At 64.8% G+C, this 54,187-nt stretch carries 59 protein-coding genes (2 of these 59 running past the window's edge); 25 read left to right on the plus strand and 34 right to left on the minus strand.

Features of this window, described 5'->3' with window-relative positions; translation table 11 throughout:
* The 3 genes in view from ssuD to SKZ59_RS19775 are tightly spaced (at most 25 nt apart) and all read left to right on the plus strand, a layout consistent with a single transcriptional unit that may run on beyond the window.
* Positions 1-318, plus strand: the final stretch of a protein-coding gene (ssuD, locus tag SKZ59_RS19765; protein WP_034757207.1) for an FMNH2-dependent alkanesulfonate monooxygenase. Its footprint begins 843 nt before the window's first position; only the last 318 of its 1,161 coding nucleotides appear in the window; its start codon lies off the left edge, out of view; it ends in the stop codon at positions 316-318.
* A gap of 1 nt (position 319) precedes the next feature.
* On the plus strand, positions 320-1,111 hold the full coding sequence (ssuC, locus tag SKZ59_RS19770; RefSeq protein ID WP_319992718.1) for an aliphatic sulfonate ABC transporter permease SsuC: 792 nt from the start codon (positions 320-322) through the stop codon (positions 1,109-1,111).
* 25 nt (positions 1,112-1,136) lie between these two features.
* Positions 1,137-1,967 (plus strand): ATP-binding cassette domain-containing protein, encoded by an 831-nt coding sequence (locus SKZ59_RS19775; RefSeq protein ID WP_319992719.1) that lies wholly within the window; start codon positions 1,137-1,139, stop codon positions 1,965-1,967.
* On the opposite strand, the gene SKZ59_RS19780 is transcribed toward SKZ59_RS19775, so the two are convergent.
* On the minus strand, positions 1,924-2,634 hold the full coding sequence (locus tag SKZ59_RS19780; protein WP_219328282.1) for an HAD-IA family hydrolase: 711 nt from the start codon (positions 2,632-2,634) through the stop codon (positions 1,924-1,926). The genes SKZ59_RS19775 and SKZ59_RS19780 overlap by 44 nt on opposite strands.
* A gap of 132 nt (positions 2,635-2,766) precedes the next feature.
* Between SKZ59_RS19780 and SKZ59_RS19785 the strand changes: the two genes are divergently transcribed.
* A complete protein-coding gene (locus SKZ59_RS19785) occupies positions 2,767-3,186 on the plus strand; it encodes a hypothetical protein (RefSeq protein ID WP_072454672.1) in 420 nt (139 codons plus the stop codon).
* Positions 3,187-3,205: 19 nt separating this feature from the next.
* Here SKZ59_RS19785 and SKZ59_RS19790 read toward each other — a convergent pair whose 3' ends face one another.
* Positions 3,206-3,643 carry an META domain-containing protein gene (locus SKZ59_RS19790; protein ID WP_319992720.1) on the minus strand — a complete coding sequence of 146 codons (438 nt, stop codon included), beginning with the start codon at positions 3,641-3,643 and terminating at the stop codon, positions 3,206-3,208.
* A gap of 142 nt (positions 3,644-3,785) precedes the next feature.
* On the opposite strand from SKZ59_RS19790, the gene SKZ59_RS19795 reads away from it, so the two are divergent.
* From SKZ59_RS19795 to SKZ59_RS19815, 5 genes are all read left to right on the plus strand, one after another.
* Positions 3,786-4,721, plus strand: a complete 936-nt coding sequence (locus SKZ59_RS19795) for a hypothetical protein (RefSeq protein ID WP_319992721.1) — start codon at positions 3,786-3,788, stop codon at positions 4,719-4,721.
* Positions 4,718-6,187, plus strand: coding sequence for a PLP-dependent aminotransferase family protein (locus SKZ59_RS19800; RefSeq protein ID WP_319992722.1), 1,470 nt, complete (start codon positions 4,718-4,720; stop codon positions 6,185-6,187). Before SKZ59_RS19795 ends, SKZ59_RS19800 begins: the two co-directional genes overlap by 4 nt.
* 124 nt (positions 6,188-6,311) lie before the next feature.
* Entirely contained in the window at positions 6,312-7,490 is a 1,179-nt protein-coding gene (locus SKZ59_RS19805; protein ID WP_413774581.1) for a benzoate/H(+) symporter BenE family transporter, read from the plus strand.
* An 84-nt stretch (positions 7,491-7,574) separates the two neighbouring features.
* A complete protein-coding gene (locus SKZ59_RS19810; RefSeq protein ID WP_319992724.1) occupies positions 7,575-8,306 on the plus strand; it encodes a CPBP family intramembrane glutamic endopeptidase in 732 nt (243 codons plus the stop codon).
* A gap of 37 nt (positions 8,307-8,343) precedes the next feature.
* Entirely contained in the window at positions 8,344-8,883 is a 540-nt protein-coding gene (locus SKZ59_RS19815) for a gamma carbonic anhydrase family protein (RefSeq protein ID WP_070304316.1), read from the plus strand.
* Positions 8,884-8,887: 4 nt separating this feature from the next.
* Here the strand turns inward: SKZ59_RS19815 and SKZ59_RS19820 are convergent, their stop codons facing one another.
* The 9 genes from SKZ59_RS19820 to SKZ59_RS19860 all read right to left on the minus strand — a co-directional run bounded on the left by SKZ59_RS19820 (position 8,888) and on the right by SKZ59_RS19860 (position 15,728).
* Entirely contained in the window at positions 8,888-9,247 is a 360-nt protein-coding gene (locus tag SKZ59_RS19820) for a hypothetical protein (protein ID WP_034757252.1), read from the minus strand.
* Positions 9,229-9,624, minus strand: a complete 396-nt coding sequence (locus SKZ59_RS19825; protein WP_319992725.1) for a helix-turn-helix domain-containing protein — start codon at positions 9,622-9,624, stop codon at positions 9,229-9,231. Before SKZ59_RS19825 ends, SKZ59_RS19820 begins: the two co-directional genes overlap by 19 nt.
* An 82-nt stretch (positions 9,625-9,706) precedes the next feature.
* Positions 9,707-10,621 carry an acyl-CoA desaturase gene (locus SKZ59_RS19830; protein ID WP_319992726.1) on the minus strand — a complete coding sequence of 305 codons (915 nt, stop codon included), beginning with the start codon at positions 10,619-10,621 and terminating at the stop codon, positions 9,707-9,709.
* Entirely contained in the window at positions 10,621-10,938 is a 318-nt protein-coding gene (locus tag SKZ59_RS19835; RefSeq protein WP_034757267.1) for a DUF3144 domain-containing protein, read from the minus strand. Before SKZ59_RS19835 ends, SKZ59_RS19830 begins: the two co-directional genes overlap by 1 nt.
* Positions 10,939-11,009: 71 nt before the next feature.
* Positions 11,010-11,510 (minus strand): gluconokinase, encoded by a 501-nt coding sequence (locus SKZ59_RS19840; RefSeq protein ID WP_319992727.1) that lies wholly within the window; start codon positions 11,508-11,510, stop codon positions 11,010-11,012.
* Positions 11,511-11,512: 2 nt separating this feature from the next.
* The gene (locus tag SKZ59_RS19845) at positions 11,513-12,016 is read right to left on the minus strand and encodes an OmpA family protein (protein ID WP_070304319.1); all 504 of its coding nucleotides are present in this window, start codon (positions 12,014-12,016) and stop codon (positions 11,513-11,515) included.
* 16 nt (positions 12,017-12,032) lie between these two features.
* Positions 12,033-13,292: a diguanylate cyclase domain-containing protein gene (locus tag SKZ59_RS19850; protein ID WP_319992728.1), complete on the minus strand. Its 1,260-nt coding sequence runs from the start codon at positions 13,290-13,292 to the stop codon at positions 12,033-12,035.
* Positions 13,293-13,300: 8 nt separating this feature from the next.
* Positions 13,301-13,882, minus strand: coding sequence for a YfiR family protein (locus SKZ59_RS19855; RefSeq protein WP_319992729.1), 582 nt, complete (start codon positions 13,880-13,882; stop codon positions 13,301-13,303).
* A 193-nt stretch (positions 13,883-14,075) separates the two neighbouring features.
* Positions 14,076-15,728, minus strand: a complete 1,653-nt coding sequence (locus SKZ59_RS19860) for a Na+/H+ antiporter (RefSeq protein WP_128139749.1) — start codon at positions 15,726-15,728, stop codon at positions 14,076-14,078.
* A 190-nt stretch (positions 15,729-15,918) separates the two neighbouring features.
* On the opposite strand from SKZ59_RS19860, the gene SKZ59_RS19865 reads away from it, so the two are divergent.
* The 4 genes from SKZ59_RS19865 (at position 15,919) to SKZ59_RS19880 (ending at position 20,827) form a co-directional block, all read left to right on the plus strand.
* Positions 15,919-17,217, plus strand: a complete 1,299-nt coding sequence (locus SKZ59_RS19865) for a cytochrome c (RefSeq protein WP_319992730.1) — start codon at positions 15,919-15,921, stop codon at positions 17,215-17,217.
* 15 nt (positions 17,218-17,232) lie between these two features.
* Positions 17,233-17,700, plus strand: coding sequence for a (2Fe-2S)-binding protein (locus tag SKZ59_RS19870; RefSeq protein WP_034757277.1), 468 nt, complete (start codon positions 17,233-17,235; stop codon positions 17,698-17,700).
* Positions 17,693-20,011 (plus strand): xanthine dehydrogenase family protein molybdopterin-binding subunit, encoded by a 2,319-nt coding sequence (locus SKZ59_RS19875; RefSeq protein WP_319992731.1) that lies wholly within the window; start codon positions 17,693-17,695, stop codon positions 20,009-20,011. The genes SKZ59_RS19870 and SKZ59_RS19875 overlap by 8 nt, the downstream gene beginning before the upstream one ends.
* Before the next feature lie 150 nt (positions 20,012-20,161).
* Positions 20,162-20,827, plus strand: a complete 666-nt coding sequence (locus SKZ59_RS19880) for a dienelactone hydrolase family protein (protein WP_051991852.1) — start codon at positions 20,162-20,164, stop codon at positions 20,825-20,827.
* 26 nt (positions 20,828-20,853) lie between these two features.
* Here the strand turns inward: SKZ59_RS19880 and SKZ59_RS19885 are convergent, their stop codons facing one another.
* A complete protein-coding gene (locus SKZ59_RS19885; protein ID WP_072454661.1) occupies positions 20,854-21,273 on the minus strand; it encodes an ester cyclase in 420 nt (139 codons plus the stop codon).
* Positions 21,274-21,616: 343 nt separating this feature from the next.
* Between SKZ59_RS19885 and SKZ59_RS19890 the strand changes: the two genes are divergently transcribed.
* Positions 21,617-22,510, plus strand: a complete 894-nt coding sequence (locus tag SKZ59_RS19890; RefSeq protein ID WP_072454659.1) for a LysR family transcriptional regulator — start codon at positions 21,617-21,619, stop codon at positions 22,508-22,510.
* Positions 22,511-22,580: 70 nt separating this feature from the next.
* Here the strand turns inward: SKZ59_RS19890 and fghA are convergent, their stop codons facing one another.
* The 6 genes from fghA to SKZ59_RS19920 form a co-directional block, all read right to left on the minus strand.
* Positions 22,581-23,447, minus strand: coding sequence for an S-formylglutathione hydrolase (gene fghA, locus SKZ59_RS19895; RefSeq protein ID WP_319992732.1), 867 nt, complete (start codon positions 23,445-23,447; stop codon positions 22,581-22,583).
* A gap of 56 nt (positions 23,448-23,503) precedes the next feature.
* Complete coding sequence (locus SKZ59_RS19900) at positions 23,504-24,367, minus strand: NAD-dependent protein deacetylase (protein ID WP_319992733.1); 864 nt, start codon at positions 24,365-24,367, stop codon at positions 23,504-23,506.
* Between the two features lie 49 nt (positions 24,368-24,416).
* A complete protein-coding gene (gene lepB, locus SKZ59_RS19905; protein WP_319992734.1) occupies positions 24,417-25,088 on the minus strand; it encodes a signal peptidase I in 672 nt (223 codons plus the stop codon).
* A 172-nt stretch (positions 25,089-25,260) separates the two neighbouring features.
* On the minus strand, positions 25,261-25,503 hold the full coding sequence (locus SKZ59_RS19910) for a hypothetical protein (protein WP_319992735.1): 243 nt from the start codon (positions 25,501-25,503) through the stop codon (positions 25,261-25,263).
* Complete coding sequence (locus SKZ59_RS19915) at positions 25,500-25,751, minus strand: hypothetical protein (protein ID WP_034757293.1); 252 nt, start codon at positions 25,749-25,751, stop codon at positions 25,500-25,502. The genes SKZ59_RS19910 and SKZ59_RS19915 overlap by 4 nt, the downstream gene beginning before the upstream one ends.
* 131 nt (positions 25,752-25,882) lie before the next feature.
* The gene (locus SKZ59_RS19920) at positions 25,883-26,422 is read right to left on the minus strand and encodes a GNAT family protein (protein ID WP_319992736.1); all 540 of its coding nucleotides are present in this window, start codon (positions 26,420-26,422) and stop codon (positions 25,883-25,885) included.
* Positions 26,423-26,505: 83 nt separating this feature from the next.
* Here SKZ59_RS19920 and SKZ59_RS19925 point away from each other — a divergent pair, with 83 nt between their 5' ends.
* Positions 26,506-26,898: a VOC family protein gene (locus SKZ59_RS19925; protein ID WP_319992737.1), complete on the plus strand. Its 393-nt coding sequence runs from the start codon at positions 26,506-26,508 to the stop codon at positions 26,896-26,898.
* A 1-nt stretch (position 26,899) separates the two neighbouring features.
* On the opposite strand, the gene SKZ59_RS19930 is transcribed toward SKZ59_RS19925, so the two are convergent.
* Positions 26,900-27,484: a DinB family protein gene (locus tag SKZ59_RS19930; protein ID WP_034757302.1), complete on the minus strand. Its 585-nt coding sequence runs from the start codon at positions 27,482-27,484 to the stop codon at positions 26,900-26,902.
* 150 nt (positions 27,485-27,634) lie between these two features.
* Between SKZ59_RS19930 and SKZ59_RS19935 the strand changes: the two genes are divergently transcribed.
* The gene (locus SKZ59_RS19935) at positions 27,635-28,630 is read left to right on the plus strand and encodes an HDOD domain-containing protein (protein WP_235194324.1); all 996 of its coding nucleotides are present in this window, start codon (positions 27,635-27,637) and stop codon (positions 28,628-28,630) included.
* Between the two features lie 26 nt (positions 28,631-28,656).
* Here the strand turns inward: SKZ59_RS19935 and SKZ59_RS19940 are convergent, their stop codons facing one another.
* From SKZ59_RS19940 to SKZ59_RS19990, 11 genes are all read right to left on the minus strand, one after another.
* Positions 28,657-29,358 (minus strand): ABC transporter ATP-binding protein, encoded by a 702-nt coding sequence (locus SKZ59_RS19940; RefSeq protein WP_319992738.1) that lies wholly within the window; start codon positions 29,356-29,358, stop codon positions 28,657-28,659.
* Positions 29,351-30,064, minus strand: coding sequence for an ABC transporter ATP-binding protein (locus tag SKZ59_RS19945; RefSeq protein WP_034757316.1), 714 nt, complete (start codon positions 30,062-30,064; stop codon positions 29,351-29,353). Before SKZ59_RS19945 ends, SKZ59_RS19940 begins: the two co-directional genes overlap by 8 nt.
* On the minus strand, positions 30,057-31,019 hold the full coding sequence (locus SKZ59_RS19950; protein WP_319992739.1) for a branched-chain amino acid ABC transporter permease: 963 nt from the start codon (positions 31,017-31,019) through the stop codon (positions 30,057-30,059). Before SKZ59_RS19950 ends, SKZ59_RS19945 begins: the two co-directional genes overlap by 8 nt.
* Complete coding sequence (locus tag SKZ59_RS19955; RefSeq protein ID WP_072454651.1) at positions 31,016-31,888, minus strand: branched-chain amino acid ABC transporter permease; 873 nt, start codon at positions 31,886-31,888, stop codon at positions 31,016-31,018. The genes SKZ59_RS19950 and SKZ59_RS19955 overlap by 4 nt, the downstream gene beginning before the upstream one ends.
* Before the next feature lie 108 nt (positions 31,889-31,996).
* On the minus strand, positions 31,997-33,163 hold the full coding sequence (locus SKZ59_RS19960; RefSeq protein WP_072454650.1) for an ABC transporter substrate-binding protein: 1,167 nt from the start codon (positions 33,161-33,163) through the stop codon (positions 31,997-31,999).
* A 60-nt stretch (positions 33,164-33,223) separates the two neighbouring features.
* Positions 33,224-34,762, minus strand: a complete 1,539-nt coding sequence (locus tag SKZ59_RS19965) for a class I adenylate-forming enzyme family protein (protein ID WP_319992740.1) — start codon at positions 34,760-34,762, stop codon at positions 33,224-33,226.
* A gap of 11 nt (positions 34,763-34,773) precedes the next feature.
* Positions 34,774-35,928 (minus strand): acyl-CoA dehydrogenase family protein, encoded by a 1,155-nt coding sequence (locus SKZ59_RS19970; RefSeq protein ID WP_072454648.1) that lies wholly within the window; start codon positions 35,926-35,928, stop codon positions 34,774-34,776.
* 50 nt (positions 35,929-35,978) lie between these two features.
* Complete coding sequence (locus SKZ59_RS19975; protein WP_035817702.1) at positions 35,979-36,803, minus strand: IclR family transcriptional regulator; 825 nt, start codon at positions 36,801-36,803, stop codon at positions 35,979-35,981.
* A gap of 284 nt (positions 36,804-37,087) precedes the next feature.
* On the minus strand, positions 37,088-38,017 hold the full coding sequence (locus SKZ59_RS19980) for an alpha/beta hydrolase (protein ID WP_319992741.1): 930 nt from the start codon (positions 38,015-38,017) through the stop codon (positions 37,088-37,090).
* Positions 38,014-38,874 (minus strand): alpha/beta hydrolase, encoded by an 861-nt coding sequence (locus SKZ59_RS19985; protein ID WP_319992742.1) that lies wholly within the window; start codon positions 38,872-38,874, stop codon positions 38,014-38,016. Before SKZ59_RS19985 ends, SKZ59_RS19980 begins: the two co-directional genes overlap by 4 nt.
* 13 nt (positions 38,875-38,887) lie before the next feature.
* Positions 38,888-39,949, minus strand: coding sequence for a sugar phosphate isomerase/epimerase (locus SKZ59_RS19990; RefSeq protein WP_319992743.1), 1,062 nt, complete (start codon positions 39,947-39,949; stop codon positions 38,888-38,890).
* A gap of 140 nt (positions 39,950-40,089) precedes the next feature.
* Between SKZ59_RS19990 and SKZ59_RS19995 the strand changes: the two genes are divergently transcribed.
* Complete coding sequence (locus tag SKZ59_RS19995) at positions 40,090-40,698, plus strand: helix-turn-helix domain-containing protein (RefSeq protein ID WP_319992744.1); 609 nt, start codon at positions 40,090-40,092, stop codon at positions 40,696-40,698.
* 16 nt (positions 40,699-40,714) lie between these two features.
* Here the strand turns inward: SKZ59_RS19995 and SKZ59_RS20000 are convergent, their stop codons facing one another.
* A complete protein-coding gene (locus tag SKZ59_RS20000) occupies positions 40,715-41,086 on the minus strand; it encodes a flagellar basal body protein (protein WP_219328306.1) in 372 nt (123 codons plus the stop codon).
* 215 nt (positions 41,087-41,301) lie between these two features.
* On the opposite strand from SKZ59_RS20000, the gene SKZ59_RS20005 reads away from it, so the two are divergent.
* The 4 genes from SKZ59_RS20005 (at position 41,302) to SKZ59_RS20020 (ending at position 45,709) form a co-directional block, all read left to right on the plus strand.
* Positions 41,302-42,441 carry a dienelactone hydrolase family protein gene (locus SKZ59_RS20005; RefSeq protein WP_319992745.1) on the plus strand — a complete coding sequence of 380 codons (1,140 nt, stop codon included), beginning with the start codon at positions 41,302-41,304 and terminating at the stop codon, positions 42,439-42,441.
* Positions 42,442-42,552: 111 nt separating this feature from the next.
* A complete protein-coding gene (locus tag SKZ59_RS20010) occupies positions 42,553-44,028 on the plus strand; it encodes an NYN domain-containing protein (protein ID WP_319992746.1) in 1,476 nt (491 codons plus the stop codon).
* Positions 44,029-44,129: 101 nt separating this feature from the next.
* Positions 44,130-44,747 carry a PAQR family membrane homeostasis protein TrhA gene (gene trhA / locus SKZ59_RS20015; protein ID WP_034757360.1) on the plus strand — a complete coding sequence of 206 codons (618 nt, stop codon included), beginning with the start codon at positions 44,130-44,132 and terminating at the stop codon, positions 44,745-44,747.
* A gap of 80 nt (positions 44,748-44,827) precedes the next feature.
* Entirely contained in the window at positions 44,828-45,709 is an 882-nt protein-coding gene (locus SKZ59_RS20020; RefSeq protein WP_319992747.1) for a LysR family transcriptional regulator, read from the plus strand.
* A 16-nt stretch (positions 45,710-45,725) separates the two neighbouring features.
* Here SKZ59_RS20020 and SKZ59_RS20025 read toward each other — a convergent pair whose 3' ends face one another.
* Entirely contained in the window at positions 45,726-48,611 is a 2,886-nt protein-coding gene (locus SKZ59_RS20025) for an EAL domain-containing protein (RefSeq protein ID WP_319992748.1), read from the minus strand.
* Between the two features lie 154 nt (positions 48,612-48,765).
* Positions 48,766-49,542, minus strand: coding sequence for a transferase spermidine synthase (locus SKZ59_RS20030; RefSeq protein ID WP_034757369.1), 777 nt, complete (start codon positions 49,540-49,542; stop codon positions 48,766-48,768).
* Between the two features lie 157 nt (positions 49,543-49,699).
* On the opposite strand from SKZ59_RS20030, the gene SKZ59_RS20035 reads away from it, so the two are divergent.
* Together SKZ59_RS20035 and SKZ59_RS20040 are read left to right on the plus strand one after the other, a co-directional pair.
* Positions 49,700-49,975, plus strand: coding sequence for a hypothetical protein (locus SKZ59_RS20035; protein ID WP_034757372.1), 276 nt, complete (start codon positions 49,700-49,702; stop codon positions 49,973-49,975).
* Positions 49,976-50,012: 37 nt separating this feature from the next.
* Entirely contained in the window at positions 50,013-51,164 is a 1,152-nt protein-coding gene (locus tag SKZ59_RS20040) for a sensor domain-containing diguanylate cyclase (protein WP_034757375.1), read from the plus strand.
* Positions 51,165-51,170: 6 nt separating this feature from the next.
* Here SKZ59_RS20040 and SKZ59_RS20045 read toward each other — a convergent pair whose 3' ends face one another.
* Positions 51,171-51,515, minus strand: a complete 345-nt coding sequence (locus SKZ59_RS20045) for a hypothetical protein (protein WP_070304343.1) — start codon at positions 51,513-51,515, stop codon at positions 51,171-51,173.
* A gap of 304 nt (positions 51,516-51,819) precedes the next feature.
* Here SKZ59_RS20045 and SKZ59_RS20050 point away from each other — a divergent pair, with 304 nt between their 5' ends.
* Positions 51,820-52,902, plus strand: a complete 1,083-nt coding sequence (locus tag SKZ59_RS20050; protein WP_034757382.1) for a calcium:proton antiporter — start codon at positions 51,820-51,822, stop codon at positions 52,900-52,902.
* A gap of 289 nt (positions 52,903-53,191) precedes the next feature.
* Positions 53,192-54,187 carry the 5' portion of a Ppx/GppA phosphatase family protein gene (locus SKZ59_RS20055; RefSeq protein WP_034757385.1) on the plus strand. 462 nt of this gene lie beyond the right edge of the window, so the window shows 996 of its 1,458 coding nt (coding positions 1-996); the start codon lies at positions 53,192-53,194; its stop codon lies beyond the right edge, outside the window.

A 54,187-nucleotide genomic window follows, 5' to 3' on the forward strand; every position in this document is an offset into this window, starting at 1 on the left:
GGCGGGCGGCGCGACAAGCTCGAAGTATCGCCCAACCTGTGGGCCGGCGTGGGCCTGGTGCGCGGCGGCGCGGGCACGGCTCTCGTCGGCGACGGCCCGACCGTGGTGGCGCGCATGCAGGAATACGCGGACCTGGGCATCGACACCTTCATTTTCTCGGGCTACCCGCATCTGGAAGAGTCGTACCGCTTTGCCGAACTGGTGTTCCCGCTGCTGGGCAAGGGCAAGGCCGTGGGTGAGCAGTCCTTGAGCGGCCCCTTCGGCGAAGTCATGGCCAGCAATATCGTGCCTGCCGCACCGCAGAAAAAGGCGGCCTGAGATGGCGGCCGGCTCCATACGACGGGCAGGCGGCGCGCCGTGGCGTGATTCGCTGGCGCCGTGGGCCTTGCCCGTGGCCCTGCTGCTGGCCTGGCAACTGGCGGCGCAGTGGGGCTGGCTGTCGAGCCGCATCCTGCCCGAGCCGTGGGCCGTGGCAAAAGCGTTTTGGCACCTGGCCGTGTCGGGCGAATTGTGGCTGCACCTGAAAACGAGTTTGTGGCGCGCCACGGTTGGTTTCGCCGTCGGTGCGGGACTGGGCTTGCTGCTGGGCTTATTGACGGGCAGCTTCCGCCACGCGGAAACCCTGCTCGACACGACACTGCAAATGGTGCGCAACATCCCCGCGCTGGCCCTGATTCCGCTGGTGATCCTGTGGTTCGGCATCGATGAAACGGCCAAGCTGTTCCTGCTGGCCGTCGGCGTCTTCTTTCCCGTCTACCTGAACACCTTCCACGGCATACGCTCGGCCGACCAGGGCTTGATCGAAATGGCGAAAAGCTATGGCCTCTCGGGCTGGCCTTTGTACCGCGACGTGATCCTGCCGGCCGCCATGCCGTCCATCCTGGTTGGCGTGCGCTTTTCGCTGGGCCTCGTGTGGGTGCTGCTGATCGTCGCCGAAACCATCTCGGCGCAGGCCGGCATCGGCTACATGACGATGAATGCGCGCGAATTTTTGCAAACGGACGTGGTGCTGGTGGGGATATTGCTGTACGCCTTGCTGGGCAAGCTGGCAGATCTGTTCTCGCGCCGGCTGGAGCGCCACTGCCTGCGCTGGAATCCCGCTTACCGATAGTGACGAAATGACGAAGGAAGACACCATGCTGCTTGCCCCCATCCAGATCGAAACGGATTTTTTGTCGCATTTCGTGCAATACGACCCGGCCAGTGCGCCGCCGCAGGCCAAGGCCGCGCCGCAAGCTCCCTTGGCGCGCCGTGGCGTGCCTTTGGAGCTGACGCAATTGAGCAAGGCCTATGGCGAACGTCCGGTGCTGAAAAACGTCGACCTGCAGCTGGAAGCGGGCGAGTTTGTCGCCATCGTCGGGCGCAGCGGCTGCGGCAAGAGCACCTTGCTGCGCTCGATCGCGGGACTGGAAAGCGTCGATGACGGCAAGGTTGCCATCGGCAGCGGCGTGGGCGCGCCCGACATCCGCATCATGTTCCAGGAATCGCGTCTGCTGCCATGGAAGACGGTGCTCGACAACGTGGCCTTGGGGCTACCCCGTTCCGTCGGCGCGGCGGCCGCCTCGCTGTGGACGGTGGGCCTGGCCGAACGGGCAAATGACTGGCCATCTGCCCTGTCGGGCGGGCAGAAGCAGCGCGTGGCGCTGGCGCGCGCCCTCGTGCACGAGCCGCAACTGCTGCTGCTCGACGAGCCATTGGGGGCGCTCGACGCCCTGACGCGCATCGAGATGCAGCAGCTGATCGAGTCGCTATGGCTGGCGCGCGGTTTCACGGCCGTGCTGGTGACGCACGACGTGGCCGAAGCCGTGGCCCTGGCCGACCGGGTGCTGCTGATCGAGGATGGCCAGATCACCATGGACGTGCCGGTGGACTTGCCGCGCCCCCGACAGCGCGGCCATGCGGCCTTCGCCGCGCTGGAGCAGGCTATCTTGTCGCGCGTGCTGCAGCCGTCTCGGCAAGGACAATAAAGCCGTCGCTATCGACGCTTGCCACGATGGCTTCATAATTGACGATGGCCGGGTGGCGCGTTGCCAGCGGATGCGCATGCGTGGCCGTGACGACGATGACCTTCGCACCGGCCGCTTCGCCCGCCTCGATGCCGACCGACGCATCTTCGAACACCAGGCAGTCGGAGGGCGCCACGCCCAGTTTTTCAGCGGCCAGCAGATAGCAATCGGGTTTTGGTTTGCCTGCCTTGACGTCTTCCGCCGTCACCATGATGGCGGGTATCGGCATGCCGGCCGCCTTCAGGCGGGCAGTGGCCAGCGCGCGCGGCGCCGAGGTGACGATGGCCCATTGCGCGGGCGGCAGCGATTCCAAAAAGCGCAGCGCGCCCGCGATTTCAATAATCCCTTCCACATCGATGATTTCCGCATCCGTGATGCCTTGCGACTCGCGCTGCGCGTCGACGCCGGGCAAGCGCAGTTTGGCGATGGTGTCGACCGAGCGCGCGCCGTGGATGGTGGGCAAAAAGGCCGCCACGTCGAGGCCCTGGCGCTGCGCCCACGTGCCCCAGATGCGTTCGGCGGCGGCGATGGAATTGATGACGGTGCCGTCCATGTCGAACAGAAAAGCGCGGTAGCGGCCGGCGGCCGATGGTGTCGGGGATGAAGACGGCGAGGGCAGTGCGGACATGGCTTCCTTCCAGGCGGGTTGGTTGAGGCTTTTTTGCAAGCGCCCATTGTAAGGTGAAAGCGCAATATGCGTGCTGTGCTACATTCAGCGCACCGGTCATCGTGGCCGGCAAGATACGGACAAGGACAGATAGTGGCAATCGAGTTTTCGTTGGAAGCGGATGCGCAGTTGGAGCAAGGGGTATTGACCGACGTATTGACGCGCTGCGGGGCGCAGGACGTCGAGCCGAGCGACAGGGGCTTCAATGGCTGGTTCCCCGAGTCGGGCCTGAGTTTTTATGTCCGTATCAGGAGCATTGAGCAAGGTATGGGAAGCGCCAGCCCTGACTGCGTGCTTGCCGAATTTCTGCCGTCGCCGCAGGACTGGCGGGTGGAGTACAGGATCAATTTCCGCTACAACAGCGATGAATACAATGCCTGCAGCAGCACCTTGCGCGAAGTCGTTGCCTGCCTGGTGGAATCGAGCCCCTGCAAATTTGTCGTCTCATTTCAATCTGAGCAAGTGTACTGCTTGCGCAATCAGCGGGGGCTGGAAATCTTCAAGGTCATCTGACCTGCTGCCGGACGACAGCCTACAGGTACACCGATTCAAACCTGGCCACGGGCGCGCCATCCTTGAGCAGGATCAGCTTCTCGCCTTCGATCTGGTAGCCCGTCACGCTGTTCAAATTGGCCAGTACGGCGCTTTCCAGCTGCATCAAAGGGGGCGGGCAGGCCATGCGCGTGCCGGCCAGTTGCGTGAAGCGCAGGGCCGTGCCGGCCAGCGTATAGCCGCCCATGACGCGGTTGCAGCCTGTGAAACCGGTGACCTTGCCATCGGCGGTAAGGGTGATGCGCACTTCGCGTTCCTGCTGCGGCGCCATCGCCACGGGAGTCCCATCGAGCTGCGTCAGCTTCCAGTAGGTATTCGTCAGGCTGGCGTTCGGCTTGGCGCTGTCGCTGGTGGCGGCACAGCCACCGGCCATGGCGATGGCGGCGGCGAGGGGGATGTATTTCAGGCGATGCGGCATGGGATGCTCCTGTGAGGGGGAATGCCTGCAGACTAGCAGGTTTTTTGCGCCGCTCAGCGCACGGCAGCGGTGATCGTTTCCATTTTGCCAGTCCTGGCATTAAACTCATGCTTTCTTTAACGTTGATCGGGGAGCCGGGCCGATGCTGCAAGCGCAAGCGCTGGATAATCGACTGGTGGCCACCACTGACGACGACGTGCTGGTCGACCGCATCGTGCCCGGCGCGCCGCTGGTCGTCGCCTTCGGCTTTGTTTCGTGGACCACGCGTCCCGCCTTCGATTTTTACGGGCGCCTGAGAAAGCTGGAGCAGGCCAGCGGGCAGCCGCTGAACAAAATCCTCGTGCGCGATTCGGGCAATGCCTGGTACCACCGCCGCATCGCAGGCCTGGGCAACCATGTCGACGAGACGGCGCAAGCCTTGCGCGAACTCGTGCGCCGCATCGCGCCCAGCCAGGTCACGACCGTCGGCCAGTCCATGGGTGCGTACGCGGCCGTCATGTATGGCTTGCTGCTGGACGCGCAGCAGATCGTCGCCTTCGGGCCGCTGTCCTTCCTCGACGTGCAGCAGGCGCGCTTGTACCATGAGCTGCGCTGGCTGCCCGTGATGGAGTCGCTGGCGCAAGACCCGCCAGCCTCCGGCTACTACGACCTGGCTGCCCTGTGCCGCGCCAGGGCAACCGAGCATACGCAGCTGCACCTGGTGTTCGGCACGCGGCCTGACGCGGCCAATCCAGGCGCCAGCGCCAGCGAATCGGTCAACCTCGACGCCATGCACGCGCAGCGCCTGGCCGCCTATGGTCAATGCACCCTGCACCCGTTTCCCCAGTCGGGCCACGCGGTCGTGCAGCATCTGATCGACACGAAGCGTATCAATGGCTTGCTGGCCAAATGCATACTCGGCCTCACGTTGGCGCCCGAGTCCATGCCGGAGATCGGCGCCGCCTGGCAAGACTGGGTGGCGGAAAACCTGCGCTTGGGCTGCGCCGGCGAACAGCTGGTGGCCGTGCTGCAGCAGCACGGTTTTTCGCTGGCCAGCAGCATGGCTGCCGTGGATGCCGTCCGCGCCAAGGCCACATGACGCCGCAGTTCGAACTCGATACCCTGAAAATCCGCATCGCCGCGCCCGAACTGGCGGCGCTCGATTTGCGCGTGCGCGTGCAGCGCGCGCTGCGCCAGCTGATACTCGATGGCGTGCTGGCGCCGGGCCTGCGCCTGCCGGCCACGCGCGCGCTGGCGCAGTCGCTGGGCGTGTCGCGCGATACGGTGGAAATGGCGTACGCGCAGCTGCGCCTGGACGGTTATATCCAGCGCCAGGCGGGATCGGGCAGTTTCGTCTCGCCGACGATAGGGGCGAACTTGCTGGGCAAGCCGGCGGTGGAGCCGCTGTCCATGCCGGCGCAGCCGGTGGCGCTCAGCGCGCGCGGCGCGCAGATTCTCGCCAGCGGCGGCGTGCTTGACCAGCAAAGCGTGAAGGCGTTTGCCACGGGCTTGCCGGAAACGCGGGCTTTTCCGCTTGACGTGTGGGAGCGCTTGCGGCGCCAGGCGGCCAGCGAACACCATGTGCTGCTGCACGGCGACCCGCAAGGTGCCGAGCCTTTGCGCCAGGCCATCGCCGACTATGTGAACCTGGAGCGGGGCGCGCGGGCCACGGCCAGCCAGGTGCTGGTGCTGAGCAGCACGCGCCAGGCGCTGTACCTGTGCGCGCAGGTGCTGGTCGATGCGCATGGCCCCATCCTGATGGAAGACCCCGGCTATTTCGGCGCGCGCAAGGCGTTCGAGATGGCGCAGCTGCGCGTCGTGCCCGTGCCCGTCGATGCGCATGGCTTGTCCATCAAACATCTGCGGGCGGACCGCAGCGGCGCCAACACGGTGTACGTCACGCCGTCGCATCAATACCCGACGGGCGCCACCCTGGCGCTCGAGCGCCGCCTGGCCCTGACTGCCTGGGCGGCCGAGCGCCAGGGCTGGATCATCGAGGATGATTACGACAGCCAGTTCCACTACGCGGGCTTGCCGACGGCGTGCGTGCAGGGGCTCGACACGCAGCAGCGCACGATTTACCTGGGCACCTTCGCCAAGTCGCTGTATCCGGGGCTGCGCATCGGTTACATGGTGCTGCCGCCCGCGCTGGTGCAAGCGATGACCCATGCGCGCAGCATCCTCGATGGCCACACGCCGCAACTGGACCAGCTGACACTGGCCCGTTTCATCGCCGATGGCCATTTCGCGGCCCATGTGCGCGCCATGCGCAAGGTCTACGCCGTGCGCCGCGATGCCATGGCGCAGGCCGTGCAGCGGCACCTGCCGCACGTGGTCACGGCGCAGCTGCCGCCGGGCGGCTTGCAGATGCCGTGTCTGCTGCACGAGGGCAGGGTGGAGCTGGAAACGATACGCCTGGCGGCGCAGGCGGGCATCGTGCTGCCGGGCCTGAGCCGCTTGTACGCGACGCCGCCGGCGCGCGGCGGCTGGCTGCTGGGCTTTGCGGCCTTGACCCCGCACGAGATCGACAGCGGCATCGTCCGCCTGGCCCGCGCGCTCGGTTGATGCTGTCAAAGTGGTCTGCTGTATGTTCTTGAATTGGCATGCTTCAGCAGTCCATACGGCCATTAATATGCTCGCTTTTAATGGCAGAGGCATATACATGACAACAACCACTACAACCGCCGCCATGGCCGACCGGGCGCGCTGGCGCGACCTGGCGTCCCCCGCCATGGCCGCCTTCATTTCCGTCCTCGTCAACTATGGCGGCACCTTCGTGCTGGTGTTCCAGGCGGCCCAGCTGGCCCAGCTGAGCGCCGCGCAGACGGCGTCCTGGGTCTGGTCGCTGAGCATCGGCGTGGGCGTGACGGGCATCTGGCTCAGCTACCGTTACCGCGCGCCCATCATCACGGCCTGGTCCACGCCCGGTGTGGCTTTTCTGGCCACCGTGATGCCGCACACGCCGTATGCCGAGGTGATCGGCGCCTATATCGTGTCCGCTATCGCCTTCATTCTGCTGGGCATGTCCGGCGCCTTCGAACGCCTCGTGCGGCTGATTCCTGGCGGCATCGCCGCCGGCTTGCTGGCCGGCATCCTGCTGCAGTTCGGCGTGAACGCGTTTGGCGGCGCCAGCGCCGATCCTGTGCTGGTGGTGGTATTGCTGCTGTCGTACGCCGTGCTGCGCCGCTTTACGGCACGCTTTGCCGTGGTGGGCATCATGCTGATCGGCCTGGCCCTGCTGCTGGCGCAGGGGCGCATCGATGCGCAAGGCATCGAACTGGCCCTGGCCGCGCCCGTGTTCGAGATGCCGCGTTTTTCCGTGGCGTCCCTGCTGGGCGTGGCGCTGCCCCTGTTCCTGATCACCCTGACGGGGCAATACATGCCCGGCATGCTGGTGCTGCGCAACGACGGCTACCAGGTCAGCGCGAATCCCATTCTGACGGTGACGGGGCTCTGTTCGCTGCTCATGGCGCCGTTCGGCGCGCACGCCTTCAACGTCGCCGCCATCACGGCCGCCATCTGCACGGGCAAGGATGCGCATGCGGACCCGTCGAAGCGCTATGTCGCGGGGCTGGCGTGCGGCGTGCTGTATATCCTCGTGGGTATCTTCGGCGTCACCCTGGCCAGCCTGTTCATGGTCTTGCCGCGCCCCTTCATCACGGCGCTGGCGGGCCTGGCCTTGCTGGGCGCCATCGGCAACAGCCTGGCGCAGGCGATGGCGGACGTGCGCATGCGCGAAACGGCCTTGATCACATTCCTGGCCACGGCTGCGAACGTGACCCTGCTGGGCGTGGGCGGCGCCCTGTGGGGGCTGGCGGCGGGACTGGCGGCGCACGGGCTGATGCATTGGGGACGCAAGGCGGCATAGCCTGGATATTTGCCCATTTTGCCAGCCGCCGCATACAATTGCTGCGCCCGTGCCCGTTGGCACCGTCTTTTCCCGATGTGAGCGATGGCCGATCTGACTTTCCTGGCGCAGTATCTGCTGGCGATCACGCCCGCCTTCCTCGTCTGCGCCGCCTTGCTGCTGGCCGTTCCCCGGACCGTGCCGCTGCTGCGCGTGCTCGTGCACATCGTGTTTTTCGTGCTGGCGCGCGACGCGATGACGGCGCACGGCTACTGGCAAGTGGCGGCGGGCGGTTTGCGCTTCACTGCGCCGCCGCTGGTCTTGCTGGTGCTGGGCGCCATGTCGCTGGGGCTGGTGGCCAGCACGTGCTGGCTGGAAAACGAGGCGCGCCGCCAGATCCGCTGGTTCGGCATGCGCCCGGTCCTGTCCGTGCTGCTGGGCGTGGCGGGCGCGGCACTGATCATCGCGCTGGCGACGGGTTTGAAAGCGTTGTTCGGCTTGCCTTCCCTGCCGCCCGTCGCGTTATCGCTGCTACCCTTGCTGCTGGGCTTTGCGCTGGCGGCCAACTGTTATGAGGAATTGCTGTTTCGCGGCTTGCTGCAGCAGCAATTGCGCGCCTGGCTGCCGGCCTGGCGCGCGGCGCTGGTGTCGGGCCTGCTGTTTGGCCTGTGCCACGCCTTCCTTGCCACCACCGTCACGCAGGTGGGTGCGCCCATCGTCGTCTTCACCGTGATCGAAGGCGTGGTGGCGGGGCTGGTATATTGCCGTGCCGGCTTGTTGGGCGCGTCCCTGGCCCATGGCCTGGCGATTTTTGCGCTGGCCGCCGGCTGGGTGTGAATCCTGTTGTTTCAATTTAATGAAGAGTGAGAAAGCGATGCCTGTCAGTTCCTACCTGAATACCCGCCCCGTCGTGGGCGAGCGCGTCTACCTGCATGACACGGCGCAAGTGATTGGCGACGTGCAGATCGGCGACGACTGCTCGATCTGGTGCAACAGCGTGCTGCGCGGCGACGTCAACCGCATCGTCATCGGTGAAGGCAGCAATATCCAGGACTTTTCCATGGGTCACGTATCGCACAGGAACGCGGCCAAGCCCGACGGGTCACCGTTGACCATCGGCAAATACGTGACCATCGGCCACTCCGTCATCTTGCACGGCTGCACGATTGGCGACGAGTGTTTGATCGGCATGGGCAGCATCGTCATGGATGACGTGGTGGTGGAAAAGCACGTGATGCTGGGGGCGGGCAGCCTGGTGTCACCGGGCAAGGTGCTGGAAAGCGGGCACCTGTACGTGGGCCGCCCCGCCGCCAAGGTACGCGCGCTGACGGAAGCGGAAATCGCCTACCTGCGCTATTCGGCCGAGCACTATGTGCGCGTGAAAAACAACTACCTGCTTGGCGAACCGGGCTGATGCTTCAGCCTGGCGCCATGGCCAGTGCATTGATGCGCGCCGCCATGGCGCGTGCATCAGGCACGCCCAGCACCAGGCGCGCCCATTTTTCGCCTTGCAATTCGATGACCAGTGGCTGCATGCCGCGCGTCATGAAGACGAACTGGCGGTCGCCGCCCTTGTGATAAGTGCCTGCCGAAATGACTCCCGGCAGGTTGGTGCCCGGTGCGCGCAAGCCAAGGGCCGCGCCGCGGAAACCGTCATCGTCGGTGGCTCCACGCACATGCTGCAGGGGAATGCACAGGTTGCCCTGAAAGGACGCCAGTTTTTCCCATAGGGCCAGGCGGATGGTCAGTGCATCGTCGTTCAATTCGAGGCTAGGCATGGTGTCTCCTTCGTTGGTTGATCCAGATGGCTTAACAGGCGTTCGCCCAGCAGGCGGGACGTATCGGTACCCGTGTCCAGTACGGCGGCACGGCACAGCGCCGTGATGGCGGCGTCAGAGGGCGCCAGTTCCTTCAAGGCGATGATCAGCAAATCGACCGCTTCTTCCCGCGCCGGCCAGCCAGGCTGCAGTGCTTGTGTCAGCACGCGCTCAAACAGATGGCGTTTGGAGCCGAAAGCCTTGTACAGGCTGCCGCGCAGCAAACCCGTCGCCTTGACCAGGTCATCGACCGACGCGGCGTTGTAGCCCAGGCTGCCAAAGACGGCGGCGGCCTGGCTGGTGACGGTGGCTTCGTCAAAATTGCGCGGTCTGGCCATGGTAGGTAGGCGATGGGTACGACGGGGCGGGATGCCCTGTTTCTGGCACCACTATATGCATTGGTGAACGATTGGTCAATAACTATCTGCGGCCAGCGGTTTCGCGCAGTTCCGGCCGCGGCGCCAGGTCTTGCGGTAGGCGCAGGACGGAGACGAGCCCCAGGCGCCGCAACAGCAGCAGCATCCACCAGCCCGGGTCCCATTCTCCCGGCAGCAGGCCCAGTCTGGCCGAGCCCGGATACGCGTGATGGTTGTTGTGCCAGCATTCGCCCATGGTCAGCAGCGACGTCAGGCGGATATTGCGGCCCTGCACGGCGGCGCCGTCGACGTGGAAGTGCATCTGGCCATGGTTGTGGGCGAAGTAGCCGATCAACCAATGGCCGAGCACGCCGGCGCTGACCCGCGCGCAGACGCCCCAGCAGACCAGGCCCCAGCCGCCCCAGACAAAGAACAGCAGGGCCCATGGCAGTTGCTGCAGCATCCAGCTTCTTTCCAGAAAACGGTAAAAGCGGTCGTGCGCGATGCGCGGCTCGATGGCGATGTGCGGCGGGTGGTCGAGGTCGAGGCGGCAGAACAATTGCCACCAGGCATCGCGCCAGAAACCGGCGCCGTGGCGCAAATAGGGGTGGCAATCGGGCAGGCGCTGCGCATAGTCGCGCAGTTCGTGCTGGCGCAGCAGGCCCAGCGGACCGCTGAGGCCCACCAGCACGCCCAGGTACACCAGCAGGTATTCCAGCCATTGCGGGCATTCAAAGCTGTCGTGGATCAGCTTGCGGTGGCTGCCCAGCGAGTGGCCGAACAGCAGGACGATGGCCGTGCCGGCCGCAAACAGCAGCAGACCGGTCCAGCTGAAGTAGCGCAGGGCGCCCGTCACGGCGCCGGCCAGCATGGCCGTCAGCCATAGCGATGGCAAAGGCGCAAAACGCACCGTGCCGTGCAGCACGCTATCGGCGTGGGTGGCGCGGGCGCGGTGGCGATCCAGGCTGGCCGCCGTCATCAGGCCTTGGGGGCCGACGATGGTTGCGTGTACTTGTCGAAGTTGGTGATGTAGTCGTTGAAGTTGTCGGTCAGCATGCGCTTGTACTGTTCCGTGAAGAAGGCCACGGCGCCTTCCTTTTCTTCCTGCATCTTGGCCACGTCGTTGCTCTTGCTGGCGACGAGGAAGGCGTTGAAGCGGGCGGCCGCGTACAGCAGCGAGGTGGCTACTTCATTGCCGCCGCTGTGCATGCATTGCTCATTGGCCAGGGCGATGACCTGGTCGGCGCGTTCCCAGAATTCCGGGCCCGGTGCTGGTTTTGTCGTTGGTGTGCTCATAGAAATCCCTCATGAAAGTGCGCGCCAGTCTACACAGGGGGCCGCGGGCTGTCCAGCCGCGCGGCCGCCCGTCAGGGCACCTGCAGGATTTGTTCCAGCAAAACGGGCAGCGGCTGGCGGATGTCGAGCACCATGCCGGCCTCGTCCGGCTGCAATGGCTGCAAGGTGGCCAGCTGGCTGTCGAGCAGGCTGGCCGGCATGAAATGGCCGGGGCGCTGCAAGCGGCTTTCCAGCACGGCGCGCGGGCCATCGAGGTGGATAAAGCGCAGGGCCGGGTCGCCCTCGCGCAGCACGTCGCGGTAGGCGCGCTTCAGGGCCGAGCACGAGACGACGAGGCCGCTGCCTTGCGCGCGGGCCATGGCGATGCGCTCGCGCAGGGCGGCCAGCCAGCCGGCCCGGTCGGCATCGTCGAGGGGTATGCCGGCCGCCATCTTGGCCACGTTTTCCGGGGAGTGCACCTCGTCGCCTTCCACGTAAGGCACGTGCAAGGCGCCGGCCAGCAGGCTGCCGACGGCGCTCTTGCCGCAGCCGGATACGCCCATCACGACCCAGCGCACGGCGGGCACGCCCATGGTCAAGGCGCCGAAACGATGACGGTGACGCGGCGGTTTTCCGCCTTGCCCGTCTTGCTGGCGTTCGAGGCCACGGGTTTGCTCATGCCCAGGCCCTTGACGGTGATGTTCTCGCGCGGAATGCCCGATGCGCTCATGGCGTCGGCCACCACGTTGGCGCGCGCCAGCGACAGCTTGTTGTTGTACGCTTCCGTGCCTTCGTTATCCGTATGGCCTTCCACGCGCATGTGGGTAATGCCCACTTTCAGCAGGGCGGCGCTGATTTTCTGGATGGCGCCCCGGCTGGGTGCGATCAGCTTGGCGGCGTCGAACTCGAACAGCAGCTTGTCGGTAAAGCTCAGTTCCCAGCCTTCGTCCGTCTGGTTGAAGCCTTGTTCCTTCAAGGTGGCCACTTGCTCGGCATTGAACAGCGGTTTGATTTCTGGCGTGCTCTGGCAGGCGGCCAGCAGGCCCAGCATGAACAAGCCGAGTAAGCCGCGGCGTAATTGGGTGTAGATGAATTGCATGGTGTTGCTCCTTGGTTCAGGGGTGAGTATGGGGTTGCGGCAGGCGCGCCACCTGGCGCGTGCCGCGCTGCGCCTGCTTGGCGCGGTACATGGCTTCGTCCGCCGCGCCGACCAGCGAGATGGCGTCGATGGCGTGATCGGGAAAGACGGCCACGCCGATGGTCAGCGAGCTGACGATGCTGTTGCCGGTGGGCAGTTCAATGGCTTGCGCCATGGCGGCGATGATGTTGTCGGCAATGTGCATGGCGTCGCTGCTGTTGCGCAGCGGCTTGAGCACGATGGCGAATTCGTCGCCGCCCAGGCGCGCCACCAGGTCGCCTTCGCGCAATTGCTGCTTGATGCGCGCGGCGATCGTCACCAGCACGCGGTCGCCCGAGGCATGGCCGAAGGTGTCGTTGATGTACTTGAAGCGGTCGCTGTCGAGGAACAGCACGGCCACCTTGCCATTGCCGACCCGCGCGTCGAGGATGGCGCGTTCCAGTTCCGCTTCCATGAAGGCGCGGTTCGACAGGCCCGTCAGGCTGTCATGGTTGGCGCGGTGCGACAGCGAGGCGTGTTCCTTCTGCAGATGGCTTTGCCACGCTTCCAGTTCGTCGAGCAGGGCGTTGAAGTCGTCATTGATCTGGTTCAGTTCGGCAATATTGGCCGGCGGCACGCGCAGTTCGAACGAGCGGTCGCGCCGCACCCGGTGCGCCGTTTCCGCCAGGTGGCGCAGCGGCGACGTGATTTCCGTTTCCATGCTGCGCGACAGGCGCACGGCGACGACCAGGCTCAGCACCAGGCAGGCGAGCAGGCAGGAGAGGCCGCTGAGCAGGAAGGGCAGCAGGCTGCGGCTGTGCGGCACCAGCTTGATGCTGCCGATGGCCTGTTCATTGCGCATGATGGGGAAGGTCAGCGAATCGGGCAGCATCCAGCCCGTCAGCGCACGCTCGATGTAGTAGCGCGTGCCGTGTTCGCCCCGTTCCCAGCGGGCCAGCACCTTGCCGTCCTGGTCGCTCACCTGCGCCTGGTCGATATCTTCATTGACGCCGATCAGGGCCAGCGCTTCCCTGGCGGCCATGGAGTCGCCAAAGACGACGGCCCCTTCCACCGTATAGCTCATCGAACGGGCCACCAAGCGCAGGTTCTGGTCCGAATACACGCGCAGGGCCAGCAGCGCCACGGCAGTCAGCGTCAGGCCGGCCGCCAGCACGGCGATCAGCGACACGCTCAGGTGGGCGCGCCGCAGCACGCTGTCGAGCGTGCGGCGGGGCTGGCGGGCGTGCTTGTTGCTCATGCGGGCGCTCATGGCGGCGGTCCCTTGCGACGTGCAATTTGCAAGGCATTCGGATGCACGCGCAGGCCGCTGCGGGCGATGGCGTCGAGGTTGACGTCAAAACCGATCTGCGCCTCGGTCAGGCGCAGGCAGAACATCGTGCCCACGGCGCAGGAAGTACCCGGTTCGGCGACCGATAGAATCGGTTTGCCGATGATCTGCGCCAGCAGATGCTCGCGTTCGCCCTCGTGCAGTCTGCCCATGTAGACGACGTCGCATTCGCTGGCCGCGCTGGCCATCGCCGGGAGTTTCACGCGGATGCGCTGGCCCAGGCTGGAAGCGGGCGTGTCGACGATGGACGCGCCGTAGCGTGGCGCACCGAGCATGCAGACGCGCACTTCCTGGCGCGCCACGGGCCAGCGCACATAACTGATGATGCCGAACAGGACCTGCGCCACTTCGGCGGGACGCCTGGCGTCGGCAGCCGCGCCCGTTTGCGCCCACGCCGCGCACGGCGCCAGCGCACCGCAGGCGAGCAGGGAGGCCAGCAGCACGACAGCGAGCAGGACGGGCGGCGCGGGGCGCTGCCGGTGGCGAGGGGAGAAGGGCACGGCGTCGGTGTCTTTATGCAGATCGGTGGCTATTCAAATAGTTACTTCGCAACACAGACTCTACGGAAGTCCATGTTGAAAGTAAATCACGGCATGACGCCATAAACCTTGCATTATAAACACGAATGTGAAAACTTGCATTCTTTACCATGAGAATTACTTATCAACACTGCCTAGGCGGGCCAGAGTGTTGCTATTCTTCCAGTGTCGCTTCCAGCAAGTCGATTTCGCGCAGCAGGCGCAAGTGAATGGTATCGTCCAGCTCGCCCGAGATGCGGCGGCGGAACAGTTCATCGCGCTCCGCATTGAGCGCTTCCAGGCGCAGCGAGCGCTCGGCCCTGGCCAGTTCCTGCAGCCGCATCGCCTCGTCGTTGCTGCTTTCGCCATACGCGAGGCGGCGCCGGTAGGCTTCGATCAGGCGGTTGGCCGCTTCCGTGACGACTTGCTGCTTGTCATTCTTGTCGATGCCTTCGCACACTTTTTCCAGCCGCGCGATGGCCGCTTCGGCGGCAGCGGCGCGGGCGTTGCGCTCTTCCGTCGAACGGCGCGCGGGCGGCGCGAAGACGAGGCCCTTGGTCAGCAGGGGCAGGGTGACGCTGGCCAGCAGCAGCGACAGCAAAATCACGCCCATGGCCAGGAAGATGACGAGGTCGCGCGCGGGAAAGCGCGTGCCATCGGGCAGGAACAAGGGCAGGGTCAAAATGCCGGCCAGGGTCAGCGCGCCGCGCACGCCCGCGAACGACGCCACCAGCAGCAATCGCAGGCTGGGGCGGGCCAGCAGCGCCGCGTCCTTCGGTTCGCCGGCCACCTTCTTGTGGTGCTTGAACAGGGTCAGTTTCATGGAAATGAAGACCCAGAGGAAGCGCATGAAGGTCAGTCCCACCGTGATGGCGATGACGAACAGCGGCAGTTTCCAGGCGCTGCCGGCGCCGATCTCGGCTGAGGCGGCGGGCAAGCCGGCAACGGTGGTGGGCAGCTGCGCGCCCAGCATGACGAAGATCACGCCATTCAAGACCAGTTGCACGGTATCCCACACGGCCTTGCGCTGGGTGCGCGTGGCGGCCAGCGGGCGGCCGATCAGGTCGGCATAATGCATGGACACGCCCGCCGTGGCGGCGGCCAGGATGCCCGAGCCGTGGATTTGCTCGGCGCCCAGGTAGGCGGCAAACGGGATCAGGATGCTGATGAGGATTTGCAGGCCCGGCTCTTCGCCCACCTTGCTCACCAGCCACTTATTCGCCAGGCCCACGCCCCAGGAGATGGCCAGGCCGATGATGATGCCGCCGCCCGCTTCCTGCAGGAAACTCAGCGAGGCGGCGCCGATGGAAAAGCCGCCCGTCATCATGGCGCCCACGGCAAACGTGAAGCAGACGAGGCCCGACGCGTCGTTGAGCAGGGACTCGCCTTCGAGGATGTGCATCAGGCGCGGCGGGATCGGATTGCCTGCGGCGATCGCGGAGACGGCCACGGGGTCCGTCGGCGAGAGGATGGCGCCCAGCGCGAAGGCGACGGCCAGCGGCACGCTGGGAATCAGCCAGTCGATGAAAAAGCCCATGCCCAGCACGGTAAACAGCACGAGGCCGATGGCCAGCATCAGGATCGAGCGCGCATCGGAAAAGAAGGCGCCCTTGGGAATGCGCCAGCCATCGAGAAACAGCAGCGGCGGGATGAAGAGCAGGAAGAAAATATCGGGATCGAGCGGCACTTGCACGCCAAACACGGCCAATCCCGTGCCGCCGGCGATCTGGATCAGGGGCAGCGGTAGCTTGACCCAGCGCGAGCGGGCGAGAAAGCCGCACAGGACGACGGTCAACACGAGGATGAGGATGATGGTAACGGTATGCATGAAGGAGCGGCGGCGTGCTGAAACGCTGATTATAAGGCGCAGCCCGCCTGCAGGCGGCACCTGCGTGTCATTGCGTACATACAACAAGTCACAATCGCGGTAAGATTCTCCCATTCATTGCCACAATCTGCTCTGCTGCCGCCGTCCGTGCGCGGCAGGCGCGTGCCTGGCCTTTTACCGGACTCCTGTTTTGCTCAAGAAAATCTTCACCGGCCTGCTGCTGTCGCTGGCATTGCTCATCGTGGCGGCCCTGGCCGCGTATCTGTATTACTGGCGTCCCGCGCTGGCGCCCATCGATCCCCCTGCCGCCACGGCATTTTCCCCGCAAGTGGTGGAGCGGGGCCGCATCCTGGCCGGCATGGGCAATTGCGCCGCCTGCCATACGGCCAAGGGCGGCGCCGAGTACGCGGGCGGCCACGGCCTGGCCACGCCGTTCGGCACCATCTATGCGACGAATATCACGCCCGACCGGCAAACGGGCATCGGCCGCTGGTCGCAGGCCGCCTTCCAGCGGGCCATGCGCGAAGGCGTGGGCCGCGACGGTGCCCATCTGTATCCCGTCTTTCCGTACACCCATTTCAACCTCGTCTCGGATGCGGACCTGGCGGCCTTGTACGCGTATTTCATGACGCGCCCGCCCGTGTATGCGGTGGCGCCCGCCAACAGCGTGCCTTTCCCGTTGAACTTGCGGCCGCTGCAGGCAGGCTGGAAGCTGCTGTTTTTCAAGCCGGCCAGCTATCAACTCAATCCCGCGCAAGGCCTGGACTGGAACCGGGGCCGCTACCTGGCCGAAGGCCTGGCCCATTGTGCCGCCTGCCACACGCCGCGCAATGCGCTGGGCGCCGAGCTTGCCGGCTCATCCTATCTGGGCGCGGCCATCGACCACTGGTATGCGCCGGCCTTGACCAGCGCCAACACGGCCCCGCTGCCGTGGACGCAGGACGAGCTGTACGCCTTTTTGCGCACGGGGGCGACGTCCCTGCACGGCGTGGCGGCCGGGCCCATGTCGTCCGTCGTGCACGAAGGCATGGGCGCTTCGCCCGATAGCGATATCCGCGCCTTGTCCGTGTATTTTGCCGGCGTGGCCGGGGCGGAGCAACGCCAGGTCGATACCGATACCGTGGTGAAAGCCGGCATTGCCCGCTCGCAGCGCGTCAGCCTGGTCGACAACGACCGTGGCGCCAGCCTGTACGTGGCCGCCTGCGCGTCGTGCCACTCGAACAGCGATGGCGAGCCCGCGGCGCTGCGGCCGGAACTGAGCCTGAACAGCGCCGTCAGCGCGCCCGATCCCGCCAACCTGATCCAGGTGATATTGCACGGCTTGAGCAAGGACGAAGCCATGCCCGGCGTGCTGATGCCCGGCTTTGCCGCCTCGCTGACGGACAACGACGTGGCCCAGCTGGCCGCCTATCTGCGCCGCAGCCGCAGCCACCATCCGGCCTGGACGAACCTGGAAGCGGCCGTGGCACGCGCCCGCGCTGGCAAGTAATTACTGAAAGACTCTATGTACAACATGACCGTGAATGGCCAGCCCTTCGGCACCGAGGTTGACGCCGAGACGCCCCTGCTGTGGGTGCTGCGCGACGAAGTGAAATTAAAAGGCACGAAGTTTGGCTGCGGCATCGGCATGTGCGGCGCTTGCACCGTGCACGTGGATGGCCGCGCCATGCGCTCGTGCATCACGCCGATTGCCGCCGTGGCCGGCTGCGCCATCACCACCATCGAAGGCCTGTCGCCCGATGGCACGCACCCGTTGCAGCGGGCGTGGCTCGCCACGCAGGCGCCCCAGTGCGGCTATTGCCAGTCGGGCCAGATCATGCAGGCGGCCACCCTGCTGAAAGACTATCCGCAGCCGACCGATGCGAATATCGACGCCGTCATGAGCGGCAACCTGTGCCGCTGCATGGCGTATGTGCGCATCCGCAAGGCCATCAAACTGGCGGCCGGCATGCAGGAGGCGCCCGGTGTTTAAGTTGCCGAAAGAAAATTCAGCTGCCCGCCCCAGTGTGCTGGGCCGGCGCGGTTTCCTGATCGCCGCCGCCGGCACGGGGTTTACCTTGGCCTTCCTGCGCGCCGACAGCTCCCTGGCCGCAGGCAAGGCGGCGCCCGTGCAGTCTAAGCAAAGCGCCGCGCCCGTGTTCGATCCCAGCATCTGGTTTGAGATCGGCCGCGACGGCATCGTTACCGTCAACATCGCCAAGGCGGAAATGGGCCAGCATATCGGCACGGCCCTGGCGCGCATCGTGGCCGAGGAGCTGGAAGTGGACTGGAGCAAAGTACGCTTGCATTACGTGGACACGGACCCGAAATGGGGCTTGATGGTGACGGGCGGCAGCTGGTCCGTGTGGCAGAATTTCGATCCACTCAGCCGTGCCGGCGCGGCCGGGCGCCTCGCGCTGGTCGAGGAGGGCGCGCGCCTGCTGCGCGTGCCCGTGTCCGCCTGCCACGCGAGGCTGGGCGTCGTGCATGGCCGGGGGCGGTCGATCAGCTATGGCGACATCGTGCGCCGTGGCAAGCTGGCGCGCCAGTACACGCCCGAGCAACTGAAAGCCATCGTGCTGAAAACGCCGCAGCAGCGCAGCCTGGTCGGCCAGAACGTGCAAGCGCTCGACATCCCCGCGAAAATCAATGGCACGGCCGTGTACGGCATCGATGCGGAAGTCGAGGGCATGCTGTATGCGCGCCCAAAGATCCCGCCGACCCGCTACGGCGCGAAAGTGGTCTCCATCGATGATACGGCCGCGAAAAAGGTGCCGGGTTATCTGCGTTCGTTCGCCTTGCAGGATCCCAGCGGCACGGTGCCTGGCTGGGTCATGGTGGTGGCCGAAACATATGCGGCCGCCATGCGCGCGGCCGACCTCGTGCAAGTGAAATGGCGGGCCGGCGCGGCGGCCCACGTGGCGGAGCAGGATATCTTTAACTACGCGACCAAACAGCTGGCCGACGCCAGCCTGGGCGCCCGCGTCGTCGATGACGATGGCGTGGAGCAAGCTTTCAACGATGCCAGCCTGCAGCTGGAGCGCCACTACACGACCAGTACCGTGCTGCATTTCCAGCTGGAACCCGTGAATGCCCTGGCGCAGGAAATCGACGGCGTCTGGCACATTCATGCGGGCAACCAGTGGCAATCGTTGATACTGCCCGTGCTGGCGCAGGCGTTGAAGGTCCCCGAGAGCCATGTCATGCTGCACACCTATCTGCTCGGTGGCGGTTTCGGGCGGCGCCTGAATGGCGATTATTGCGTGCCGGCCGCGCTGGCGGCGCAAGCCGTGGGGCGGCCCGTCAAGATGATTTGCACGCGGGCCGACGACGCCCGTTTCGATTCGCCCCGTTCGCCATCGGTGCAGCACGTGCGCATGGCGTTCGACGACGTCGGCAAGGTGTCGGCGATGGTGCACGAAGCGAGCGCGGGCTGGCCCACGCAAGCGATGATCCCCACCTTCCTGGCCAAGGATAAGCAGGGCCATCCGTATGACCCGTTCGCCATCGCCGGCGCCGACCACTGGTACACGGTGGGCGCGCAGCGCGTGCGGGCCGTGTCGAACGACCTGGCCAACAGCAGTTTCCGCCCCGGCTGGCTGCGTTCCGTGGGGCCCGGCTGGACGAATTGGGCTGTGGAAAGTTTCATGGACGAGGCGGCGCAGGCGGCCAAGGTCGATCCGCTGGCGTTCCGTTTGTCGCTGTTGCAGGCCACGGGGCGCAATGCGGGCAGCGCGCCGAACGCCGTCGGCGGCGCCGCGCGCCTGGCCCACGTGCTGCGGCGCGTGGCGGACAAGGCGGGCTGGGGTACGGCCATGCCGCCCGACACGGGCCTGGGCATCGCCGCCACGTTCGGCCAGGAACGCGACATGCCGACGTGGACGGCCTGCATTGCCAGAGTGAAAGTGGACCGCAGCACTTGCATGGTGAAAGTCGAAAAGCTGTTCATGGTGATCGACGCGGGCAGCATCGTCGATCCCGATGGCGCGCTGGCGCAGGCGGAAGGGGGCGCCCTGTGGGGCGTGAGCATGGCCTTGCATGAAGGCACGGCTTTCCTCAACGGCCAGGTGAAGGATACCAACCTGAATACCTACACACCGCTGCGCATGGCCGATGTGCCCGAGCTCGACATTGAATTTATTGCCAGCACGCAAACATCGACGGGCATGGGCGAGCCGCCCACGACGGCCGTGGCGCCGGCGATCGGCAACGCCATCTTTGCCGCCGTGGCCTCGCGCGTGCGGCACTTGCCGATCCGCCCGGAAGCCGTGCTCAAGGGGCTGGACCGGCACGGCGCCGTCTGATGCGGGCGCGTGGCGAATTTGACGTGCGCCGCGCGAGAACGGGCGCAGGCTGGTACACTGAGGCTTGCCGCTCAGGGCATGCAGACACCGCCCGGCCCGGCTAGATCAGCTTAGCAGCAGCTGGATTTCAGCTCGATAGCGGAGGCAGCCATGCAAGAACAATTTGTCAGCATCACGGCCGATGAACTTCAAATGGACGGCGTGCTTGAAATGCCCGAGCGGCCCGTGGGCATCGTCCTGTTTGCCCACGGCGCGGGCGCCGATAGCGACTATCTGGGCGCTTCCAGCCACGCCACTTCCCAGGATTTTTTGCGAGCGGGCATCGCCACCCTGCGCTTCGACCAGGGCGGCATCGAGCCTGGCGGCGGCAGCAATGGCCACGCGTATTTCGTGCGCGGCGATATCGTGCTGCTGGCGCGCCAGCTGGAAAAAGCCCTGGGCTGGCTGCAAGTGGACCCGTCCACGCGGCGCCTGCCCTGCGGCCTGTATGGCTATGGCACCAGCGCGGCCGTCGTGATGCAGCTGGCGGCCTGGCGCAGCGCGGAAATCGCCGCGCTCGCCGTCTGCGATGGCCAGGTGGAAATGGCCGGCAAGGCGGCGCTGGAAAACGTGCGCGTGCCGTCGCTGCTGATCGTGGGCGGACGCGACCCCGACGTGGCCGGCCTGAACCGCATGGCCTTTGCCACCTTGCGCTGCGACAAGCAACTGGAACAGATCGCCGCGCCCAGCGGCCCCGACACGCGCCACCAGGCGGCGCTGCTGGCCACGGACTGGTACACGCGCCATTTCAACGGGCATACCAGTACGGCGCAGTAGTGGGACAGAGCAGCACTTATGGCTGCTCAATGCGACGGCACGGCACCGATTTGCTGTAATAAGCCAAGCATGTCGGGCTGGCCGCGCTCCTCGACGAACTTGCCGTCGGACAGACGGTAGAGGTTCATGGCTTGCACCGCAATCTGCTTCCCGGTAGGCGGCACACCGAAGAACGTTCCCTGATGTGTGCCGCGCATAATGAACCGGGCGGCGACTTTATCACCTTCGGCCACCATTTCTTCCAGGGTCCACTGGATGTCGGGGAAGCCTTCACGCATCATGGCGATGATGGCGAGATATCCAGCCGGCCCTCGCATGGGCTCCGGACTTCCCGGTACGTGAAAGATTGCGTCTGTCGAGATGAGTTCGTCAGCCAGTGCCTGGCTGGCGGTGTTGATGAACTCAACAAACTTCTGCATGGTGAGCCTGTTTGCTTCCGATGTCATGGTAATACTCCTTTATCGACGATATGAGTGGTTTAAGGTGCGTATGCACTTGTGCTGCCTGGCTTGATGCTGCCGCTGGTGGTGAAATGATCGATCTGAAATGGATGGCCGACCGGCGATCGGATTGGTGAACACGACGTCCTCGCCCGACAGGTGGGCGCGGGGCGCGCCGGCCGGGGCGGCGTACGAGGGCAAAGCAAGGCCGTCTGCGGAGGAGCGATTAAAGCGGTGCATGCTTATGCCCGGGAAAGAGAATGCCGCTACTTTGGACTATAAACGCCAGAAGATAAATGTCGATTAAAATTGGTCACTTGAAATGTGGCGTTTGTAATGGGTGGATGCGATGGACCGACTACTGAGCATGACCGTGTTTGCCAAGGCGGTCGAGCTGGGCTCCTTTTCCGCTGCCGCCGACGTGTTCCGCATGTCGCCGCAGCTGGTGGGCAAGCATGTGCTGACTTTGGAGCAGCACTTGGGCATCCGCTTGCTCAACCGCACCACGCGGCGCCAGCATTTAACGGAAATCGGGGCAAGCTATTACGAAAAGGTGAAAGTCATTTTGGCCGAGGTGGCCGCTGCGGAGGGATTGGCCGCCGAGAGCCATGCCCGTCCCAGCGGCCGCCTGCGCGTCAACGCCCCGCTCACCTTCGGAATCCACGCCTTGATGCCACGCCTGACCGAATACATGGCGACCTACCCGGATGTGCAGGTCGAGGTGTCGCTCACGAACCGGTATGTCGATGCAATCGAGGAGGGGGCGGACGTCGTGTTCCGGGTAGGCGAGCTGGCCGACAGCAGCCGCATTGCCCGCCGCCTGGCGCCGTACCGGCTGATTCTCTGCGCTTCGCCCGCCTACCTGGCGTCACACCCGCCCATCATCTCGCCAATGGACCTGGCCAGCCACGAATGCCTGGGCTTTGCCTACACGGAGTTGCGCAGCCACTGGAGCTTCGACGGTCCGGACGGCCCGGTGACGGTGCCGGTAACGGGCCGCCTGATGATCGACAGCGGCGAGGCCCTCCTGATGGCCGCCCGCGCCAGCATGGGTGTGATGCTGCAGCCGGCGGAATTGCTGGAAGCCGACATCGCGGCAGGCAGGCTGGTGCGCGTGTTGCCGAAATACCGGGCCCCTGACAGGCCTCTGCACTTGCTGTATGCGCCAGACCGCCAGATGACACCGAAGCTGCGCAGCTTCATCGAATTTTCTGTCGCCGTGTTCGGCAGCGGCAAGGACTGAGTTTTTCCACGCGCCTCGCCCGTATCGAAAATTTCCATAGTCCTGGCACTGTGACATGTTTCACTGGCGCCTATATGGCGCGCAGATTCCTCGCATGGAAGCGCACATGCTCTTCCATGAAGCTGGCGATGAAGTAATAGCCGTGGTCATAGCCGGCATGGCGGCGCAGCCGTAATGGCTGGCCGGCGTCGCGGCATGCCGCTTCGAAGATGTCGGGGTGCAGTTGTTCGGGCAGGAATTTGTCGGCCAGGCCCTGGTCGATCAAGATGCCTTCGGGGAACAGCGAAGGCTGGCCCTGCAAGCCGCGTATCAGCGCGCTGGCGTCGTACTGCTGCCAGCTGGCGGCATCACCGCCCAGGTAGCCCGTGAATGCTTTCTTGCCCCATGGACATTGGCTCGGTGCGGCGATGGGGGCGAAGGCGGATACTGAGCGGAACAGTTCCGGGTTGCGCAAGGCCAGCACCAGTGCGCCATGGCCGCCCATCGAATGGCCGAAAATGCCCGTGCGTTGCGCATCGATCGCCAGTTCCTGCTCCAGCAGGGCGCGCAGTTCCAGCAGGTAGCTGTACATGCGGTAGTGGCTGCTCCATGGCGCCTCGGTGGCGTCCACGTAAAAGCCGGCGCCCGCGCCGAAATCCCAGGAGTCGCTTTCGCCCGCGATGTCCGCGCCACGGGGACTCGTGTCGGGGGCGATCAGGATCAAGCCTTCCTCGGCCGCTACGCGCTGCGCGCCGCCCTTGATCATGAACGTTTCTTCCGTGCAGGTCAGGCCCGCCAGATAAAACAGGGCGGGGCGCCTGGTAGTGACCGTGGCGCCTGGCGCCGTGTCGGGAATGAAGGCCGAGAAACGCATGGGCAAGCCGATGGCTTGCGCGTCGTGGCGATAAAAGCGTTGTACGCCGTCAAAACAGGCGTGTTCATTCAACAGTTCCAGCATGAATTCTCCTCGTTAATGCCACAGTATAGCCAGAGCGGCGCGGGGCCGGCACGGGATCAGCCCAGCATGGCCGCTAATGCAGGCAAGATGTCTTGTGCCGGGGCATCGGCCTTGAATGCCAGCAAATGGTCGGCGCGCGTCTTGCCCATGTTGACGGCGGCCACGGGCTTGCCCGTTTCGGCCGCCATGCGGCACAGGCGAAAGCTCGAATACACCATGACGGACGAGCCCACCACCAGCAGGGCGCTGGCCGCATGCATCTTGCTTTCGGCCTCGGCCGCACAGGCGGCGGGCACGCCATCGCCGAAAAACACCACGTCGGGCTGCAGGGTGCCGCCGCAGCGGGGACAGGCAGGCACGTGGAAGGTGGCCAGCTGCGACGGCTCGAGCAAGGCGTCGCCATCGGGCGCTGGCGTGGCCGTGGCGCCCAGCAGTTGCGGATTGTCGCGTTCGAGCTGATCCTGGATCAGGCGGCGCGTGTGGCGGGTCCGGCAATCGAGACAGACGACGCCATGTATGCTGCCGTGCAACTCCGTGACGGCGGCGCTGCCGGCTTGCTGATGCAGGCCATCGACGTTTTGCGTGACCAGGCCGCCTACTCTCTGGCGCTGGGCCAGTTGCGCGATGGCCAGGTGGCCGGGATTCGGCGTGGCGCGTGCCAGGGTCGGCCAGCCCACCATGCTGCGCGCCCAGTAGCGGCGGCGCACGGCTTCCTGGCGGCGAAAATCGGGCCCTTGCACGGGGGCATTGCCGCGCCGCACGCCTTCCGTGTCGCGGTAGGCCGGTATGCCGGACGCCGTACTGATGCCGGCGCCCGTCAGCAGCAACACGTCGGGATGGCGCTGCAGGAACTGGGCCAGCTGCTCGAGGGGACGATTGTCGCTGGCGGACTGCTGGCTGGCTGAGGAAAAGTTTTGCATGATGCGCCATGCTAACCGAAAAGCACGGCGCCGTTGCAAGGGGTAATGTTTATTCCAGCTTCATGCCGAAACGCTGCAGCCGCGGCTGCCAATGCTCCTGGATATTGGCCGAGACGAGGATGCGCTCGGCCTTGCCGATCAGCAATTCGCGTGGCACGAAACCGAAGTAGCGCGAGTCGGCGCTGTTGTCGCGGTTATCGCCCAGCATGAGGAAATGGTCGGCCGGCACCGTCACGGGGGCAAAGCTGCGGGCCGCACCTGCGATTTGCGGCAAGACCTGGATGCGGTGCTGTTCCGTCTGGTTGCGTTCGCTGATGCGCTGCGCCGTCAGCTGGCCCACGTGGGCGATGGTTTCAGGCGCCGTATCGAGTGCCGTGTACTGGGCGGGCTGGCCATTGATGACCAGCTGTTCATTGCGCATTTCCACCGTGTCGCCGGGCAGGGCGATGATGCGCTTGATCAATCGTGTGCCGTCTTTCGGCGAGGAAAAGGTGGCGATGTCGCCCCGTTGCGGTTCGCCCAGGCGTTGCAGCACGATATCGGTGAGCGGCACTTTCAGGTTGAAGGCAAGCCGGTTGACGAAGACGACATCACCCTCGAGCAGGTTGGGGCGCATGGATGCCGACGGTATGGGATTCCAGTCCGCCACGGCCGTGCGGAACACGCCGAACAGCAGGAGAAACATCAAAAAACCTTTGTTGGCGCGCATCCATGTGCTCATGTCGGCTCTTTCGCTGGGCTGTGCCCGTGATGGTGAAGGGAAACGCCATGGCTGCTGGCGACCTGTTCACGATGCACGGCGAGGCTGAAGCCAGTCTTAAATAGGCGCACTGCGCAAGCAAATGGCAGGCATGGTGTGACTGCTGTTGCGTGCACGCATCACCATGGCGGTTTCAAGGATGCCGGCACGGTGACTGCGTGTCGTCGCCATTGTGCAGGCGCTTGCCGTGCATGTCGTCCCACAGCTCACCGAGCGCCACCAGCAAGCCGCCGCCGACAAAGGGGATGGCCACCAGCCATGGCATGCCGTCAATCCAAGGGCCCAGCAGAATGGCCGAGGCCACGGCGATGACGATGGCGCTGCACCAGAAGCGGCGCGGATGCCGGAGCGTGAGCAGGTAGTGAAGATCGTTCATAAATCCTCCTTGGTGAGCATGCGGAACAGCCGGGCGGCCAGGATGCTGCTGACGGCGATGACGATGCAGCCATCCAGGAAAAACAGCACCTTGCCGACCAGATGCATGCCCTGCACGAGATAGGCGGGCAGCTCCCGCGCTTCCGCCCACTGTGTCATGCGCGCCAGCACGATGGCGGCGGCAAAGATGACGACGGCCAAGGCCAGCACCAGCAGCACATGTTCGAACAGGCGTAGCCGCAATTTCATGTTGGACTTGGCAAGGTTGGGAAAATTCCCGCACCTTGAAGTTATCAGTCCAATATCGCGCTGCTTTGCGTTGTCACAAAGTCGCCCCTGATAGGATAAAAGTCGCGTTGCTGACGGAAAAATGCGCTATCTCAGGCCATGGCTTGCGTGTTGCGCCGCTCAAAATACAGCAAGTCCGACCAAGCATTCTGGAAAAACATGGCTTGTTCCGACTTGCCATACTGATGAAAGCCGTTGCGCTGCATGACGGCGACCGAACCCAGGTTTTGCGGCCGTGCCGTCGCTTCCAGGCGCCACAGGTTCAGCGTGCCAAACGCTTCGTCCAGCAGCAGGGCCACGACGCGCGTGGCGTAGCCGCGTCCGCCGAACCGTTCGCCGATGCGGTAGCCGAGCGCTGCCTTGTTGAAATAGGGGCGCGTGACGCCCGTCAGGTTGACCCTGCCGATGATCTGCCCGTCCAGCTTGGCCAGGTACTGGTAGGCGCGGTCTTGCTCGCGTTCGCGCTGCGCCTGCTCGATGGCGGCGGCGATGGCTTCCTGCTGGTAGTAGGACGGCGCGCGCGCCGTGACCCAGTTTTCAAAATACGCGCGGTTTTCCAGTTCGAAGGCCAGCAAAGCGGGAAGGTCTGCGCTGGAGGGTGGATGCAGCTGGAGGCGGTCGAGGTCTGGCATGGGAGCGTGTCGGAAAGCGATGCGCCATTATAATCAACTGGCGTATTTCGCCGCTCACCCGTTTGAACTCATGAAGGAGCAGCATGCTGTCCCATATCTGCCTTGGCACCAACGATTTTCCCCGCGCCTACGCTTTCTATGCGGCGCTGCTGGGAGAACTCGGTCTGATCGAAAAATTTCATGATACGGCCAAGCCCTGGGCGGGCTGGATGGCGCAGCAGGCGCCGCGGCCCCTGTTCGTGCTGACGGCACCGCATGACGGCTTGCCGGCCGCGCCCGGTAATGGCCAGATGACGGCCTTGCTGGCGGCCAGCCGCGCGCAGGTGGACCGCTGCTACCAGGCCGTGCTGGCGCTGGGCGCCGTGTGCGAAGGGCCGCCCGGTTTGCGCCCGCATTACCACGCCCATTACTATGGCGCCTACTTCCGCGACCTCGACGGCAACAAGCTGTGCGTCTGCTGCCACGCCGAAGAATGATTCAGCGCTGGCCCCAGACGTCGTCTTCCGTCCAGCCCAGTTCCAGGAAATCCTGCGCCCGCTCATTCGCTTCCCCGGCGCAATAGAATTCGTCGAGCTGGGGCGGCGCGATGCGCGTGCCGGCCAGCATGGCGTGCACTTGCCCCCGGTGGTGGATCTGGTGCTGGAACAGGTGTGCCAGCAGGCGCTGGCGCGTGTCGATTTGCGGCGTGTCGCGCAATATCGTCACGGGCCGCGCCAGGTCCGCATCGCACAGGCTGCGGCAATGGGCGATCAGGCGCAGGTCCGATGCGCGCTGTGCCGCATGCAGGGCCGCGCAATCGCTGAACGGTTCATCCTGTTCAAAGAAGACGTAGCAGTCGGCATGCGGCGCTTCGCCGCGCAGCTCGCGTTCGAGCGCGTCGAGATAAAACCAGTCGCATGTGAGGATGTGGTTCAAGGTGAACTGGATGGTGGGAAAAAAGCTGACGCGCGTGGCCTGGAATTCGGCCTGCGTCAGCTGGCCGCACGCCTTCAGCAGGCGGTGGTTGGCCCAGCCGTTGTTGTACGCCTGGCTGGTGAGGTAGTGCGCAAGTGGATTGTTCATGATGGATCGCTTGTCGGGCAGGGCAGGGTTTTGCAATGCCACTTTAGCATGTTGCGGCAGATGGACAAAGCGCTCACGCCAGCCGCACCAGCGCTGCCATCATCAAGTAAAATCGTGGGGCGGATTGCGCGATAGTGATGCAGATAGGGCTTGGATAGCAAAATGGGCTGGATAGGAAAATTACTGAACGGCGGCGACGAAAAAAACAAGCCTGCGGCAGTCTCGGCAGCGGCGGCTGCCGAAGCGGCACGGCAGCCAGCCACCATCACTGAAATCGATGCCATGTACTACCGCTGGCTGGCGGCCGCGAGTGCGGCGCAGGCTCCGGAGCAGACTGAACAGCAGATTCTGGACGAGCTGGCGCGCCTGGTCCGTGAACCGATCGCTGGCGCTGCGCTGGTACCGCGCATTCCAGCCATCATTCCGCAGTTGATGCGTACCTTGCAAGATGAAAACATGAGCGCGGCCAAGCTGTCGGCCCAGCTGGCCCAGGACGTGCTGCTGGTCGCCGAGGTCTACCGCGAAGCGAACCGGCCCTGCTATCAGTCGCGCTATAACGCCAGCCCGTCGATCAACAATATGGAAGGCGCCATCATGCTGCTCGGGCAAAACGGCATGCGCATGCTGCTCGCCCGTGTTGCCTTCCGCCCCATCGTCAGCATGCAAAGCGGCGGGCTGACCGTGCGCACGGCGCCGCTGATCTGGCGCCAGTCCGAGAAATGTGCGCTGGCGGCCAGCCTCGTCGCGCCGGCCATGCATGCCAACGCCTTCGACGCCTATCTCGCGGGACTGATGGCCAACGTCGGCCTGGTGGTGGCGTTCCGGCTGATCGACCAGATGCATGCGCCCGATGTCTTCCCGCAATCGGACGCCTTCATTGCCCAGGTGTTTGCGCAAGCGCGCATCTTGTCGGTGCGGATCGCCGAATTGTGGGAGTTTCCCCAGTCCGTGACCCGCGCGATCGGGCAGGTGGGGCAGGCCGATGCCGATCCGCAGGCGCAAGCGCTGGCGCTGGGTGAGCGCTTGAGCAAGCTGCGCATGCTGGCCGATACGGGCCGCTTCCCCGCCGACGATCCTTTCGTGACGAGCGGACTCGACAAGAACGCCCTGCTGGCGTTTGGCAAGCTGGCCGACGACGAGGACTGATGGCAACCGCGTGCGGCTGATATCGCTCAGCGCGCAAAATACAGTTCGTGCAGGTGCTCGAGGTCGACGTCAAGCGCCGCCTGCGACAGCGCCACTTTACCGCTTTGCATCAGGTAGACGTGATCGGCCACGCCCACGGCGCGCGCCGTGTTCTGTTCCACGAGGATGATGGTGCGCTTGCCGTCGTTCAGGCGCGCGAGAATCTCGAACAGCTCGTTGACCACCAGCGGCGCCAGGCCCAGCGACGGCTCGTCGATGATCAGGAGCGACGGATCCGACATCAGGCCCCGCGCCATCGCCAGCATCTGCGCCTCGCCGCCGGAGAGCGATCCGGCCAGCTGCTTGCGCCGTTCGTGCAGGCGCGGGAACATGGCGTAGGCTTCGGCCAGGCGCGCCGGCATGTGGCTGCGGTGCTCCTTCGGAAATGCGCCCATGATCAGGTTTTCTTCCACGCTCATGTCGCGGAACGTCATGCGCCCCTCGGGTATCATCGTCACTCTCGCGTCGCTCATTTTCCACGTCGGCGTGCCGTTGATGGGCGTGCCGTCGAGCGCGATGCTGCCCGCGTCAACGGGCAGCAAGCCCATGATGGCGCGCAGCAGGGTCGTCTTGCCGGCCCCGTTCGGGCCGATGATGGTGGTCAGCTTGCCCTTCTGGATAGCCAGCGACACATCCCACAGCACATTGATGGCGCCATAGCCGGCGCGCAGGTTTTCAATTTTAAGCATGGGCTGCCCCCGTATAGCTTTCGATGACGGCCGGGTCGCGGAAGACGGCGTCGGGCGTGCCGTCGGCGATCAGCTGGCCAAAATTGAGCACGGCCACGCGCTGGCACAGATTGCTGATGGTTTCGATATCGTGTTCGATCATGACGATGCCCACGCCAAAGGCGGCGTGCAAGTCCTTCAGCATGCCCATGAAGCGGCGTTTGCCGTTTGTTTCCAGGCCCGCCAGCACTTCGTCGAGCAGCAGCAGTTTCGGGTTCGTCGCCAGCGCTTTGGCCACTTCCAGCGCTTTCAATTCCGTCAGCGCCAGTTCGCTGGCCGCGTCGCGCCCGGCCTTGTCAAGCAGGCTGGTGAAATCGAGGATTTCATCGATCTTGCGCATGTCGACCTTGCCCGTGCCGAAGCGCTGCGCCACGACGAGGTTTTCGCGCACCGTCAATTCATGCATCGGTTGGGGGATCTGAAAGGTACGCCCCAGTCCCAGGCGCGCGCGCTGGTACATGGGCGTGGCCATGATGTCGCGTCCTTCGAAGCGGATGCTGCCGCTGGTGGGGCGCACGAGGCCCGAGATCGCATTGAACAGGGTGGTCTTGCCGGCGCCATTCGCGCCCACCAGGCCGATCACGTCATGGCTGGCCACTTTCAACGTGACGGAATCGACGGCCGTCAGGCCGCCAAAGCGCACGGACACATTATCGAGTTCAAGCATGTGCTTTCTCCTTTGCTTTGAACATTTTGCGTAGCAGCGGCAGCAAGCCGTTCGGACTGAAGACGATCATCGCCACCAGCAGCACGCCCAGCACCAGCTGGTGGCCCGTGGGGATCAGCGACTTGAAAATGAGCTGGTCGACCAGGTAGACCACCACGGCGCCCAGCACGGGGCCGAGTATCGTGCGGTAGCCGCCGAAGATGGCCGCCACGATCGGCAAGGTCACCCACAGGCTGTTGAAGGCGTAGTCCGGTTCCAGGAAGTTGATGTAATGGGCGTTGAAGGCGCCGAACAGGCCAGCCATGAATGCCGACACGAGCAGCATCGCGCCTTTCAGCAAGGTGCTGTTGACGCCGACGACGCGCGTGGCGTCTTCGCTGTCGTGCATGGCGCGCAGGGCGATGCCGTAGTGGCTGGCGCGGATGCGGCTGTAGGCAAACGCGCACGCCACCACCAGGGTCAGCACGACCAGGTAGGCGCCCGTCTTGCTGGCCAGATCGAAGCCGAAGACGGTGGGCAAGGCGGGAATATTGTTGATGCCGCCGGCACCGCCCGTCACCGAACTCCATTCTGTGGCCAGGATGCGGAAGATGTGGGCGTAGGCGAGGATGGCCAGCGCAAAATACGGCCCGCGCAAGCGCAGCACGGGCAGCATGATGATGGCGGCGATGGCCGCCCCCGCGCCGCCCAGCAGCATGGCGGCAAACACGGGCAAGCCCAGTTTCACGGTGGCCAGCGCGGAGACATACGCGCCCACGCCGAAGAAGGCCGCATGGCCGAAGCTGACCATGCCGCCCAAGTTACCGAGCAGGGCCCAGGACATGGCCACGCCGCCGATGATCAGGGCCGCCACCACCATGCTCATCACGTACTGGTTGGTGCCCAGGGCCAGCGGCACGGCAATATAGGCGGCCAGCAGCAGGCCCGCCGTGGAAATCAAAGTCGAGCGCTTCATCCGCGCCTCCGTTGTGCGCCGAACAAGCCGTTCGGCATGATGAACAGCACCAGCAGGAACAGCACCATGCCCGACAATTCCTGCAGCGCGGAGCTGGCCAGGGTGACGGTCAGCGCTTCGGCCACGCCCAGCAGCACGGCGGCCAGCAGCACGCCGGGGATCGAGCCGATGCCGGCCAATACCGTGATGATGAAGGCTTTCACCGTCAGGGCGCCGCCGTAGGCAGGCTGGATCACGCCATAGCTGAACAGGGCGACGCCGGCGAAGGCGGCCAGGATGCCGGCGACCAGAAAGGACACGAGTTCCGTGCGGCCCGGGTCGATGCCCATCAGCTTGGCCGCGTCGCGGTTGCTGGAGACGGCGCGCACGGCGCGGCCATACCAGCTGGTCGACAGCCAGCGCCACAGGGCCGCCATCAGCACCAGGCTGACGCCAAAGAAAATCACTTCGCTGCGCATGCTGAAAAACGGACCGATTTCAAAACCTTCCTGCAGCCAGGTCGACGACGTCGAGCGGATGTCCGCCTTCCATACGAGCAGGATGAAATTGGTGAGGATCACGCCGATGCCGTAGGTGAGGATCAGCGAATTGATTTCGCGGTCTTTCTTGATGCGGCTGACGATCAGGTACACGCCGACGGACGTGAGGCTGACGATCACCAGCGCGATGGGAATGGCGAACATGGGGCCGAGTCCAAGCCCGGATTCCACGCTGTAGGCGATGTAGGCGGCCAGCAGCACCAGTTCGCCGTGCGCCAGGTTGATCACTTTCATGGTGCCGAAGACCAGCGCCAGTCCCAGTGCGATCAGGGCGTAGGAGCCGCCCTGCAGCAAGCCCGAATACAGGGCTTGCAAGATTAATTCTGTCATGTCGTCATCCCGTCAGGCCACTTTGGCGCATCGCGAAGATGCGCCAGGGTGGCCGTTCATCGGTGCGCGTCCGTGCGGGCGCGCGCGTGTGCAGCGGGAGGCTGCCGTTTACCAGGGCAGGGCTGGATAGGCCAGCTTGCCCGTCGCGTGTTCCTTCGGCCAGACGATGACCACTTTCTTGTCTTGGTGCTGCGCCATGCGGTGCACGAAGTTCTGGTTGTCGCCATTGGCGGCAAACTGTACGCGGCCGATCAGGGTTTCGCGGTCCGTCTTGCGCATTTCCTCGGCCACACCGCCTTTCTTGATGGTGCCTTTGTCGGCCGCGCGCGCGATCGCTTCGAACAGCAGCATCGATTGCACATAGCCGAACTGGCCCAGGTAGTCCGGCTCCTTCTTGTACAGCTGCTTGTAGGCGTCGCTGAAGGCCTTGCCGTCGGCTGTCTTGAATTCCGTGGGGAAGGGCAGCAGTGCCGTGCCGAACACGTTCGGCATCAGGTCGGGGAAGTCGGCCGCCATCTTCGGCGTGGCCAGCGACCACACGCCGACCATGGCCTTGATCTTCGGTTTCAGCACGCGCGCGGCGCGGATGATGCCCACGTAATCGTTTTCGTAGCCGACCATGGCCACGACTTCCGATTTGTCCTGTAGCTTGATCTTGTTGATGATGGGCTTGAAGTCGGTAATGGCCGGGTCGAACGAGTGCGTCGTCACTTTCACGCCCTTGGCGGCCAGGGCTTTTTCCACGTCTTTCGCCAGGCCCGTGGTGGCGTCCTTGGTCGAATACACGATGGAGACGGACTTGGCGCCCACGTCCTGCAGCAATCCCAGCATGGCTTTTTCGTAGCCGGCTGTATTATTAATGCGGAAAAAATTCTTGCGCCCGCTGGTCACCAGGCTGTCGTCCACGCCTCCCGAAGTGATGTAGACGAGGCCCAGTTTATTCGCCGTGTCCGAGGCGGGCGAGATATTGTTCGAGCCATAGCCGCCCGTGATCGCCACCACGCCCTGGCTGGCCAGCTTTTCCACGGCGGCGATGGCCTTGGCGGGCGCCGATTCGTCGTCGACGGTGATGATCTTGATCGTGTGCTTGCCGTTGGTCTTGTTGAATACCTCGGCCGCGACCATGATCCCTTCCTGCATGCCGGCGCCGACGCGCGCCAGGTTGCCCGTCAACGGGATTTCCGCGCCGACCAGGAATTCGTCGGCGCTGGCGTTTGCCATCCAGGCGCTGGCAACCAGCGCTGCCATGGCGATGCGTGTGTAGGTGCGTTTCATCGTGTCTCCTCCGGTGATGTGGCTTGGTTTTATTGTCGGGTCTGGTACAGCAGGGTTAATTCACAGGGTATTCTGCGCCATTTGCCGCAGCTGCCCCTTTAAAATCTTGCCCGTGGCGGCGGCCGGCAGCGCTTCCATGACGATGATGGCGGACGGGCACTTGTATGGCGACAGGGTCTGCGCCAGCCAGGCCTGCAATTGTGCCACGCTGGCGGGCTGGCGCGGGTCGAGTTCCACGTAGGCGATGACGTCCTCGTTGCCATCGGCGAGGGTGCGTCCCACCACGGCCGACTGCACCACGGAAGCGTGGGCGTTCAGGGCCGTTTCCACTTCCAGCGGATACACATTGAAGCCGGAGCGGATGATCAATTCCTTGGTGCGTCCCACGATAAACAGCGCGCCGTCGGGATCCTGGCGCGCCATGTCGCCCGTGTTCAGCCAACCGCCGTCGCGCATGGTGGCCGCCGTCATGGCCGGCTCGCGGTAATAGCCGGCCATGATGTTCGGCCCGCGTATCCACAGTTCTCCCGGCTCGCCCGGCGTCACGTCAAGGCCGGCCACGTCCACCACGCGCACTTCCACGCCGGGGATCGGCATGCCGACGGAATCGTCGCGGCGTGGCGTTTCCAGGCGCGTCTGGCTGATGGTGGGCGCGCTTTCCGTCATGCCGTAGCCATTGTGCAGCGCGGTGCCCAGCAGCTTTTCTACCTCGTGCTTGAGCGATGGCGCCAGCGGCGAGCCGCCCGCATACGCAAAGCGCAACCGCGTCGGCAGCGGCGTATCGGCGCCGCCCAGGGTTTGCAGCAGTTTGGCGTACATGGCGGGCACGCCCTGCACGATGGTCAATTCATCGTCTTTCAGCGCGGCCAGCAAACCATCGACGGAAAAGCGCGGCACCAGATATAAGGCGGCGCCCGCATACAGCGTGCCCAGTGCCACCGAGGCCAGGCCGTACACGTGCGAAATCGGCAGCACGCCGTAGGCGCGGTCCGTGCGCGTCAAGCCCCGCAAGTTGCTGGAGACGGCGGCGATGAACAGCAGGTTGCGGTGCGTGAGCATCACGCCTTTCGACTGCCCTGTCGTGCCCGTCGTGTAGATCAGCGCGGCCCCCTGTTCGTTGCCGGGAACCGTGTCTTCCGCGATGGCCGTCTCGTTCAAACCGCCCGCCAGCAGCTCGCCCATGCCATCGACGGTGACGGGGCCGGCGCCACGCCGCGCCGCATGGGCGGCCGCTTCCGGCGAGGCGCCGGCCAGGAACAGCACGCGCCGTGCGGAACTGTGCGTGGCGATGGTGTCGATTTCGCGCGCCGACAGGCGGGCATTGACGTTGACGATCCACGCATCGATGCTGGCGGCCGCGAAGATCAGCGCCACCTGCAGTGCGCCATTTTCGCCTACCACCATCAAGCGGTCACCGGCGCGCACGTCCAGCTGGCGCAGCAGCAACGCCGCATGTTCGACACAGTGCTGCAGCTGCGCGTAAGTCCAGTGGCGGCCACCTTCATGCAGTGCCGGCGCATCGGGCGCGCGCGCGGCCCAGTAGGCGGGGATGGCCGACAGGCGCGCCGGCAAGCCGGCCAGCAGGGCAGGGATGTCCATCGCGGCCGCCTTCACTTTTGCGCTGCCTTGATCATGTTGCGGGCGATGACGATTTGCTGGATCTGCGTCGTGCCTTCGTAGATGCGGAACAGGCGCACGTCGCGGTAGAAGCGTTCGGCCGCATATTCGCTGATGTAGCCGGCGCCGCCGTGGATCTGCACGGAGCGGTCGGCCACGCGGCCGCACATTTCGGAGGCGAACAGCTTGCAGCACGACGCCTCCGTCGAGATGTCTTCCTTGTTGTCGCGCCGGCGCGCCGCGTCGAGCACCATGCTGCGCGCCGCATAAATCTCGGCCTTGCTGTCGGCCAGCATGGCCTGGATCAGTTGGAATTCCGCGATGGGCTGGCCGAACTGCTGGCGCTCCATGGCGTAGGCGAGGGCATCGGCCAGCATGCGTTCGGCCGCGCCCACGCAGACGGCGGCGATGTGCAGCCGTCCCTTGTCGAGCACTTTCATGGCTGTTTTAAAACCCACGCCTTCCTTGCCGCCGATGAGGTTTGCGGCCGGCACACGGCAATTCTCGAAGATGACGTCGCAGGTGTGCGCGCCTTGCTGGCCCATCTTCTTGTCGATCTTGCCCAAGGAAAGGCCCGGCGTATCCTTTTCCACGATGAAGGCGGAAATGGCCGAGGCCCCGCGCTTGACGGGGTCCGTGCGGGCCATCACCGTGAAGATGCTCGCTTCGGGCGCGTTGGTGATATAGCGCTTGCTGCCGTTGAGGATATAGAAGTCGCCGTCGCGCACGGCCGTCGTGCGCAGCGAGGCCGCATCGGACCCCGATCCCGCTTCCGTCAGGGCGAACGAGCCGATGATGTCGCCGGCCGCCAGCTTGGGCAGATAGTATTGTTTCTGCGCTTCCGTGCCGTCGATGACGATGCCTTGGGAGCCGATGCCGTTGTTGGTGCCGATCAGCGAGCGGAAGGCGGGCGAGGTACGGGCGATCTCGAAAGCGACGCGCACTTCCTCTTCCATGCTCAGTTCCAGGCCGCCGTACGCTTCCGGAATCGACAGGCCGAACAGGCCCAGTTCGCGCATCTGCGCCACGATGGCGGGCGGTATCGTATCCGTTTCAGCCACCAGCGCCTCGTTTGGCACCAGCACTTCGCGCACGAAACGGGCGATGCTGTCGAGCAGGATGTTCAGGGTTTCTTCGTCGCGTATCATCGGTTTCCTCGGCGCTTAGATTTGAGCTGTCGTTGAGAGGGGCGCGCAGTCTAACCGCGGCCCAGGTTTTTTTCCACTGTCTTGACGAGGGCCACCAGGCGCGGTCCCAGGTCCGATTCGAGTTTTTCACGCGACAGCAAAAAGGCGGGGCCGCCGCAATTGAAGGCCATCACCTGTTCGCCATCGGCGCCCAGCATGGGCACGCCCACGGCATGCACGTCGTTCTGCCACTCGCCGGCCGAGATGCAAAAACCCCGGTCCTGGTAATCCTTGAAGCCTTGTTCGATGCCGGCCTTGATACGGGGCCAGCGTTCCGTCTCGTGCACCCTGGCGTGGTCCATCAGGTAGTCGCGCTCGGCCTGCGGCAGGATGCACAGCAGGGCCTTGCCCATGGCCGTCGTCATCAGCGGAATGCGCGAGCCGACGTCGAGGCGCAGGGTGACGTTGGCGCTGCTGCGGCAGGTTTCCACGTAGACCATGCTGAGACGGTCGCGTGTGCCCAGCGAGACTGACGCCTGCGCGTGTTCCGCCAGTTCCTCCATCAGCGGGCGCGCCATCTTGCGTACGTCGAGATTCGACAGCATGCGGTAGCCGAGGGCCAGCACGCCGGCGCCCAGCTGGTACTTGCCCAGGCTGTCCGAATAATTGAGGTAACCGAGTTTGGTGAGGGTGTAGGTCAGGCGCGAAATGGTCGGTTTCGGGATGCCCGTGCGCTTGGCCATGTCCGCGTTCGACAGATAGACTTCGCCGGGGCGAAAGCAACGGAGCACTTCCAGCCCACGCGCCAGCGCGTTGACGAACTGGCGGTCCTTGCCTTCCTCGTCATCGCCGAAGACGATGAGTTCCGGATCTGCTGCGGTCTGAATATTGGTCATATTTGCATTCATTTTCAGGCTCCCTGGAAACCAGTTTGCCTAGCCAAATTGTGCATGTCAACCGTTTTGTGAAACATTCGTTCGCACAGCGAAATGGTGCGGTGCATGAACGGTGCGGGAGAAATGTCTGAAAAATTGACGTACGCAAGCGTTCGGCGCTTGTCGCCTGAGCATCGCCAAACAAGACGATATATGTCGGAAGAGAACACCCTGGCTATTGGAGACGCCGTGATGCCGGCCTAGCAGGCCGCCGCCGTGGAGCCATTCCCGGCGGCGGATTTTTCTTACACTCCCAGCGCTGTTCGCATCGCCTGGCCAGCCACGTCGAACAATCCCCGCGCCGCTGGCGTCAATCCCGGCATGTGCATAGCCGCATGGATCATGCCGTCGAGCTGCACGCATTCGGCCGCCACGCCATCGTCGCGCAGCCGCCGCGCATACGCCACACCTTCGTCATGCAGCGGGTCGTACTCGCACACGAGCACGGTCGCCGGCGGCAAGTCCTTGAGCGAAGCTGCCTGCAGCGGCGCCGCGTACGGATGCGCGCCGTCGGCCGGTTCGTTCAGGTAGGCCGACCAGCAAAAACGCATGGCTTCCCGCGTCAGCGAAAAGCCTTCCGCATGGCGCTGATACGAAGCTGTGTCGAAGGCGAAATCGAGGGCCGGGTACAGCAGCAACTGGTGCGCCAGCGCGGGACCTGCCTGATCGCGCGCCATTAGCGCCGCCGCCGCGGCCAGGTTGCCGCCCGCGCTGTCGCCTCCCACGGCCAGCCGTTTCGCATCGATGCCCAGCGCCGCCGCATGCTCGGCGACCCAGCACAAGGCTCGGTAAAAATCGTCGAGCGGCACGGGAAACTTGTGCTCGGGCGCCAGCCGGTAGTTGACTGAAAAAATCACGCAGCCGGTGGCGTTGGCCAGCGCGCGGCACGGGTTGTCGTACAGGTCCAGCGAGCACAGACACCATCCTCCCCCATGCGCAAAGACGATGGCCGGCAAGGGCTGGCCCGTGTCCGCACCGGCCGGCACATAGGCGCGCACGGTGAGCGCAGGCTCGCCGGGCAGCACGTAATCCTTGATGGCCGTGACGTCTTCCAATGGCCCGTGCAGCTGGCGCAGTCCCGTTTCCGTGGCCGCCCGCAGCGCTGCCAGCGAGGCGGGCGGCGGCGTATCCTTTGTTTCCTCCAGCCAGGCGGCGATCAGCGGATCGAGGCTCACGCCAGCTCTCCGGCCAGGAAGGGCAGCAGGTGGGCGATGAACGCGTCCGGCTGTTCTTCCATGATGAAGTGGCCGCATTCTGCGACGATGGCGCCTTGCAGATTGTCCGCCTTGCCCTGCATGGTCAGCAGGGGCGCGTCATTCGTCGCATGGTCGGCGCCGATGGCCAGTACGGGCATGGCCAGGCTGCGCTTGGCCCGCTCGAGGTTTTGCTTGATGGTTTCGGGAATGGCGCGGTAGTAGGCGAAACCGGCGCGCAGGGCGCCTGGCGTGGCGTAGGCATCCGCATACACGTCGACGGCCACCTTGTCGCGGCGGTACGACCAGCGGTCGAAAATGAAGCGGAGGTACTCGCGCTCCTTGCCCGCAGTGAGCATCTCCGGCAAATCCAGCACCTGGTTGAACATGAAGTGCCACAGGAAGATATTGTCGGACGGCGCGACAAAAATCGGCGGCGCGGGCGCCAGGCCGGGAATGACGGCTTCCGTCAGCGCCAGTTTCGTCACGGCTTGCGGGAAATCGCTGGCCAGCGCATAGCCGACCCACATGCCGATGTCGTGGCCGACGACGTCGTACTGCGCATGGCCCAGGGCCAGCATGGCGCGGTGCAGGGTGGTCGCCACGGCGCCCGTGTCATAGCCGCCGGCCGGGCGATCGGAGTAACCGCTGCCCGGCGGATCGATGGCGATGGCCTGGTAGCCATTCGCTGCCAGCGCCGCCATCACGTGGCGCCACGCATACCAGGTCTGCGGCCAGCCGGGGATCAGCAGCACGGGTTTGCCGTTGCCGGTACCCGCGATGACGCAATGGAGGCGCTGGCCGTCGATGCGGACGTAGTCGTGAATGAAGTCGTTCATAGGGTTTCCTTGATTAGTTGTGCCGGATGCCCAGCAGGGTATTGATCTGTTGCGCGCTGACGGGGGCGCCGGCGAAGTCGTCGAAGATCTTGTCGGTGACGGGAATGATGTGGGCATTGATGAAGGCCACGCCTTCGCGCGCGCCCACCTCCTGGTCCTTCAGGCAGCACTCCCATTCCAGCGTGGCCCAGCCCGCGTAGTCGTTTTGCGCCATCTTCGAGAAGATCGCCTTGAAGTCGACCTGGCCATCGCCCAGCGAGCGGAAACGCCCGGCGCGGTTTTCCCACGACTGGTAGCCGCCGTAGATGCCTTGCCGACCCGTCGGATTGAACTCCGCATCCTTCACATGGAACATGCGGATGTGATCCTTGTAGATGTCGATGAATTCCAGGTAGTTCAGCTGCTGCAGCACGAAGTGGCTGGGGTCGAACAGCATCTTGCAGCGCGGGTGGCGTCCCACGCGCTCGTAGAACATCTCGAAGCTGATGCCGTCATGCAGGTCTTCGCTCGGGTGGATTTCGTAGCACAGGTTGACGCCCTGTTCCTCGCACACGTCGAGGATGGGCAGCCAGCGGCGCGCCAGTTCATCGAAGGCTGTTTCGATCAGGCCGGGCGGGCGCTGCGGGAACGGGAACAGGTAGGGCCAGGCGAACGAGCCGGAAAACGTGCCCATGTCCGTGAGGCCCAGGCGTTTCGAGGCCATGGCCGCCAGCTTGACTTGCTCGATGGCCCACGCCGTGCGCGCTGCCGGCTGGCCATGCAGGTGTGCCGGCGCGAAGCTGTCGCACAGCGCGTCATAGGCCGGATGCACGGCCACCAGCTGGCCGAAGATGTGCGTCGTCAGTTCGCTGATGACGAGGCCATGGCCGGCCAGCATGGCGACCAGATCGTCGCAGTATTGCTGGCTGTGTGCGGCCTGCGCCACGTCGAACAGGCGCGCATCCCAGGCGGGAATCTGCAGGGCCTTGAAGCCCATGCCGGCCGCCCACTCGGCGATGGCGGGCAGGGTGTTGAAGGGCGCCGTGTCGGCGGCGAATTGTGCCAGGTGCAGGCTCGGTCCTTGAATGGTTTTCATATCGGCTCCTATTGTTTGTCGATCGACAAAGAATAGGCGAAATCTTTTGCGCGGTCAAGGCGGCCATGCAAAATAATTGGCGAACGCACCGTCGGCGCCAGGCGTTATACTGGCCGCCAGTTCGCAAGCAGAGGATAGAAATGGCAGGAAGACCGAGGGAATTCGACCGCGCGCTGGCGCTGGCAAAAGCGCGCGATGCGTTCTGGATGCGCGGCTACGAGGGCGTGTCGATGGCCGACCTGGTGGCGGCGCTGGGCATCGCCTCGGCGCGCATCTACGCGGCCTTCGGCTCGAAGGAGCAGCTGTTCCGCGAAGCCGTGGAACTGTATGAAACGGGTGAGGGCGCGTTTGCCGTGCACGCGCTGGCCGCCAGCCTGAATGTGCGCGACGCGGTGGCGCGCATGCTGGAAGAAGCCGTGCTGCTGTACACGCGCAGCGGCCAGCCGCAAGGCTGCATGGTGGTCACGGCCGCCACCAACACGAGCGCGGAAAACGCGGGCATCGCCGACTGGCTGGCGCAGCACCGCCGCGCGCGCACGCAAGCCGTCATCGAGCGCCTGCGCGCGGCGCAATTGGCGGGAGAATTGAAAGGCGAAGCGGACGTGCAGGCGCTGGGCGACTATTATGCGGCGCTGCTGCATGGCTTGTCGGTGCAGGCGCGCGACGGTATTTCCGCCGAGCGGCTGCTGGCGCTGATACGGCCGGCGATGGCGCCTTTGGTGCTGGAAATGAAAAACCAGGCTACCTAATCGATAGCCTTCAGGTTCAAGTCTTGACGTCGATCAGGCTGCCCAAGGCCTGGTCGGCTGCCTTGACGACATTCGCCGATAAATTAAAACCGGCCTTGTAGACGAGGTTATCCGTCAGTTCGGACGCGAGGCCCACGCCGTTTGGCCGGCTTTCGGCCGCCTTGGCCGCATTCGCATTGGCGCCGCTGACGCTTTCGCTGGCGGCCAGCTTGCGCCCTTCGATGGACAGGCTGACGCCCGTGCCGGCCGGGCTGCTTTCCTGGAATTCGGCCTTTTGCGGCTGGAAACCCGGCGTATTCGCATTGGCGATATTGTTGGCGGCCACATCCAGCGCGCGCTGGTTGGCGGTCAGCCCCGAGGTACCGGTGGTAAGGGCGGATATGGACATGGCAACTCCTTCAGTGTGCGCCCAGTGTACTCCCGTCAACAGGAAAAGTGGTTGGTGCAAGGCAACAATTTTTCCCCAGGTGGTTGCCGTAAAAAATATGTGCGTCACGTAATTTTTTTATATTGTTCTGTGGCATTTCACTGTCTAGACTGGCAGGGAAGTCATCCACGGAGTCCGCCATTTTTCACCTGTTTCGCCCCATTTTGCTGGGTTTGTTGCTCAGCCTGCCTTGTCTGCCACTGAAAGCCCAGCTTGTCCCTTCGCCGTTGCCGCTCGACGCACGCCTGAACGAGCAAGTCATCATGGTGCCGGCCGGCGACGGTTTGCGCGAGGTGCTGGAGACGACGGTGTTTCGTCCCGCCGGCCCCGGCCCGTTCCCCCTGCTGCTGATGAATCACGGCAAGCAGGCCGGCCCGGCCCGGCTGCAGCAGCGCGAGCGCTTTATCTATATGGCCACCGAATTCGTGCGCCGCGGCTATGCGGTGATGCTGCCCATGCGCGCCGGCTTTGCCCGTTCCACGGGCGCCTACCGCGATTTCGGCTGCGACATGCTGGGCAACGCGCAGGGCCAGGCGCGCGACATGCTGGCCGCGCTCGCGTATGCGCGCCGCCAGAGCTGGGTCGACCCGCAGCGCATCGTCGTCGCGGGCCAGTCGTACGGCGGCATGGCGGCGCTGGCGCTGGCCACCCGGGTGGTGCCCGGCGTGCGCGGCGTGCTCAATTTTTCCGGCGGCTTGCGCGTCGACATGCCCGGCTGCGATTGGCAAGGGGCGCTGGCGAAGACCTTCGCCACCCTGGGCGCCTATAACCATATTCCCAGCCTGTGGCTGTATGGCGCCAACGATTCCTACTTCGGGCCGGTTCTGGCGCAGCGGCTGTTTCGCTCGTTCACGGGTTCCGGCGGCCAGGCGCAACTGGTCGCCTATGGCCCGTTCAAGCGCGATGCCCACCTGACCCTGGGCAGCCGCGATGGGGTGGCCGTGTGGCTGCCTGCGACCGAGCGCTTCCTGCAGAAAATCGGCATGCCGGTGCGCCAGGTCTACCGCGTGGCTGATGCGCCGTCGCCGCCCGCCACGCATTTCGCGCCGCAGGACGATATCGCCGCCGTGCCGTATCTGGAAGAGCAGGGCCGGGCCGCCTACCGCGACTTCCTCGAGAAAACCGCGCCGCGCGCCTTTGCCCTGTCGGCCAGCGGTGCCTGGGCTTGGGCCGAGGAGGGCGAAAGCCCCGACGTGCGCGCCCTCGCTTCGTGCCAGCGGCGCAGCAGCCTGCCGTGCCAGCTGTATTCGGTCGATGAAAGCGTCGTCTGGCCCGTCGACGGCGCCAGCGCGAGCGCCGCCGGCGGCGCGCAATAGGCCGCCGCGCACGATAGTTGTCGCCGAAACGGGGGATGGGCGAATATACTAGGGGAAAAGGGAGGCGTTGCGCTTCCCGTCCGCCCTTATCATCAGCGAGAATTCACCCCTATGGCGTCATCCCCAGAAAACCTCAGCATGGCCGTGTTTTGCGACTTCGAGAACGTCGCGCTCGGCGTGCGAGATGCAAATTACGAAAAATTCGATATCAAGCCCATCCTCGAACGCTTGCTGCTCAAGGGCAGCATCGTTGTCAAGAAGGCATATTGCGACTGGGACCGTTATAAAAGTTTCAAGGGCACCATGCACGAAGCGAATTTCGAGCTGATCGAAATTCCCCACGTGCGCCAGTCCGGCAAGAATTCGGCCGACATCCGCCTGGTGGTCGATGCGCTGGACCTGTGCTACACGAAGGCCCACGTCAACACCTTCGTCATCATCAGCGGCGATTCCGACTTTTCGCCGCTCGTGTCGAAACTGCGCGAAAACGCCAAGCAGGTGATCGGCGTGGGCGTCAAGCAGTCGACCTCCGACCTGCTGGTGGCCAACTGCGACGAATTCATTTTCTACGATGACCTGGTGCGCGAGAGCCGCCGCACGGCCGCCAAGCGTGATGCGCGCGAGACCCCGGCGGCCAAGCGTTCGCCCGACGAAGAAGTGCGCCGCAAGGAAAAATACGAGTCGCGCAAGACGGAAGCGATCGAGATGGCCGTTGCCACCTTCGACGCGCTGGTCTCGGAGCGCGGCGACAGCGGCAAGATCTGGGCCTCGATGCTGAAAGAAGCGATCAAGCGCCGCAAGCCGGACTTCAGCGAGTCGTACTACGGTTTCCGTACCTTCGGCAACCTGCTGGAAGAAGCGCAGACGCGCGGCTTGCTGGAATTTGGCCGCGATGAAAAATCGGGCGCCTATGTCTACCGCAGCAGCGGCCTGGTGCCTGTCGCTGCGCCCGTGAGCGGGGAAGTGGCCAGCGAAGCCATCGTCACCGGCGAGACCGGCGTGGCGGCGGAAGAGGGCAATCAGCGCGAAGGCGGCAGCCGCCGCGATTCGCGCCGCAATGGACGTGGCGGCCGCAAGCAGAACGAACAACGCCGCGGCGAGTCCGCGCCACAGGCCTTCGTGCCGGTGGCCGACGCCGAAGCAGTCGTCGAGCAGTATGCGCCGGCGCCGCAGCCGGAGGTGCAGCACGAGGTAGCCGAGGTTGTGGAAGTAATGGCGGAAGAAGGCAACGCCAAGCGCGGTTCGCGCCGCAATGGCCGTGGCGGCCGCAAGAATGGCGATGGCGCCCGCGAAGCGCGCGCCGAAGTTGTCGAAGTCGCTGCTGTGGAAGCCATGCCTGAGCCGGTAGTTGAAGCGATCGTGGAAGCCGTCGCCGAAGCGAAGCCGAAGGCCAAGCCGCGCACGCCGGCCCGCAAGGCGGCAGCGGCGAAGAAGCCGGCCAAGAAGGCGGCTGAAGCCGTGGAATCGGCTCCTGTCGTCGAAGCGGCACCGGTGGAAATCGCGCCTGTAGCGGAAGACAAGCCAGCCAAGGCGCCGCGCAAGACGCCAGCGCCCCGTCCGGCCCGCAAGAAGGCGGAAGAAGCTTGATTGACCGCTCCCAGCGGAAGGCTGGGGTCAGACGGGGACGCCGAGTCCCGGCGGGTCTGACCCCGGGTGTCTGCTGCGTCTTGGCAAAGCGGTATTAAGCCATGTACCACGGCGAACGCTTCAACAGCATCTCCCATACGGTGGGCGCCGCGCTGGCGGCCATCGGCGGCGTCATCCTGATCGTCGTGGCGGCCCGCACGGGCGATCCGTGGAAAATCGTCAGCTGCAGCGTGTATGCGGCCATGCTGCTGACCTTGTATCTGACGTCCACCCTGTACCACAGCGTGCGCGGCAAGGCCAAGGCCGTGCTGCAGCGGCTCGACCACTGCGCCATCTACCTGCTCATCGCGGGCACCTACACGCCATTCATGCTGGTGACCCTGCGCGGGCCTTGGGGCTGGTCGCTGTTCGGCGTCGTCTGGGGCCTGGCCCTGTTTGGCATCGTGCAGGAATATGTGTACGCGAAAGGCGCGCGCATCCTGTCGCTGGTCATTTACGTGGCCATGGGCTGGCTGATCGTCATCGGCATCAAGCCGCTGCTGGCGGCGCTCGAGTGGAACGGCTTCCTGTGGCTGGTGGCGGGCGGCCTGTGCTACACGGGCGGCATCGCTTTCTATGCCACCGACCACAAGCTGCGCCATGGCCACGGCATCTGGCATCTGTTCGTGCTGGCCGGCAGTAGCTGCCATTTTGTCGCCATTTTGTTCTACGTTGCCTGACGTTGTTGCCTGCCCTCACTGTTGCCATGGTTCCATTATAATGGCGCGATATGTGAAACGCAGGCAATAATAAGGCAACAATGGATATCAATTCGGACGACCTGAAAATCTTCGTCACCGTCATCGACAGCGGCACCCTGAGCGCGGCCGCCGTGCACCTGGGGCAAACCACGTCGGGCGTCAGCCGTGCCCTGTCGCGGCTGGAAGACAAGCTGGCCACCTCCTTGCTGACGCGCACGACGCGGCGCATGGAGCTGACGGAAGAAGGGCAGCTGTTCCTGGACAAGGCGCGCGCCATTCTCGCCTCGATGGAAGACGTGGAAGAGTCGATCCGCATCCGCCGCCAGAAGCCGGCCGGGCGCCTGTCCGTCGATGCCGCTTCACCCTTCATGCTCCATTGCGTGGTGCCGCACGTGGCCGAATTTCGCGCCATGTACCCGGACATCCGCCTGGAACTGACCAGCAACGACCAGATCGCCGACCTGCTCGAACACCGCACCGATATCGCCATCCGCATCGGCGCCCTGGTCGATTCGACCCTGCATGCGCGCGCCTTGACTGCCAGCCCGCTGCACGTGCTGGCCACGCCCGCCTACCTGGCGCGCCACGGCGAGCCGGCCACGCCGGAAGCGCTGTCCGGCCACGCGCTGCTGGGCTTTGCCCAGTACGACCTGGGGAACAACTGGCCGCTGCGCCACGAGACGGGCAACAGCCTGCAGATCGTGCCCGCGCTGGCCGCGTCCAGCGGCGAAACCCTGCGCCAGCTGGCCCTGCACGACCAGGGCATCGTCTGCCTGTCCGACTTCATGACGAAGGACGACATCGCGGCCGGCCGCCTGGTGAAAGTGCTGCAGCCGTTCTATACGGGCTACCGCCAGCAGATTCACGCCGTCTACTACCGCAACACGCAGCTGGCGCAACGCATCAGCTGCTTCCTCGAATTCCTGCAGCACAAGCTGTAAGGCCCGCGCCGTATGTTCAAGTCAGGACGCCGCTGTCCTGCACCGCCGTATGCAGCAGCGCTTCCACTTCATGCGCCGGCAGCGGCCGGCTGAAGTAATAGCCTTGCGCTTCGTCGCAGCCATGGCGGCGCAGATAATCGAGCTGCTCGGCCGTTTCCACGCCTTCGGCCACCACGCGCAGTTTCAGGTTGTGCGCCAGCGCGATGATGGAGACGACGATGGCCGCGTCGTCCGCGTCGCGCGCCACGTCGCCGACGAAACTGCGGTCGATCTTCAGCACGTCGATGGGGAAGGTGCGCAGGTAGGCGAAGCTGGAATAGCCGGTGCCGAAGTCGTCGATCGACAGCTGCACCCCCAGCGCCTTCATGTCGTGCAGCTGGCTGACGGCCAGCGCCACGTCGTGCATGAACAGGCTTTCCGTCAGTTCCAGCTCCAGGCAGGCGGGCGGCAAGCCCGTTTCCAGCAGCACTTCGGCGATCGATGCCACCAGGTTTGGTTCGTTGAACTGGCGCGCCGACAGGTTCACGGCCAGGCGCAAGGTATCGAGTCCCGCCGCATGCCAGCGTTTCACCTGCGCGCACGCTTCGCGCATGACCCAGGCGCCGATCGGCACGATCAGGCCCGTATCTTCCGCCAGCGCGATGAAGCGCTGCGGCGCCACCATGCCCAGGTCCGGATGCTGCCAGCGCAGCAGCGCTTCCACGCCGACGATGCGCCCGCTGGCCAGGTCCACCTGCGGCTGGTAGTGCAGCACGAACTGTTCGCGTTCGAGCGCGTTGCGTAGCGCTGTCTCGATGCGCAGGCGCTCCAGGGTGGCCTGGTTCATGGCCGTCGTATAGAACTTGATGTTGTTGCGGCCCTGTTTCTTGGCGCAGTACATGGCGATGTCGGCCTGCTCGATCAGGTTCTGCGTCTCGCCATTCAAGGTCACGTCGCCGGGCGCATCGTAGCGCGACATGTCGTAGACGGCCACGCCGATGCTGCAGGTGACGAAGAATTCCTTGCCATCCAACAGTACGGGCTGGGCCACGGCATCCATCACGCGCTGCACGATGGCGCTGCTGAGCACTTCGTCCGCCTGTTCGCACAGGATGGCGACGAATTCGTCGCCCGACAGGCGCGCCACCGTATCGCTTTCGCGCAGGCTGGCCTGCAGGCGCGTGGCGATGGTTTTCAGCAGCAGGTCGCCAGCCTTGTGACCGAGGCTGTCGTTGACGAACTTGAAGCGGTCGAGGTCGATCAACAGTACCCACAATGCGCGGTTCTTGCGGCGCGACAGGGCCATCGCCTGCGCCAGGCGGTCGCGCAGCAGGGCGCGGTTGGGCAAGCCCGTCAGCACGTCGTGGTGGGCGATGTGCTGGATTTGCTGCTCGGCCAGCTTGCGTTCCGTGATTTCGGAACCCGTGCCCCGGTAGCCGCGGAATTCACCGAGTTCGTTGAACAGCGGTTCGCCATTGATGCTGAACCAGCGCAGCTGGCCGTCGCGGTCGTGCATCGCATATTCGAGGTTGGAAAAGGGCAGGTGCGCTTCCAGGTTGGCGATATGCTGCTTGCCCCAGCGCGAATTGCGCATCTCCGGATTGTTTTCCCAGCGCGTCATGCCGATGAAGCGTTCCAGCGGCATGTTCGACTTGTCCGTGAAACCGCTGGTGATGTGGGTAAAGCAGAAGTTGGCATCCTGTTCCCAGTACCAGTCCGAGGACAGGGCCAGCAGGCGGCGGAAGCGCTTCTCGCTTTCCTGCAGGGCGCGTTCCGTGCGCTGGCGCGCCCGCACGTCGGCACTGAGCAGCTCGTTGCTGCGCTTGAGGTCGGCCGTGCGTTGCTCCACCAGCAACTGTACGCGGCGCGAGCGCTGCGTCAGCGACTGCACGAAGGCGGCCGTCAGCAGGCTGAACAGCAAGCCCGTGATCACGGTGAATAATGAGCCCAGATGGTCGGCCAGGAAGGGGCGCGGATGGGCCACCACGCGCACATGCCAGGGCCGGCCGGCGGAAGCAAAGGCCCGGTCATAATGGTCGTGGTAGGCAAAGTGCAGCCAGCGCGGCAAGGATTCCCAGGCGCCGCCAGCTTCGTTGGCGGGCGCCTGGCCATGCCGGAAGATCAATTGGCGCGGGTCGGCGCCGGCGTCCGCGTAGACGCTCAGTTCGAGCTGCGGGTCGCCCAGCAGGTCGGCGCCGGCGAGGATTTTCTGCACCAGTTCCCCGGCCAGGATGACGGCCGCCGTATCGCCGATCAGCGCCGCGCGCCGCTGCTGCACCGTCTGCAGGGGCGCGCCGTGGCGGTACACGGGATGCACCATGACGAAACCTTGCCGTGGTCCCTGCGCCAGGGCCAGCAAGCCGGTGGCGGTGGTCTGGCCGCTGATGATCGCCTGTTCCAGCGCGCGCGCCAGCACGCCGTTCGGGCTGACGTTCAGGCCGAAGGCGGGGCCGTTGCCCTGCAAGGGTTCGAGGTAGTCCACCACCAGGTAGCTGGCGCGCGTCGTCGCGGGCACGACGACGCCGTCGCGCATTTCCGTCATGGCGTAGTCGGGCACGATGCGCCGCAGCTCCGCTTCGAATGCGGCGCGCTGCGCATGCGGCACGATGCGGTGGAAATTGAAGGCCTGGATGAACGGGTGGCGCCGCAGCAACGGCGTGGTGAAGTCATGGAACTGTTCGCGCGTGACGGGCACGACGGCGGCAAACAGCTGGTTCGTCGTCGTCAGTACCTCGACCGCATCGTCGAGTCCCTGCTCGATGGCGGCCACCCTGGCGCCGGCGCGCTGCTGCAGGCTCAGGCTCATCTTGTCGTATTCGAGCTGGCTGATGGCGGCGAACAGCACGGCCGTCACGCTGACGCCGCAGGCAAAGGTCAGCGCGGCCGCGGCGGAAATCGACAATGGCAGGCGGCCACGCAGCATGGTTTTTCCTATCTCACTTCATGGTCACTTGGGTTCCGCAGCGCCTGCCGGCCCCACGCAGGCCGTAGTTTGTCATAAACCACATCCAGCATGCTGATTTTGCACCAAAACACTGCAAATAAGCAACAATATCTCTGGCCGGGGAAGATGACTTTCAGTCGCTGCCCGCGCCGGACTGGCGGCGCAAACGCCACAATTGCCATGCCGGCAGAAAGCGGTTCAGGAACGCCAGGCCGGCCATCCGGCGCCAGCGCACCAGGCGCACCACGCGCACGGCGCGGCCGCCGGCGCCCGGGTCCTGCCCGGGCTTGGCTGCGAAGACGATGCGGTTATTGCCGGCGATGCCATCGAAGTGGCAGACGGCGCCGCGGAAGGTGAGCATCAGCCGCGCCAGCATGGCGGGGTAATGCTCGTCATAGCTGAACAGGTTGGCCACCAGCACGCCGCCGGGCAGCAGGGCGCGCAGGCAGTCCGCATAGAAGCGGGCGCTGCCGAGGGCGGGCGGCAAGCCCGTTTCGTCGTAGCCGTCGAGCAGCAGCACGTCCGCGCAGCCCGGATGCTGGCGGATGTAGCTGACGGCATCCGTCTCGATGATGCGCAGGCGCGCATCGTCGGGCGGCAGCATGAACTGCTCGCGCAGGGCGATCACGTCGGCGCGCAATTCCAGCACCGTGATGCGCGTATCGGGCAGGTGGCGGTGGCAGAATTTCAGCAGCGAACCGCCGCCCAGTCCCACCATCAGGATGTGCCGCGGGCGCGGCACGAACAGCGTAAAGCACATCATCGCGCGCGCATAGCGCAGCAGCAGATGGTCGGGGCGCGACAGCAGCATTTCGCTCTGGATCATGCCGGGCTGGAATTCCAGGCGGCGCCGGTCGCCACAGGTGTGCACCTGCGGGGCAAGTGGGGTGGTGCTTCTGTTTTCCGGCATGGGACGACTTCGCTGAGTAGGCTGGGGGAGATGCTTTGTTGCATTCAGAGAAATCTGATAAGCTCCCGTGAGCATACCCGATTAATCCGCGCCGAGCATGCGTATATGTACGGCGCGCGGCGGCACGGCCGCGCAGTCGGGCACCATGGAGACAAGCATGTTTTTGGATCACCCCATCATTACGGCGACGAACAGTTTCACGGAGCCTGACCGCATCGAGCGGCTGACGCGCGTGTATGGTTACGCGGCGGCGCTGGCCGACCAGGCCGCCAATGTCGGATTCATTGAAAAAGTGGCGCAGATCCACGACCACAAGGGCACCCTGATCGTGTTCTGGCACGAGGCGCCCAGCGAAGTGGAAAAGCAGTATTTCGTGCAGGCGTGGGCCAGCAAGATCGGCGACGGCAGCACCAATGTCGAACACGAAATCTGACCTGGCGCGCCGCGCCTGCGCATCGATCGCGTAGCCCATGGATATCAAGACCCTGGTACTGGCCCTGGCGCTCGGCAACCTGAGCCTGTGCGCGGCCCTGTTCTTCTTCGAGTACGAGCGCAAGAAGTCGCTCAGCATGTCCACTTGGGCGGTGGCCAAGCAATGCCAGGCCGTGGCCTGGTGTCTGCTGTATTTCCGCGGCGTGCTGCCCGATTTCCTCTCCATCCTGCTTGGCAACAGCCTGCTGTTTGCCGGCATGGCGCTCGATGCGGGCGCGCTGTGGCAGGCGGCCGGGCGCAGCGGCTGGCGCCGCACCGTTCTGCCGGCGCTGGGCCTGTCGGTGGGATTGTTTGCCGCCTGCTACCTGTTCGACGTGGCGCCGCTGCTGCGCAGCGCCGGCGGTTCGCTGATCGTGGCCGGCTTCTTCCTCTCCGGCGTGGCCGCCCTGTGCCTGAAGTGGCGCGAGGCGAGCATGCTGCGCCGCTTCCTCGTCGTCAGCATGGGCATCCTGTCGCTGCTGATCGCCGCGCGCGGTGTGCTGGCCGCCGCCGTCCCCGGTTTTGACGCGGAGCTGATGCAGCTGGCCGGCTTCGGCGCCCTGTACCTGATGATGCTGACGAACGCCTTCGGCTATCTGCTGCTGTCGCGTGAAAAACTGGGCGGCGAGCTGGCGCGTCTGGAAGTGCTCGACGCGGCCACGGGCGTGCCGAACCGGCGCGGTTTTTACCAGGCGCTGGCGCCATGGATGGCGCTGGCGCGCCGGCCCGGTTTGCCGACGGCGCTGGTGGTGCTCAATATCGACCACTTCAAGCGAGTCAACGACAGCTATGGCCATCCCGTGGGCGATGCGGTGCTGAAAACCATCGTCGACACGTGCCGCCAGCAACTGCGCGACAGCGACCTGATGGGCCGCCTGGGCGGCGCCGAATTCGCCATCCAGTTGCCGCGCACGACCCTGGTCGATGCGTTGATGGTGGCCGAGCGCATCCGCGCTGCCGTCGAAGCGCTGCCCGTCAAGACGGAGCGCGCCGTGCTGCAGCTGACGGCCAGCCTGGGCGTGACCACCATCCGCGCCGAAGACAGCACCGTCAGCCTGTTCAAGCGGGCCGACGAGGCGCTGCAATCGGCCAAGCAGGCGGGCCGCAACCGCGTCGTCGAGGCGCAAGCTGCCAGCACTCTCGATATTTAAATCGGATTACTTCTTGTGCGAGCCCAGCCAGCTCGGTTCCTTGCCGCATTCCTTGGGCAGGAACAGGGCATCGAGGCCCGGATCGCAGCGCCGGTCAGGCGCTTTCATCGGCTCGACGGTCAGCCATTCGCTCTTGGGCAGTATCTTTTCTTCGCGTGGCGCCACGGGCGGCGCGGGCGGCAGGCTGTCTTGCCAGCGTGACTCTGACGCTGTTGCAGGCGCGGCCGCAGTGGCCCAGTCCGCGTCAACTTGCGCGGCGTCCGCTGGCGGCGTGTCCGCGTGCGCGGCGGCGCACAGCAAGCTGCCCGCGAAGAAGAACATGCGCATGGCTGTGCTGTTTATGGAAATCATGGTTGGTCCTTGGTCGGTGCCGCGAAGGCGGATCCTGCATTATGACGGCAGCCGGAAGCAAAAAGACAAGGAAATTGCAACGGCATGTTACCAAAGGGACTATAGTTGCTGGTAGCAAGCACGTGCGCCGCGGCAAGGTGATTGAACGGTGAACCAGGCGTGGAGCGCCTTCACCGGAACATGTGCATTCCCTAACTTTCATTTAAGCTAGGCAAGTTATGCTGTGGCATGCACGCCAGGCTGCCCTTGTTGTCCTTTGCTGTCCACACCGCAGTTCCCCTTTTTTACTCTTGCCAGGCCCATAATGAAAATGCTCAAATCCCTGCCTGTATGGCCGCTTGCCGCCCCGATTGCCGGCTGGCTGTTCCTGTTCGGTTCCACCTTCAATGTCGGCGGCGCCTACCAGATCCTGCTGGTCGCTGGCCTGATCGGCAGCGTGCTGGCCGCCGTGTACCACGCGGAAGTGGTGGCGCACCGCATCGGCGAACCGTACGGCACCCTGGTGCTGGCACTGGCCGTGACCCTGATCGAGGTGGCGCTGATCGTCTCGCTGATGCTGGCAGGCGGACCGGAAACGACGGGCCTGGCGCGCGACACCGTGTTTGCCGCCATCATGATCATCCTGAACGGCATCGTCGGCATCTGCCTGCTGCTGGGCGCAGGGCGCCACCGTGAGCAGACCTTCGGCCTGCTGGGCGTGAGCGCTTCGCTGGCCACCCTGGCGGCCATCGCCGTTCTGACCCTGGTGCTGCCGAACTACACGTCGAGCGCCGCCGGCCCCTTCTACAATTCCAGCCAGCTGATCTTCATCGCCGTCATTTCCCTCGTCCTGTATGGCACCTTCGTGCTGGTGCAGACGGTGCGCCACCGCGATTACTTCCTGCCCAAGGAGGCCGTCGGTGATGAAGAGGTGCATGCGGCGCCACCCACGCCAACAGTCGCCTGGGTCAGCGCCGGCGCGCTGCTGGTGTGCCTGGGCGCCGTGGTGCTGCTGGCCAAGTCGCTGGCGCCCGCGCTGGAGACGGCGATTGCCGCCATGGGCGCGCCGAAAACCCTGGTCGGTATCGTCATCGCCGCCATCGTGCTGCTGCCAGAAGGCCTGGCCGCCGTGCGCGCCGCGCGTGCCAACCGCCTGCAAACGAGTCTGAACCTGGCGCTCGGCTCCGCACTGGCCAGCATCGGCCTGACGATACCGGCTGTTGTCGTGGTGTCGCTGGCCACGGGCCTGACAATTACCCTGGGTCTCGATATCAAGTCGACGGTGCTGCTGCTGCTGTCGCTGATGGTGGCCACCCTGTCGCTGGGCACGGGCCGCACCACGGTCATGCAGGGCACGGTGCACCTGGTGATTTTCGCGGTATATTTATTTACCACCATCGTGCCGTAGAACACCTGTCAAAACCTACTGCGCGTCGGAATTTGTGGTCTGCGATGCTCACTGTACCTTCGTACAGTTGCGCTTCTCAACCACAACTTCCTTCCGCTCGCTACGGTTTTGTCAGATGTTCTTAAACGTCACCGCTACGCGCCGTTTTGTCACAATCCTGTCACGCCGCTGTCATACGATGGGGGTAGTGTGGTAGGATTTTTAAATCGTTTAAATGATTTATATAGTTTAGCAACTGAGTTTGCCAACTTTTTCAGTTGGCACAGCAATGACAAGACAAGAGGCCAGTATGTATGCAGCGGTGGACCTGGGGTCCAACAGTTTTCGTTTACACGTCGGCAAGCATGATGGCGACACGATCCGCGTGGTCAAGAGCGTGCGCGATCCGATACGCCTGGCCGCCGGCCTGGATGCCAATGGCGACCTGACCGAGGCGGCCATGCAGGGCGCGCTGGCCTGCCTGCAGCGCTTTCGCGCCATCCTCGCGGGCTTCGAGCTCGATGCCGTGCGCGTGGTGGCCACGTCGGCCATGCGCGTGGCGCGCAACGGCGCCGTCTTCCTGCCGCTGGCCGAGCAAGCCATCGGCTACCCGATCGAAATCATCTCGGGCGAGGAAGAGGGGCGCTTGATCTACATGGGCGTGGCCAATGCGCTGGCCATACCCGGCGAACGCCGGCTGGTGATGGATATCGGCGGCGGCTCGACGGAACTGATACTGGGGCGCGGCAACGATATCGAGCGGGTCGAGTCGTTCAGCCTGGGCACCGTCAAGCAAAGCCTGTCGTTCTTCATCGGCGGGCGCATCGACGCGCCGTCGTTCGAGGCGGCCATCCTGTCGGCGCGCAGCCATTTCGAGGATGCGGCACCGCCATACCATCCGCAGCACTGGAAGACGGCCTACGGCTCTTCCGGCACCATCCGCACGATCGCCGACATCATCGCCCGCAACAAGCTCGGTGACGGCTTGCTCACGAGCGCCAGCCTCGACGCGCTGGCGCGCCGCTTCATCGAACTCGGTCACACGAGCCGCATCGACATGCCCGGCTTGCGGCCCGACCGCGCCAGCACCATCGTCGGCGGCCTGGCGATCTTGATTGGCCTGTTCCGTGAACTGGCCATTCCCGCCATGACGCCGATCGAGGCGGGTTTGCGCATGGGCGTGATGTGGGATCTGTACCTGCGTTCGACCAAGCGCGACCGCCGCGAACAGTCGGTGCAGGGCTGCATGGAGAAATTCCATATCGACCAGCAGCGCGCCGGCCGGGTGGCCGAGCAGGCGCTGGCC

Source organism: Janthinobacterium sp. GMG2, assembly GCF_033949445.1.
GTDB classification, from domain to species: Bacteria; Pseudomonadota; Gammaproteobacteria; order Burkholderiales; family Burkholderiaceae_D; genus Janthinobacterium; species Janthinobacterium aestuarii.

What these genes read in the sequence shown, in the direction of transcription:
- SKZ59_RS19805 (WP_413774581.1), top strand. Translation starts at nt 6,312, where the DNA reads ATGGCCGACCGGGCGCGCTGGCGCGACCTGGCGTCCCCCGCCATGGCC.
- SKZ59_RS19900 (WP_319992733.1), bottom strand. Translation starts at nt 24,367, where the DNA reads ATGCAAAACTTTTCCTCAGCCAGCCAGCAGTCCGCCAGCGACAATCGT.
- SKZ59_RS19920 (WP_319992736.1), bottom strand. Translation starts at nt 26,422, where the DNA reads ATGCCAGACCTCGACCGCCTCCAGCTGCATCCACCCTCCAGCGCAGAC.
- SKZ59_RS19780 (WP_219328282.1), bottom strand. Translation starts at nt 2,634, where the DNA reads ATGTCCGCACTGCCCTCGCCGTCTTCATCCCCGACACCATCGGCCGCC.
- SKZ59_RS19885 (WP_072454661.1), bottom strand. Translation starts at nt 21,273, where the DNA reads ATGACATCGGAAGCAAACAGGCTCACCATGCAGAAGTTTGTTGAGTTC.
- SKZ59_RS19975 (WP_035817702.1), bottom strand. Translation starts at nt 36,803, where the DNA reads ATGACCAATATTCAGACCGCAGCAGATCCGGAACTCATCGTCTTCGGC.
- SKZ59_RS20025 (WP_319992748.1), bottom strand. Translation starts at nt 48,611, where the DNA reads ATGCTGCGTGGCCGCCTGCCATTGTCGATTTCCGCCGCGGCCGCGCTG.
- SKZ59_RS20035 (WP_034757372.1), top strand. Translation starts at nt 49,700, where the DNA reads ATGTTTTTGGATCACCCCATCATTACGGCGACGAACAGTTTCACGGAG.
- SKZ59_RS20030 (WP_034757369.1), bottom strand. Translation starts at nt 49,542, where the DNA reads ATGCCGGAAAACAGAAGCACCACCCCACTTGCCCCGCAGGTGCACACC.
- SKZ59_RS20040 (WP_034757375.1), top strand. Translation starts at nt 50,013, where the DNA reads ATGGATATCAAGACCCTGGTACTGGCCCTGGCGCTCGGCAACCTGAGC.
- SKZ59_RS19960 (WP_072454650.1), bottom strand. Translation starts at nt 33,163, where the DNA reads ATGAAACGCACCTACACACGCATCGCCATGGCAGCGCTGGTTGCCAGC.
- SKZ59_RS19915 (WP_034757293.1), bottom strand. Translation starts at nt 25,751, where the DNA reads ATGAAATTGCGGCTACGCCTGTTCGAACATGTGCTGCTGGTGCTGGCC.
- SKZ59_RS20045 (WP_070304343.1), bottom strand. Translation starts at nt 51,515, where the DNA reads ATGATTTCCATAAACAGCACAGCCATGCGCATGTTCTTCTTCGCGGGC.
- SKZ59_RS19860 (WP_128139749.1), bottom strand. Translation starts at nt 15,728, where the DNA reads ATGCATACCGTTACCATCATCCTCATCCTCGTGTTGACCGTCGTCCTG.
- SKZ59_RS19995 (WP_319992744.1), top strand. Translation starts at nt 40,090, where the DNA reads ATGGCAGGAAGACCGAGGGAATTCGACCGCGCGCTGGCGCTGGCAAAA.
- SKZ59_RS19820 (WP_034757252.1), bottom strand. Translation starts at nt 9,247, where the DNA reads ATGCCTAGCCTCGAATTGAACGACGATGCACTGACCATCCGCCTGGCC.
- SKZ59_RS19930 (WP_034757302.1), bottom strand. Translation starts at nt 27,484, where the DNA reads ATGAACAATCCACTTGCGCACTACCTCACCAGCCAGGCGTACAACAAC.
- SKZ59_RS19830 (WP_319992726.1), bottom strand. Translation starts at nt 10,621, where the DNA reads ATGACGGCGGCCAGCCTGGATCGCCACCGCGCCCGCGCCACCCACGCC.
- SKZ59_RS19845 (WP_070304319.1), bottom strand. Translation starts at nt 12,016, where the DNA reads ATGCAATTCATCTACACCCAATTACGCCGCGGCTTACTCGGCTTGTTC.
- SKZ59_RS19795 (WP_319992721.1), top strand. Translation starts at nt 3,786, where the DNA reads ATGCTGCAAGCGCAAGCGCTGGATAATCGACTGGTGGCCACCACTGAC.
- SKZ59_RS19775 (WP_319992719.1), top strand. Translation starts at nt 1,137, where the DNA reads ATGCTGCTTGCCCCCATCCAGATCGAAACGGATTTTTTGTCGCATTTC.
- SKZ59_RS19790 (WP_319992720.1), bottom strand. Translation starts at nt 3,643, where the DNA reads ATGCCGCATCGCCTGAAATACATCCCCCTCGCCGCCGCCATCGCCATG.
- lepB (WP_319992734.1), bottom strand. Translation starts at nt 25,088, where the DNA reads ATGAGCACATGGATGCGCGCCAACAAAGGTTTTTTGATGTTTCTCCTG.
- SKZ59_RS19800 (WP_319992722.1), top strand. Translation starts at nt 4,718, where the DNA reads ATGACGCCGCAGTTCGAACTCGATACCCTGAAAATCCGCATCGCCGCG.
- SKZ59_RS19840 (WP_319992727.1), bottom strand. Translation starts at nt 11,510, where the DNA reads ATGGGCGTGCCCGCCGTGCGCTGGGTCGTGATGGGCGTATCCGGCTGC.
- SKZ59_RS20000 (WP_219328306.1), bottom strand. Translation starts at nt 41,086, where the DNA reads ATGTCCATATCCGCCCTTACCACCGGTACCTCGGGGCTGACCGCCAAC.
- SKZ59_RS20050 (WP_034757382.1), top strand. Translation starts at nt 51,820, where the DNA reads ATGAAAATGCTCAAATCCCTGCCTGTATGGCCGCTTGCCGCCCCGATT.
- SKZ59_RS19870 (WP_034757277.1), top strand. Translation starts at nt 17,233, where the DNA reads ATGTACAACATGACCGTGAATGGCCAGCCCTTCGGCACCGAGGTTGAC.
- SKZ59_RS19850 (WP_319992728.1), bottom strand. Translation starts at nt 13,292, where the DNA reads ATGAGCAACAAGCACGCCCGCCAGCCCCGCCGCACGCTCGACAGCGTG.
- SKZ59_RS20010 (WP_319992746.1), top strand. Translation starts at nt 42,553, where the DNA reads ATGGCGTCATCCCCAGAAAACCTCAGCATGGCCGTGTTTTGCGACTTC.
- SKZ59_RS19910 (WP_319992735.1), bottom strand. Translation starts at nt 25,503, where the DNA reads ATGAACGATCTTCACTACCTGCTCACGCTCCGGCATCCGCGCCGCTTC.
- SKZ59_RS19985 (WP_319992742.1), bottom strand. Translation starts at nt 38,874, where the DNA reads ATGAACGACTTCATTCACGACTACGTCCGCATCGACGGCCAGCGCCTC.
- ssuC (WP_319992718.1), top strand. Translation starts at nt 320, where the DNA reads ATGGCGGCCGGCTCCATACGACGGGCAGGCGGCGCGCCGTGGCGTGAT.
- SKZ59_RS19815 (WP_070304316.1), top strand. Translation starts at nt 8,344, where the DNA reads ATGCCTGTCAGTTCCTACCTGAATACCCGCCCCGTCGTGGGCGAGCGC.
- SKZ59_RS19825 (WP_319992725.1), bottom strand. Translation starts at nt 9,624, where the DNA reads ATGGCCAGACCGCGCAATTTTGACGAAGCCACCGTCACCAGCCAGGCC.
- SKZ59_RS19990 (WP_319992743.1), bottom strand. Translation starts at nt 39,949, where the DNA reads ATGAAAACCATTCAAGGACCGAGCCTGCACCTGGCACAATTCGCCGCC.
- SKZ59_RS19970 (WP_072454648.1), bottom strand. Translation starts at nt 35,928, where the DNA reads ATGATACGCGACGAAGAAACCCTGAACATCCTGCTCGACAGCATCGCC.
- fghA (WP_319992732.1), bottom strand. Translation starts at nt 23,447, where the DNA reads ATGCTGGAACTGTTGAATGAACACGCCTGTTTTGACGGCGTACAACGC.
- SKZ59_RS19955 (WP_072454651.1), bottom strand. Translation starts at nt 31,888, where the DNA reads ATGACAGAATTAATCTTGCAAGCCCTGTATTCGGGCTTGCTGCAGGGC.
- SKZ59_RS19965 (WP_319992740.1), bottom strand. Translation starts at nt 34,762, where the DNA reads ATGGACATCCCTGCCCTGCTGGCCGGCTTGCCGGCGCGCCTGTCGGCC.
- SKZ59_RS19880 (WP_051991852.1), top strand. Translation starts at nt 20,162, where the DNA reads ATGCAAGAACAATTTGTCAGCATCACGGCCGATGAACTTCAAATGGAC.
- SKZ59_RS19950 (WP_319992739.1), bottom strand. Translation starts at nt 31,019, where the DNA reads ATGAAGCGCTCGACTTTGATTTCCACGGCGGGCCTGCTGCTGGCCGCC.
- SKZ59_RS19925 (WP_319992737.1), top strand. Translation starts at nt 26,506, where the DNA reads ATGCTGTCCCATATCTGCCTTGGCACCAACGATTTTCCCCGCGCCTAC.
- SKZ59_RS19940 (WP_319992738.1), bottom strand. Translation starts at nt 29,358, where the DNA reads ATGCTTAAAATTGAAAACCTGCGCGCCGGCTATGGCGCCATCAATGTG.
- trhA (WP_034757360.1), top strand. Translation starts at nt 44,130, where the DNA reads ATGTACCACGGCGAACGCTTCAACAGCATCTCCCATACGGTGGGCGCC.
- SKZ59_RS20020 (WP_319992747.1), top strand. Translation starts at nt 44,828, where the DNA reads ATGGATATCAATTCGGACGACCTGAAAATCTTCGTCACCGTCATCGAC.
- SKZ59_RS19890 (WP_072454659.1), top strand. Translation starts at nt 21,617, where the DNA reads ATGGACCGACTACTGAGCATGACCGTGTTTGCCAAGGCGGTCGAGCTG.
- SKZ59_RS19835 (WP_034757267.1), bottom strand. Translation starts at nt 10,938, where the DNA reads ATGAGCACACCAACGACAAAACCAGCACCGGGCCCGGAATTCTGGGAA.
- SKZ59_RS19810 (WP_319992724.1), top strand. Translation starts at nt 7,575, where the DNA reads ATGGCCGATCTGACTTTCCTGGCGCAGTATCTGCTGGCGATCACGCCC.
- SKZ59_RS19945 (WP_034757316.1), bottom strand. Translation starts at nt 30,064, where the DNA reads ATGCTTGAACTCGATAATGTGTCCGTGCGCTTTGGCGGCCTGACGGCC.